Annotated in this window: 45 protein-coding genes and 1 tRNA gene (1 of these 46 running past the window's edge); 12 read left to right on the forward strand and 34 right to left on the reverse strand. The window is 36.2% G+C overall.

Annotated features, from left to right (window positions below; genetic code table 11):
- Positions 1-194 precede the first annotated feature (194 nt).
- The 3 genes from AC00Y6_RS08110 to AC00Y6_RS08120 form a co-directional block, all read right to left on the reverse strand.
- Positions 195-1,718, reverse strand: coding sequence for a helix-turn-helix domain-containing protein (locus tag AC00Y6_RS08110; RefSeq protein WP_474490120.1), 1,524 nt, complete (start codon positions 1,716-1,718; stop codon positions 195-197).
- Between the two features lie 475 nt (positions 1,719-2,193).
- Positions 2,194-2,916, reverse strand: coding sequence for a helix-turn-helix domain-containing protein (locus AC00Y6_RS08115; protein WP_474490121.1), 723 nt, complete (start codon positions 2,914-2,916; stop codon positions 2,194-2,196).
- 2 nt (positions 2,917-2,918) lie between these two features.
- Positions 2,919-3,668, reverse strand: coding sequence for a tetratricopeptide repeat protein (locus AC00Y6_RS08120; RefSeq protein WP_474490122.1), 750 nt, complete (start codon positions 3,666-3,668; stop codon positions 2,919-2,921).
- 317 nt (positions 3,669-3,985) lie between these two features.
- On the opposite strand from AC00Y6_RS08120, the gene AC00Y6_RS08125 reads away from it, so the two are divergent.
- Positions 3,986-5,197: a DUF763 domain-containing protein gene (locus tag AC00Y6_RS08125; RefSeq protein WP_474490123.1), complete on the forward strand. Its 1,212-nt coding sequence runs from the start codon at positions 3,986-3,988 to the stop codon at positions 5,195-5,197.
- A 19-nt stretch (positions 5,198-5,216) separates the two neighbouring features.
- Here the strand turns inward: AC00Y6_RS08125 and AC00Y6_RS08130 are convergent, their stop codons facing one another.
- The 5 genes from AC00Y6_RS08130 to AC00Y6_RS08150 form a co-directional block, all read right to left on the reverse strand.
- On the reverse strand, positions 5,217-5,807 hold the full coding sequence (locus AC00Y6_RS08130; RefSeq protein WP_474490124.1) for an HD domain-containing protein: 591 nt from the start codon (positions 5,805-5,807) through the stop codon (positions 5,217-5,219).
- 3 nt (positions 5,808-5,810) lie between these two features.
- Complete coding sequence (locus AC00Y6_RS08135) at positions 5,811-6,494, reverse strand: XAC2610-related protein (protein WP_474490125.1); 684 nt, start codon at positions 6,492-6,494, stop codon at positions 5,811-5,813.
- A gap of 12 nt (positions 6,495-6,506) precedes the next feature.
- Positions 6,507-7,199: a dipeptidase PepE gene (gene pepE / locus AC00Y6_RS08140; protein WP_474490126.1), complete on the reverse strand. Its 693-nt coding sequence runs from the start codon at positions 7,197-7,199 to the stop codon at positions 6,507-6,509.
- Positions 7,200-7,461: 262 nt separating this feature from the next.
- A complete protein-coding gene (locus AC00Y6_RS08145) occupies positions 7,462-8,886 on the reverse strand; it encodes a hypothetical protein (RefSeq protein WP_474490127.1) in 1,425 nt (474 codons plus the stop codon).
- A 30-nt stretch (positions 8,887-8,916) separates the two neighbouring features.
- Positions 8,917-11,703 carry a TonB-dependent receptor domain-containing protein gene (locus AC00Y6_RS08150; RefSeq protein WP_474490128.1) on the reverse strand — a complete coding sequence of 929 codons (2,787 nt, stop codon included), beginning with the start codon at positions 11,701-11,703 and terminating at the stop codon, positions 8,917-8,919.
- A 282-nt stretch (positions 11,704-11,985) separates the two neighbouring features.
- Here AC00Y6_RS08150 and AC00Y6_RS08155 point away from each other — a divergent pair, with 282 nt between their 5' ends.
- The 5 genes from AC00Y6_RS08155 (at position 11,986) to AC00Y6_RS08175 (ending at position 18,253) form a co-directional block, all read left to right on the forward strand.
- Positions 11,986-12,540 (forward strand): L-threonylcarbamoyladenylate synthase, encoded by a 555-nt coding sequence (locus AC00Y6_RS08155; protein ID WP_474490129.1) that lies wholly within the window; start codon positions 11,986-11,988, stop codon positions 12,538-12,540.
- Between the two features lie 399 nt (positions 12,541-12,939).
- On the forward strand, positions 12,940-14,364 hold the full coding sequence (locus tag AC00Y6_RS08160; protein WP_474490207.1) for a CCA tRNA nucleotidyltransferase: 1,425 nt from the start codon (positions 12,940-12,942) through the stop codon (positions 14,362-14,364).
- A 3-nt stretch (positions 14,365-14,367) separates the two neighbouring features.
- A complete protein-coding gene (locus AC00Y6_RS08165) occupies positions 14,368-14,808 on the forward strand; it encodes a hypothetical protein (RefSeq protein ID WP_474490130.1) in 441 nt (146 codons plus the stop codon).
- Between the two features lie 37 nt (positions 14,809-14,845).
- Complete coding sequence (locus AC00Y6_RS08170; protein ID WP_474490131.1) at positions 14,846-15,640, forward strand: thymidylate synthase; 795 nt, start codon at positions 14,846-14,848, stop codon at positions 15,638-15,640.
- 102 nt (positions 15,641-15,742) lie between these two features.
- Positions 15,743-18,253, forward strand: a complete 2,511-nt coding sequence (locus tag AC00Y6_RS08175) for a M1 family metallopeptidase (protein WP_474490132.1) — start codon at positions 15,743-15,745, stop codon at positions 18,251-18,253.
- A 116-nt stretch (positions 18,254-18,369) separates the two neighbouring features.
- On the opposite strand, the gene rpsO is transcribed toward AC00Y6_RS08175, so the two are convergent.
- The 5 genes from rpsO to thrA all read right to left on the reverse strand — a co-directional run bounded on the left by rpsO (position 18,370) and on the right by thrA (position 25,798).
- Positions 18,370-18,639 carry a 30S ribosomal protein S15 gene (rpsO, locus tag AC00Y6_RS08180; protein ID WP_474490133.1) on the reverse strand — a complete coding sequence of 90 codons (270 nt, stop codon included), beginning with the start codon at positions 18,637-18,639 and terminating at the stop codon, positions 18,370-18,372.
- An 82-nt stretch (positions 18,640-18,721) separates the two neighbouring features.
- Positions 18,722-20,800, reverse strand: a complete 2,079-nt coding sequence (locus AC00Y6_RS08185) for an LTA synthase family protein (RefSeq protein ID WP_474490134.1) — start codon at positions 20,798-20,800, stop codon at positions 18,722-18,724.
- A 50-nt stretch (positions 20,801-20,850) separates the two neighbouring features.
- The gene (gene thrC / locus AC00Y6_RS08190) at positions 20,851-22,179 is read right to left on the reverse strand and encodes a threonine synthase (protein ID WP_474490135.1); all 1,329 of its coding nucleotides are present in this window, start codon (positions 22,177-22,179) and stop codon (positions 20,851-20,853) included.
- A gap of 159 nt (positions 22,180-22,338) precedes the next feature.
- Positions 22,339-23,265 (reverse strand): homoserine kinase, encoded by a 927-nt coding sequence (locus tag AC00Y6_RS08195; RefSeq protein ID WP_474490136.1) that lies wholly within the window; start codon positions 23,263-23,265, stop codon positions 22,339-22,341.
- 91 nt (positions 23,266-23,356) lie between these two features.
- Positions 23,357-25,798 (reverse strand): bifunctional aspartate kinase/homoserine dehydrogenase I, encoded by a 2,442-nt coding sequence (gene thrA, locus AC00Y6_RS08200; protein ID WP_474490137.1) that lies wholly within the window; start codon positions 25,796-25,798, stop codon positions 23,357-23,359.
- A 438-nt stretch (positions 25,799-26,236) separates the two neighbouring features.
- Between thrA and AC00Y6_RS08205 the strand changes: the two genes are divergently transcribed.
- The 6 genes from AC00Y6_RS08205 (at position 26,237) to AC00Y6_RS08230 (ending at position 31,572) form a co-directional block, all read left to right on the forward strand.
- A complete protein-coding gene (locus AC00Y6_RS08205) occupies positions 26,237-26,578 on the forward strand; it encodes a PadR family transcriptional regulator (protein WP_474490138.1) in 342 nt (113 codons plus the stop codon).
- A gap of 4 nt (positions 26,579-26,582) precedes the next feature.
- On the forward strand, positions 26,583-28,310 hold the full coding sequence (locus tag AC00Y6_RS08210) for a PspC domain-containing protein (RefSeq protein WP_474490139.1): 1,728 nt from the start codon (positions 26,583-26,585) through the stop codon (positions 28,308-28,310).
- Positions 28,311-28,409: 99 nt separating this feature from the next.
- On the forward strand, positions 28,410-29,240 hold the full coding sequence (locus AC00Y6_RS08215; RefSeq protein WP_474490140.1) for a GLPGLI family protein: 831 nt from the start codon (positions 28,410-28,412) through the stop codon (positions 29,238-29,240).
- A 301-nt stretch (positions 29,241-29,541) separates the two neighbouring features.
- Positions 29,542-30,117, forward strand: coding sequence for a 1-acyl-sn-glycerol-3-phosphate acyltransferase (locus AC00Y6_RS08220; RefSeq protein ID WP_474490141.1), 576 nt, complete (start codon positions 29,542-29,544; stop codon positions 30,115-30,117).
- 31 nt (positions 30,118-30,148) lie between these two features.
- Positions 30,149-30,580, forward strand: coding sequence for a PaaI family thioesterase (locus tag AC00Y6_RS08225; protein ID WP_474490142.1), 432 nt, complete (start codon positions 30,149-30,151; stop codon positions 30,578-30,580).
- Positions 30,581-30,594: 14 nt separating this feature from the next.
- On the forward strand, positions 30,595-31,572 hold the full coding sequence (locus AC00Y6_RS08230) for a chorismate-binding protein (RefSeq protein ID WP_474490143.1): 978 nt from the start codon (positions 30,595-30,597) through the stop codon (positions 31,570-31,572).
- Positions 31,573-31,621: 49 nt separating this feature from the next.
- Here AC00Y6_RS08230 and AC00Y6_RS08235 read toward each other — a convergent pair whose 3' ends face one another.
- The 21 genes from AC00Y6_RS08235 to AC00Y6_RS08335 all read right to left on the reverse strand — a co-directional run.
- Positions 31,622-32,194: a hypothetical protein gene (locus tag AC00Y6_RS08235; RefSeq protein ID WP_474490144.1), complete on the reverse strand. Its 573-nt coding sequence runs from the start codon at positions 32,192-32,194 to the stop codon at positions 31,622-31,624.
- Between the two features lie 34 nt (positions 32,195-32,228).
- Entirely contained in the window at positions 32,229-33,563 is a 1,335-nt protein-coding gene (locus tag AC00Y6_RS08240) for an MFS transporter (protein ID WP_474490145.1), read from the reverse strand.
- A gap of 19 nt (positions 33,564-33,582) precedes the next feature.
- Positions 33,583-34,188, reverse strand: coding sequence for a bifunctional nuclease family protein (locus tag AC00Y6_RS08245; protein ID WP_474490146.1), 606 nt, complete (start codon positions 34,186-34,188; stop codon positions 33,583-33,585).
- A gap of 256 nt (positions 34,189-34,444) precedes the next feature.
- Positions 34,445-35,392: an electron transfer flavoprotein subunit alpha/FixB family protein gene (locus AC00Y6_RS08250; protein ID WP_474490147.1), complete on the reverse strand. Its 948-nt coding sequence runs from the start codon at positions 35,390-35,392 to the stop codon at positions 34,445-34,447.
- Positions 35,393-35,519: 127 nt separating this feature from the next.
- The gene (locus AC00Y6_RS08255; protein WP_474490148.1) at positions 35,520-36,266 is read right to left on the reverse strand and encodes an electron transfer flavoprotein subunit beta/FixA family protein; all 747 of its coding nucleotides are present in this window, start codon (positions 36,264-36,266) and stop codon (positions 35,520-35,522) included.
- A 295-nt stretch (positions 36,267-36,561) separates the two neighbouring features.
- A complete protein-coding gene (locus tag AC00Y6_RS08260) occupies positions 36,562-37,263 on the reverse strand; it encodes an SDR family oxidoreductase (protein WP_474490149.1) in 702 nt (233 codons plus the stop codon).
- Positions 37,264-37,596: 333 nt separating this feature from the next.
- Positions 37,597-37,669 (reverse strand) — tRNA-Phe (locus AC00Y6_RS08265).
- Between the two features lie 1,099 nt (positions 37,670-38,768).
- Positions 38,769-39,674 (reverse strand): hypothetical protein, encoded by a 906-nt coding sequence (locus AC00Y6_RS08270; RefSeq protein ID WP_474490150.1) that lies wholly within the window; start codon positions 39,672-39,674, stop codon positions 38,769-38,771.
- A gap of 86 nt (positions 39,675-39,760) precedes the next feature.
- Positions 39,761-41,503, reverse strand: a complete 1,743-nt coding sequence (locus AC00Y6_RS08275; protein ID WP_224137532.1) for a hypothetical protein — start codon at positions 41,501-41,503, stop codon at positions 39,761-39,763.
- Positions 41,504-41,572: 69 nt separating this feature from the next.
- Entirely contained in the window at positions 41,573-42,697 is a 1,125-nt protein-coding gene (locus AC00Y6_RS08280) for a response regulator (RefSeq protein WP_224137534.1), read from the reverse strand.
- The gene (locus tag AC00Y6_RS08285; RefSeq protein WP_474490151.1) at positions 42,684-45,158 is read right to left on the reverse strand and encodes an N-6 DNA methylase; all 2,475 of its coding nucleotides are present in this window, start codon (positions 45,156-45,158) and stop codon (positions 42,684-42,686) included. Before AC00Y6_RS08285 ends, AC00Y6_RS08280 begins: the two co-directional genes overlap by 14 nt.
- Positions 45,159-45,213: 55 nt before the next feature.
- Entirely contained in the window at positions 45,214-45,540 is a 327-nt protein-coding gene (locus tag AC00Y6_RS08290) for an ASCH domain-containing protein (protein WP_260129365.1), read from the reverse strand.
- A gap of 241 nt (positions 45,541-45,781) precedes the next feature.
- Positions 45,782-46,108, reverse strand: a complete 327-nt coding sequence (locus AC00Y6_RS08295) for an HIRAN domain-containing protein (protein WP_474490152.1) — start codon at positions 46,106-46,108, stop codon at positions 45,782-45,784.
- Between the two features lie 92 nt (positions 46,109-46,200).
- The gene (locus tag AC00Y6_RS08300) at positions 46,201-46,695 is read right to left on the reverse strand and encodes a DUF4411 family protein (RefSeq protein WP_474490153.1); all 495 of its coding nucleotides are present in this window, start codon (positions 46,693-46,695) and stop codon (positions 46,201-46,203) included.
- A 2-nt stretch (positions 46,696-46,697) separates the two neighbouring features.
- Positions 46,698-47,834: an ImmA/IrrE family metallo-endopeptidase gene (locus tag AC00Y6_RS08305; RefSeq protein ID WP_474490154.1), complete on the reverse strand. Its 1,137-nt coding sequence runs from the start codon at positions 47,832-47,834 to the stop codon at positions 46,698-46,700.
- A gap of 70 nt (positions 47,835-47,904) precedes the next feature.
- Complete coding sequence (locus tag AC00Y6_RS08310) at positions 47,905-49,416, reverse strand: hypothetical protein (protein WP_474490155.1); 1,512 nt, start codon at positions 49,414-49,416, stop codon at positions 47,905-47,907.
- A gap of 13 nt (positions 49,417-49,429) precedes the next feature.
- Positions 49,430-50,863: a restriction endonuclease subunit S gene (locus AC00Y6_RS08315; protein ID WP_474490156.1), complete on the reverse strand. Its 1,434-nt coding sequence runs from the start codon at positions 50,861-50,863 to the stop codon at positions 49,430-49,432.
- Positions 50,863-52,320: a class I SAM-dependent DNA methyltransferase gene (locus AC00Y6_RS08320; protein ID WP_474490157.1), complete on the reverse strand. Its 1,458-nt coding sequence runs from the start codon at positions 52,318-52,320 to the stop codon at positions 50,863-50,865. Before AC00Y6_RS08320 ends, AC00Y6_RS08315 begins: the two co-directional genes overlap by 1 nt.
- 123 nt (positions 52,321-52,443) lie before the next feature.
- Positions 52,444-55,665, reverse strand: a complete 3,222-nt coding sequence (gene hsdR / locus AC00Y6_RS08325; protein ID WP_474490158.1) for a type I restriction-modification system endonuclease — start codon at positions 55,663-55,665, stop codon at positions 52,444-52,446.
- 42 nt (positions 55,666-55,707) lie between these two features.
- Positions 55,708-56,364, reverse strand: coding sequence for a vWA domain-containing protein (locus AC00Y6_RS08330; protein ID WP_260129372.1), 657 nt, complete (start codon positions 56,362-56,364; stop codon positions 55,708-55,710).
- A gap of 41 nt (positions 56,365-56,405) precedes the next feature.
- A protein-coding gene (locus tag AC00Y6_RS08335; protein WP_260129373.1) for a DUF2130 domain-containing protein crosses the window boundary here: on the reverse strand, positions 56,406-57,671 show its 3' portion. Its footprint extends 3 nt past the window's final position; the window shows 1,266 of its 1,269 coding nt (coding positions 4-1,269); the start codon falls outside the window, past its right edge; the stop codon is at positions 56,406-56,408.

Raw genomic sequence — 57,671 nt, forward strand, 5'->3', positions numbered from 1 at the left:
TTATTAACAAAAAACTCTACTTTTGAGTGTGCCTAAGATGGGTGAGATTACAGATTTTGTATTAACGCTCACGCAAAAATAAAAAAACAGACATAAAAGACTGATTAACAATACTACTAATTTGTAAAATCTCTTTCAATAAATTTGTGATAGTATTGTAAATATAAAAGTTCTTTTATACTAAAAATTCAAAATTATTCATCAGAGGCCTTTTGCAAAAGAGAAATATATTGAGATGGTGTAATTCCGGTTCTATTTTTAAAACTAATTGTGAATTGGCTATGAGAACTATACCCTATCATACTAGAAAGAACCGCAATTTTGTATCGGCGGTATTTTGGATTGTTGCAAATTACTAAAGTAAAATAATCGATTCTCATATTATTCAGATAATTATAAAAATCTTCATCTCTATATTTTTTTAAAATATAACTAAGATTTCTTGGCGTAATTTTAAGTAAAACTGCCATTTTTGCCGCAGACATATTTTGCTCAATGTAAAATTGCTTTTGTTCCAATATTTCCAATTGTTTTACAATTTTGTCCTCATTTTCAATCTCTTTGCACTTACCCATGCTGAAAACCTTAGCATTTTGCTTTTCGTTTTTTTTCTGATCTAAATTAAGAATTATTTTTTCGTAGGCTATCTTTAGCTTCCTGTTATTATGATGGTTATATATAAAAATCAAAATTAGACCAAAAACTAAACTTGCACTTACAATAAGCCAAATTACAGCCTTGTGTTGCTCTTGCCTAATTTCTACCTTTGACTTTAAAGTCTCATATTTGGTCAACGTTTTAGTAGATTCCTTTTCAATATGACTAATTTTATCCACTTCCTTTAAAAAAGCAATTTGATTTTCGTGAGTATCTATATTTGCCTCTAAGCGCTCGGACAAAATTAATTTTTTCAATAAAAGAGATTTATGATTATTCGCGCTATTATATCCTTCGGTAAAGAGCGTTTTTGCAAGGTTAATATTTTGACTATTTACGGCAAGTAATGCTCTTGATAGAATGTATAATTCATACAATGAATAATTTTTAAGCAAGCCTTGATCTTGTACTAAATTGAAGCTTTTTTGTAAACTCTTTTCACCTTCCTCCAATTTTCCGCATTTGATTTGAACAAATGCTAATTGAGAATAAACGCCAAAGATGTAATTTGGGTTAACTTTATAAATTTCTTTTGGAACCAACCGCAAGTACTGTAATTTTGCTTCTGCTGATTTACAATAATCTTCATCAATATCATATAACTTAGATAAATTGTAATAGTACTCGGCATTTGTATATTTATCCTTAGAATATTTATTTAATTTTTTTCCAAGCTCCCAAGCTTCGTTTGATTGCTCAATCAAGCCAGCTCTCCGATATGAATACACTAAGCCATTTGTATAATATCTCTTTAAATCAATTGAATCTAAACTTTTCCCATATTTTTTTGCAGCTTCAAAATAATCCACTGACATTTTATACTTACTTTCCTTGTACATTATATCACCCATAATGTAATTGGCATAAGATTTCTCATAATCAGTTTGTGCATATTTAAATAACTGTTCTGCACACTCATAATTATTGGGTACGTTTTGTTTTAACAACTCAACATAATGTTTAAATTTTAATGATTTTTGTGAATCGAGTTCCTTTTTATTACAGGAGAGTAATAAAACAAGTAATAATAGAAATAAATGTTTTCTTTTTAAATGTTTCATATCAATTTGAAAAAATGCTTCTAATCTTTCAACAAAATAATCGGTGGTAGACTAGCAATTTTTCAAGAAAACAAATGTTCTGTGCGGCTATAAGTCCCTGTTTACCCAACACTTTTTATGTCTTCGCAACACAATATCTCAAATGAATTGAAAATAATGGGAAGAATAATCCTATCTATTAAGATATTAAAAAAAATTAGTATTAAACATCTATTTCGTAAAACTAGATGTTTAATACTATTTAAGTTTAGAAATAATCATTTGTGCTTGAAAATTATTAGTTTTTGTTATCACAAAAAAAAAGCATCAAAACTTAATTCAAAAGCAAAAGAGTTTTGTTTTATCGTTTAAACTAAAACACTAATTATCATTAACTAATTGATTATTAAGTACTCTGTTTTGTAAAATAGAGTTTTTACTTTTTGAGTATCAAGCAAATGGTTACTATGCTTTGAAACAAAAAAAAAAGTTTTTCTTATAATATTTTTTGAAAACTACTTTGCGATTCCTTTTTCAAAAAAAAGATGTACTGTGATGGCGTAATTCCAGTTTTATTTTTAAAATTAATAGTAAACTGACTGTGCGAATTATATCCAACCATTTCAGAAAGAACCGAAATTTTATAATTTCTATATTGAGAATTGTCACATAGGATTTTACAAAAATAGTTAATTCGCACATTGTTCAGATAATTGTAAAAATCCTCATCCCTGTATTTTTTTAATAAATAACTTAGATTTCGTGGTGTAACTTTAAGCATAACTGCCATTTGGGCTGCAGACATATTATTATTAGTGAAAAAATGTCTCTGCTCCAGTATTTCTAATTGCTTTAAAATTTTGCCTTCATTTTCAAGCTCTTTGTTTTCTCCTGAGCTTATAATCTTAGGATCATTACTTGGATTATTTTTCTTAGATAAACCTTCAATTATTTTTTCATATGCGATTTGAACCCTTTTATTTTTATTTCGATTAAACAAGAAGAGAATAATAATGGCTACGAAAGAAAATGTGCTAACCGTCACCCATGTTGTAGTTTTGTTCTTTTCTTTCTGGATTTGCATTTTTGTTTTTTTTGTCTCGTATTTTGTGAGTTTTTGTGTACTAAGTGTTTCTTTTTTTGTAATTCCTTCTATTTCTTTTAATAAAGACAATTGTTCTTCTGGAGAATCGATTTTTGCAGCTAAACGTTCATTCAAAATTAGTTTGCAGTTTCACCGTACTTTAATGCAAGCATAGCACTCGCCAATTCATATATTTCATACAAAGATGAGTTGCTTTTTTCTGAAACATTTTTGATAGTTACATCTGCTTTTTTTATGCTTTGGGCTGCCTCATCAGGTTTTCCACATTTCATTTGCACAAATGCATTTTGGGCATAAACAGCAAAAATATAATCCGGATCCTTCTTTTGAATGTCACGTGGTACTAAACTCAGATATTTCTTTCTTGCTTCCGAAGCTTTACAATAGTCTTCATCAATATCATATATTTTAGAAATATTGTAATAGTATTCGGCTTCTTTATACGGGTTATTAGATTTATTATTCAACATCTTATACCTTTCCCAAGTATCATTGGATTGTTCCAAAAGTCCAGCTCTTCGGTATGCCATCATCAGATTATTTGTGTAACCTAACTGAACCTCAATTGAGTTTGATTTTTTCCCATACTCTTCGGCCTTTTCAAAATAATGTACCGCTTGAAGATAAAGTCCATCTCGATATCGGGAACTTCCGACAATATAGTTGGCAAATGATTTCTCTTCATCGGTTTGTGAATTTTTTAGTAATTCTTCCGAGTTTGAGGCATAATCTTTAATAGTAGAATTTACAAGTGCTTTATAATACAGATAGTTTTTAGATTTTTTTGCATCTAAATTTTGCTGAGCGAAAAAAAATACTGAAAAAAAGATAAAAAAGAAAAACTTCAATCTGTAAAAAATCATCATAAAAATCTATATAAGTAAGAATAGGTTTATCAATATGCATCATATTAGACACCAGGTACAACCCTTTTTATTATTTCAATCCGTCTATTAAACAATCTAAAATAACAGGATCCTGCATCTCAATTTATATCACTCTCAAATATATCAAAACGGTATGTTATATATCAAACTACCGACACTAAGTGTTTTTCCTTTAATATAATGACCATGATTTATCCTAGAAATCTTACAATAAAGATAATTTTTTTTAGAAGCTAAAGCAAAATGCAATAAAGTGCATAGTTTTAACTATTTTTGAGAGCAGTAAAAAAATAAAAATGAAACGTTCCGGAACTGCCGATCTGCCTTTACATTACGGCCATGTTCCTGCATGGCTATACGAGCGCATGTCCAGACTTGGGCTTGCCATTGTAGAAGTCATCCTTGCTGATTATGGCAAAGATGAAGTGCTGAGGCGGCTAGCAGATCCTTTTTGGTTTCAGAGCTTTGGCGCCGTTATGGGTATGGACTGGCATTCTTCGGGGATTACCACCTCTGTCATGGGTGCGCTGAAACGTGCTATCAACCCCAATTATAAAACGCTGGGGATATATATTGCAGGCGGGAAAGGCAAATTTTCCCGGGAAGCACCCCAAGAATTAATAAAAATAGCAGATTCTACCGGCCTGGATGGCAATGAGCTGGTGCGCTGCAGCAAACTCTCGGCAAAGGTTGATAATACAGCAATACAAGATGGTTACCAGCTTTATTTGCATAATTTTATTCTGTCAGATCAAGGGAATTGGGCGGTCGTTCAGCAAGGGATGCACGATTTTGATGGAACAGCAAGGCGTTACCACTGGCTATCCGAAAACGTAATTTCTTTTGTGAATGAGCCACATACCGGCATCTCGGGAGTTAATCGGGGAAAAATTCTCAACCTGACTTCTGCCGATGCAGAAACCAACAGAAACGGCATTCTTGACATCACAAAAACGGATTCTGAGAAGTGGATGCAGGACTTTCAACGCTTGATTTTGCCTGCTCATCACGAGGTTTTGGCGAGCGATGTCGACATGAAGAAACTAGGCAACATGCTTTGGCTGGCAAGGGAAAACGAACCAGAAAACTTTGAAGACCTGCTGATGTTGAAAGGTGTTGGCCCCAGAACAATGCAGTCTCTGGCTCTGGTAAGTGAAGTGATTCACGGCGCACCGTCACGTTTTACAGATCCTGCAAGGTTCTCCTTTGCGCACGGTGGCAAAGACGGACATCCCTTTCCTGTGCCCACAAAAACGTATGACGAGACCATTTCTATCCTGCGAACCGGCATAGAAAAGTCGAAACTCGGAAATCAGGATAAAAGCATGGCGATCAAAAAACTACATGAAATTGCATTGAGGACTGAAGAAAACTTTACCCCAGATTTTAGCCTTGAAAAAGTCATAGAAGAAGAAAGACAGAATTCTTGGCGTTTTGGTGGCAAAACCGTTTTTGGGGATGCCAAGCCGATGAAACCCAATGATGGGATTCAGTTAAGTTTGTTTTAAATTAGAGAATAAGAAATTTTTACACTTGCAATTTTTTCTCATCAATAGATTTGGAGAGCAGATCCCGGAAACACTCTCCCATCTCGTCTGAAGCCCTGCAAATAGCATTTTCCAACATATTACGGACTTGTTTTTCTGTAACGCCGGCTTCTGTCCAGCTTTTCCCGGATGTGTAAGAATTGAGGATAAACGGCATAATCCTGTCTATGGCGCAGGCAAAAATAGCATCGGGTGTTTTTTCTTCTTCAAACTCGATCCAGAGGTTATAAAACTCATCCGCCATCTGCTGATCCAGAATCCCAAAAATCTTTTTAGCAGCCACCTTTTCCCTTTCAAATTTCCCCTTCATTGCTTCTTCGTCAAACAGGAATGTATCACCTGCGTGAATCTCAACCAGATCGTGGATGGATAACATCCTGATAACCCTCAACAAGTCGATTTCATTATTATTTTTAGCATATGGATATAGGATCTGAGCCATGATAATGATTTGCCAGCTGTGTTCTGCGGTATTTTCCCGGCGAGAATCATCGGCATTGTAATTCCTTCTTTGGACATTTTTCAGCGCATCTACAGCGAGGATAAAATCGATTTCTTTTTGGATTTTCATTCTTTAATCTTTATAATAATCTTTGATTTTATATTGTTTTGTTTTGCTGACCCATTTGTGGTTAACGAGTTGCCGAGTAATCACTTTTACGAATTCGCCGCCTTGGGCATCTTCTTCCAGCTCGTAGACTTTATGCAGGCCTTTTCTGGGAATCACCGCGTACTCGGTAGTGATATGCCAGCAGCAGCCGGATTTTGCAAATGTGATCAACCGTTTCCTCTTTTGATCTGTCTGGAACATCCCGAGATTTTCGTAGGCCAATGCAGTCAATTCTTGGCTAAGTACCAATTGTTTCTTGGTAGTATTATAAACGTAAACATCATACGAAGGGCCACCATAACTACTCTGGTTACCATTTCTTACCGCAAGATCTTCAGAACCATCGAAGTTGAAATCATCAAAGATAAGTGGACTTTGCTCATTGTACAGCTGTATGACATTGACACTTGGCTGTTGGTTTTTGTTCAGATAAAAATAAAGATCATCGGAATGCAAAGTTTGGACAAGCTGTTTTGTCTTTTTGTCTATCAAAGTGACGGTTCCTTTTCCGTTACAGGTATCGCCTTCACAATTTTCTACAGAGATTTTGGCTTCTAATCGTTTGGATCCATCGTGAATCACAAAATTATTCTGAGCCACACAAAAGGAAGAAATGCCTATTAAAAGTAAGGTCAATTTATTTTTCATAACGGTGCCATGTTATAATTCCGTTCCGGGTTCAACCTCATAAGGCTCTCTGTTTTTTTCGAAAATCCTAGTCATTTGAGACCCTTCAACCGTTGTTTTTTCATTGATTTTCCTAATCCAGTTACCTTCTCTCAGGCCAATAACTTTGGTGTCATTCTGAGTCAGGAATTCCTTGATTCTTGTTTCCCTAGTTTCTCCGTTATGTTTGATTTCGGGATTGGGATCCAGATAATGCGCGTTGATATTGAAAGGAACCAAGCCCATACAATCGAAACTTGGTGGGTAAACAATCGGCATATCATTAGTAGTTTTCATATTAACACCGGCGATATTGCTACCTGCGCTACATCCTAGATAAGGTTTTCCATCTTCCACATTATATTTCAGGATATTCATCAGACCTAATTCTTGCAAAGTTTTCACCAAAAGGAAAGTGTTGCCTCCACCTGTGAAAAATGCTTTGGCAGAGTAGATGGCTTCTGTCTGATCTTCAAAAGTATGTAGGCCTTTGACCTTGATATTAATACTTGCAAAAAACTGTTCTGCTTTTGCGGTATAATCGTCGTGGGAAATGCCACCTGGCCTTGCGAAAGGGATAAAAATGATTTCATCAATGCCATCGAATAATTGGATAAGCTCAGGTTTAAGATATTCCAGATATTGTTCGCCGTAGAGTGTAGATGTGGATGCGAGAAGAATGTTCATTTTAGTATAGATTTGGTGTTTGATATTTGCTGTTTGGCAAATTTCGTGAAATGTTTTATTATAGCAGAGAAAATGTTTTGAACTTTATTTTAAAATAGGCCGAATATGCTGCAATTGAATTTTGAATAAAATTCAGCAAGAAGAATGAGGTTTGTCAATATTGTATAAAAAACCACTGACTTAAAGTATAAAAACCAAAAATCCCCTAGAAAAAGTTCTAGGGGATTCTCTTTGAAAAATTTGATTTGATATGAATTAATGCTTAAAGATTAAAGTTAGTCCAACTTGCATACCAAAAATCGTTGGCATCTTTAACAGCACCTCTATAAGTTACAGGTGTAAAACCAGCCAATAAAGGATTAGTAAAAACGCCTCCCGTCAATAATGGAGAGCCAGACGCTGGAGCGAAATTAGGTGTTGTACCTGCGGGGTTCCAAGGTCCTACAATTTTTGCATCGGAGCCATAAGCCAAGATTGAATTTTTATTGGCATCAAAATAAGTTTGTAAAGCAGCCAAATTGAAACCAGTTGGTGTTCCAGAAGCTCCATATTTCAATGGAACAGGGCATCCCGCAATGATATTGTTCTGGAATACTAATTTTCCGTTGGTAATGTTAGCATCAGTAGCTGTTCCCTTCGTAGCATCTATAAACAAGCCTGCCAAAGGATAACCCATAATCACTGAATTAAATAATGACATTGCTGAGTTTCTCCTGATCTGTGCACCATGCTGAAACAAAGTATTAACGTTTGCTGCATTGGTAGTAGTAGCAGTAGATTGAATAGGGCCAATAATGGTCATATTGGAGAATACTGCTGATGTTTGTGGCGTAAGAGGAGAACCGTTGGCGTCGTTATCAGATTCAAATGCGTTGGATCCAGAAACGTCTGCAACCAATGGATCTCTTACAGCAATACCAAATTGTATTTTTCCGGAAAAACCGTTATCTGTATCGAAGTCATCATCCAAACCTTTGTATGCAATAAGGTGCGAACAATTAACCGTACCACCAAACCACTCGAAGCTATCATCATTAGCATAAGAAACCTGTACATAATCTACAGTTGTTCCATTTCCAACACCACCGAAAGTAAGTCCGTTGATTTCTTTATCCGGTAAGAAGGCATAACCAGCATACTCTATCCTTACATATTTTAAAACACCGCTGTTATCAGCCGCATTGGTTCCACCATACAGTCCGTCACCGGCAGCGTTGTTGATACCACCCTCAATCTCGCCAATACCTTGTTGGCCATTGTAGGAAGAATTGGTAGGTGCAGCACCCAAAAGTACAACGCCTGCCCAATCGCCACGCTTAGGAACTGGTTTTTCTGATGTGAAAATAATAGGATTATTAACCGTTCCTTCTGCCATAATTTTTGAACCTCTAGTGATGATCAATCCACCATTTTTATCTGCTTCACCTACTATTTTGGTTCCTGGTTCGATGGTTAATGTAGCACCATTGGTAACATAAACCAATCCTCTTAATTTATAAGTATTGTTGGCCTTCAAAGTAAGGTTAGAGGTTATTTTACCAGACAGAATCAAGTTTTCTGTTGTTCCATTTCCTGTACCACCCTGAGTTATCACTTCGCCGTCTTCTTCAATTTTTCTACAAGAATGAGTTGAAAAAGCTATAACGCCTACCGTTAAAAGACTGATTAGAGTTTTGTTTAGTTTCATTTTATTTAGATATTATTTAATTATTTAATTTTAAAAGCTGTAGCCTATTGTTAAGCTGATATTGGTTCCTGTAAGCCGCTCGATAGCTAAAGCATCTGTTTTGTCGTACTTTTCATTATTATTCAAATCGTGATAAAATTTGGCTCTTTGATTAAGAATATCAGATATATTTAATTTGATTTCGCCTTTATTTTTCCATATTTTTTTGGCGATTTGATAGTCTAAAAGCGGTCTTGGCGCTTCCCAAATTGGTGGTACCTGCTCGTTTCCTACATACAATATCCTACGTCCAATTACATTAAATAGCACGGTAGAAGAAAGTCCCAACTTGCTGTTATCATATTGCAAGCTTGCATTCACCGTGTAAGGAGATTGCCCTTGCATAGGACGGTTTGTATTGGTTTTGGTATCTGTTACGCGGTTATGGATGTAAGAAAAATTACCTCCTGCAGTAAAATTTTGTAAAAAACTGGCGAAATCTAATTTTCTTCTAAACTCGAATTCCGCTCCGTAAGCATTGGCTTTTTCGGCATTCAGGAAGTTAAAGGTATTACTGGTCCCTGCACCAGATTGATTAAAGTAAACTTCGATTGGATTTTTAAAATTTTTGTAAAAACCTGCCAATGAGATGATTTCTCCTGTTCTTGGATAAAATTCCCATCTCAAATCGGCATTGGTGATTTTAGTCCTTTGTAAATCCTTATTTCCTATTACCGTAGCACCGAGATCAAAATCGTAGTAAGCCAAAGGTGATAGTTCCCGGAACTCTGGTCTTACAACAGTTTGTGAACCTGCCAAACGCACATTCATCTTATCATTAAGTTTGAATGTAAGATTCAACGCAGGAAGAAAATCTGTCACTTTTGAATACACAAAACGGTCATCAGATTTTTTTGTACTGCCTATTAGCTGATCAAAATTTTCTACCCTCACGCCCCAAACCGCTCTCAACCAATCGGTAATATTATTGTCTAATTGTAAAAATCCTGCGTTAAGTATTGTATTCGCAATGTATCGGTATTGGTTTCCTGCAATCTCGTTAAAAGTAAATTGATTGCTGCCGCTGCCAAAATTGGATGGGTTAAAAATAGTTTCAAAAGGCTGAGAAAGAAGCGTCTGGTTAAACCCTTGCAACTGTACAGAGAACGGTCTTGCGTTGTAAATCCTATCTTTTACCTGAAACAAATAACCACCCTTTATCGTTTGTTTCTGTCCAAAAATTTCAAATGATTTTGATAAATCTCCACCAGCATTATAAAGATAATCGTTCAAGTTGGAGTGGAAGAAACTTCCAGATTTTTGGGACAAACCGTTAGAAATCAATGCTAGATAAGGACTTCCTTGGAGATCTGTATATTGATTATATTGCAAACGTTGCAACATAGGTACATATTGATCCAAGATTCCGAAACTTCCGTACCAGTTCAGATTGAGCCCCGCGAATTTATGATTACCGTTGATGGTAGAATTATAAAAAGTTGTCTCTTTAAAACCCAATTCCCTTGCAATAATGTTGGTACCATTGATGGGATCAAACTCAAAATCTTTACCTGTACGGAGCGAAACGTGATTAACGCCAGTATGTGTAATGATATTTTTTAAGGAAATTTTGTTATTGGAATTCAGTTTTAAGGATAGATTCAACATACCACCCAAAACAACTTCGTTGCTGTATTTATCTGTATTATAATCAAAGTTGACATCGGCATTTTGATCATTGATGGTAAAAAAGCGGTTTTTGGTCTCGGTTCTTCTCTTAAGATTACTATAATTGAGAACAGCAATCACGCCTAGTTCTTTGCCGAAAAGCTTGGTATTGAAACCACCGTCAGCCTGCAAAGATAGATTCTCTGGCCAACTCAAATTATTATAATTAAAATTCCTTACGTAGCCTTTTCCGAACTCGGTTTTTTGAGCTTCGGTAAGAACTCCGAATGCATTTTTAGTAGGAAACCCAGTTGGCAAGGCTCTTCCCTTATCATCAATTCCAAGAAAGTCATATTTACCAGATTTCTGGATGGCAAACTCTCTGTTGATGGTTATGCTGTTGGCACCAACACCCAACTGCATATTGAAGAAATTCTTGCTAGGTATATCTTTGGTATTAACCTGAATCAAACCACCAGCCCATTCTCCTGTATATTCTGGGATGAATGCTTTGTTGATGACCAAAGTTTCTATAACGTTCGCCGGGAAAAGGTCAAACGAGAATGTTTTTTTATCCGGTTCTGTACTGGAAAGCTGAATGCCATTCAGCATCGCTTGGTTATAACGGTCAGAAAGTCCTCTTACCACAATATATTTACCATCCATCAAACTCACTCCCGAGACTCTTTTAAGAACCTCACCCGTATTTCTGTCTGGGCTTTTTTTGATGGCTTCTACCCCAATAACCTGAGAAACCACTGCAGAATTTCTTTGTATTGCAATAGTTGAGGCAATGGACTCTTTTTTTGCACTTGATTTTATTACAACACCTTCTATATTGGATTCTTTAGTCTCTAATCTGTGAAGCAATATATCCAAATGCGTATTTTCATCATTTACAAAAACATCAGAAATCTCTTTGCTCTGATATTGGGCATTGCTGATTTTTAAAGTGTAACTAACTTTAGGATCAAGAGAAACAGAGAAATTACCGGAAACATCGGTTGTGACCTGTTTGTCATTAATACTAACCATAACCCCTTCTACAGGAGAATTATCTTTGTCATCTAAAACCCTACCTTCCAATACATGGGTTTGTGCAAAAATAAAAGTGCTGCATAGAAATGCTGCCGCTATGTAAACCTTGCGATAGGTCTGGTGAATTTCCATTTTTCTCTTAATTTTTATTTGGCGTAAAGAAATACTTTGGAAAGCTCTCCGCTTGTATCCTAAATTTTAAACATTTTTTAATTAAGTTTTAACAAACTTTAAGTAATATTAAATTAAGCTTAATAGATTAATATTTTTTAAACCTTTGTTCATTAATTGTTAAATTTGCAATAGGAATTTTTTAAGTCTCAAACCAGTTATTTATTGCAGATTTCTAATAATGAGCAACATACAAGTTTAACTGAATGTTAATTTTAAAATTTCCCCAAAATTTAATTACAAATGGACATTTCACAAGATATAGAAATTCTAAAGGCAGGGGGCACGCTACTCTACCCCACAGATACCATATGGGGAATTGGTTGCGATGCTACCAATATAGAAGCTGTAAAAAAAATATTCGAAATCAAAAAAAGGGAAAGAAACAAATCCCTCATTATATTGGTAGAATCCGAAAAACGACTGCAGGAACTTGTGGATGTGCCAGAGGCGGCCTGGCAAATCATTGATCTCAGCGAAAAACCGGTTACCATAGTTTACGACAACCCAAAAGGTTTACCTGCTGAACTGTTGGCAGAAGATGGAAGTATCGGCATTAGAATTGTCAAAAATCAGTACTGCCAAAAACTGATTAGCGGACTCAATAAGCCTTTGGTTTCCACATCAGCTAACCTAAGTGGGGAAAAATCACCCATCAAATTTTCAGACATCTCCAATGCAATCAAAACTGAGGTAGACTATATTTCTAAAGAACAACACGACACTGTTTCCAAATACACGGGATCATCTGTTATCAAAGTTTGGAACAATAACCAAATCAAAATCCTCCGCGAATAAAAAACCGGCGGATGCCCTTCTAAAAGACCATCCGCCGGAAAAATAAACTATGAAAAAAAACTACTTTTTGTAATCCTGTAATTCTCAAAAATAGTACCTCATCTTTTTTCATAGCAATTTGTCCGGCAGTTAACTCAAAAAACTAAATAAAAAGACAAAAAGTCTTGATTTTCAAAAATTTGGGCGTAACCCTTTGTCCTTAATGGACAAGCGGGTCGGTCTACAGGCAGTCGCTTCCCGATAAAACTTTGCAAAGTTTTATCGGGAGAGCTCCAACAATGCCTTTCGCCCTTACGCAGCTGCGCATGTAGAAACTTTTTTTAAAAGAATTATCTTTGCAACAAATGATGAGTGAGAGATAAAAAAATAATAACTCTCAACCAACAACTGACAACCACAATGTTTATCAATCTTAATCAAAATAAAAACCTCAGACTTTTCAAAACCATTTCTGAAGTTGCTGACAGAAACGGACAATCCGTGTATGCAGTTGGTGGCTTCGTAAGGGATCTATTAATGAAAAGAAAAGCACCAACCGACATTGATTTCGTCACCGAATCCAGCGGAATAGCGCTTGCCGAGAGCATCGCCAAAGAAATCGATCCCAAGACAAAAGTGGCGATTTTCAAAACCTACGGCACAGCGATGTTCCGTTACAAAGACCTAGAGCTGGAATTTGTAGGCGCCAGAAAAGAAAGCTACAGCGAGGATTCGCGGAAGCCGAGTGTTGAAATTGGAACGTTGGAAGACGACCAAAAGCGTAGAGATTTCACAATCAATGCAATGGCAATCTCTCTCAATAATGATAATTTTGGGGAACTAATTGATCCATTCGGAGGAATGGAGGATTTGGCAAACAAAATTCTTAGAACACCGCTAGAACCACATCAAACTTATTCGGATGATCCTTTGAGAATGATGCGTGCTATTCGTTTTGCTACGACTTTGGATTTCGAAATCGAAGATAACTCGCTCAAAGCAATCAAAGAAGAAGCGGAGCGGATGAAAATAGTATCTATGGAGCGCATTATGGTGGAATTTAACAAAATAATGCTATCCGAAAGACCATCAAAAGGTTTAAAATTACTAGAAGAAACCGGACTTTTGAATTACATCCTTCCCGAACTCATTGCCCTAAAAGGCATCGAGGATATTGATGGGCAAACGCATAAGGACAATTTTTATCATACGCTGGAAGTAGTTGATAACATCTCGAAAAGCACAGACAAACTCTGGCTGCGTTGGTCAGCTTTGCTTCACGATATTGGGAAAGCGCCTACCAAAAAATTTGTGGAAGGAACAGGCTGGACTTTTCACGGTCACGAATTTGTAGGGTCCAAATTAATCAAAACGATTTTTAAACGTCTGAAACTTCCGCTGGGAAACGAACAGAAGTATGTTGAGAAAATGGTAAGAATGCACGCCAGACCTATTGCTTTGATTACAGATGACGCTTCGGATTCGGCACTCAGAAGATTACTGTTTGATTCTGGGGAAGATATGGAAGACCTTTTTACGCTTTGCAAATCCGACATCACAACCAAAAATTATTCTAAGCAAGCACGTTTCAAAAAGAACTTCGAATATGTAGCACAGAAGATAAAAGAAGTTGAGGAAAAAGATCATGTGCGTAATTTCCAACCGCCTATTTCGGGAGAAGAAATTATGGAAATGTTCAACCTGAAACCTGGAAGAGAAATTGGAACCCTAAAAGAAAAAGTGAAGGAAGCAATCTTGGAAGGCGAAATAAAAAATGATAAAGACGAAGCCCGATATTTTGTGATTGCTGAAGCGGGAAAACTGGGATTGACTTTAGTAAATTAACAAATGAATAAAAAAGAATTGATCAATCTGATTAGGCAAAAGCTTTCCGAAAAAGTTCAGAATTTTGAGAAACTTATTTCAGAAACACGCGCATCCAGCAACGACACCAAAAGCTCTATGGGTGATAAGTATGAAACGGGAAGAGAAATGCTGCAGCAGGAAATCAACAACATACAGGTTCAGCTGAATGAAATACTAAAGCAGCAAAGTTTTCTGAAAACAATTCTTGGAAAATCTTCGGATAAAGTAGAAAAGGGAGCTTTAGTAAAAACACAAAGGGGCTTATTTTTCATTTCGGTTTCTTTGGGCGAAATTATTTTTGATCATCAAAAAATCATCTGCATATCTCCCGAATCACCTTTGGCAAAAGCAATGAGTGGAAAACGGAAAGAAGAATTGTTTTCTATTAATAACATCCATCAGAAAATTGAAAATATTTGGTAAAAAATACCGTATTTTGTAACTGTCAATCATCATCACCATGCAAAATTACCTAGACTTACTCCAACATATTTTAGATAACGGAACCGATAAAGAAGACCGCACCGGAACGGGAACCAGAAGTATTTTTGGTTATCAGTTACGGTATGATTTATCAAAAGGTTTTCCATTGGTAACCACCAAAAAAGTGCACCTTAAATCTATTATTTATGAACTATTGTGGTTTATCAAGGGGGATACAAATATCAAATATCTAAAAGATAACGGTGTTTCTATCTGGGATGAGTGGGCGGATGAAAACGGCGATCTTGGGCCTGTTTACGGCGCACAATGGAGAAGTTGGAGCGGTGCAGACGGCAAAGTGGTCGATCAATTTTCTGAAGTCATTGAACAAATCAAAAAAAATCCAGATTCAAGAAGATTAATCGTGTCTGCCTGGAACGCCGCCGAGATTCCAAATATGGCATTAGCCCCTTGCCACGCATTATTTCAATTTTATGTAGCGGATGGCAAATTGTCGCTTCAGTTGTATCAAAGAAGTGCGGATGTTTTTTTGGGCGTCCCGTTTAATATTGCGAGTTATGCGCTTCTATTAATGATGGTGGCGCAGGTTACAGGGCTTGAAGTAGGTGATTATGTTCATACCTTTGGCGATGTCCATATTTACAATAATCATTTTGACCAGGTTAAGAAACAACTGTCTCGGGAGACAAAGTCTTTGCCAACTATGAAACTCAATCCTGAAATAAAAGATATTTTTGATTTCGATTTTGAAGATTTTACGTTGGAAAATTACAATCCTCATCCGGGAATCAAAGCCCCTGTGGCGATATAAAACAAAATAAAGTGAAGTCTCAACCTTCGCTTTTTTTGTAACAATTATTTTAGAATGAGCACTAATAGAATATAAACTAAAAGAAAAAAGGTTCCATATAACATGAAAAAAATATTAATTGCCGCACTGTTCTTAGGTGCATTTTTTAATTCTACTTTCGTATTTGCACAAACCGAAACTTCGGGAAGAGAAGCGGTTTACCGTGCAACACATACCAAAACTACCGAACTGAAACACACCAAACTGAAAGTCAGTTTCGATTATCAGAAAGAACAGATGAGCGGAGAAGAATGGCTTACAGCAAGTCCATTTTTCTATGCGACCAACGAACTGACACTGGATGCCAAAGGCATGTTGATTCACGAAGTCGCTTTGGACAAAAATGGTTCAAAATCACCACTGAAATTTGATTATAAAAATGATGAGCTGAAAATTACACTTGATAAAACCTATCAGAAAAATCAGGATTATACGATTTATATCAAATATACAGCCCGCCCAAGCGAAGTGAAACAGGAAGGAAGTGCAGCCATCAATGATGCCAAAGGCCTTTATTTCATCAATGCGCAGGGCAAAGATCCTGATAAACCGACACAAATCTGGACTCAGGGAGAAACCGAATCTTCATCCGCATGGTTCCCTATCATCGATAAACCAAATCAGAAAACCACTCAGGAAATCTACATGACTGTTCCTGACAAATATGTAACACTGTCTAACGGATTTCTAAAAGATTCTAAAAAAGAAGGAAACAACCTGAGAACCGACCATTGGGTAATGGACAAGCGCCACTCTACCTACCTTTTTTTTATGGGAGTTGGGGATTTTGCCGTGGTTAAGGATAAATGGAGAAGCATCCCTGTGGATTACTATGTGGAAAAAGAATATGAGCCTTATGCCAAACAAATCTTTGGCAACACACCGGAAATGATTGAGTTCTATTCAAAAAAACTAGGCTACGATTATCCTTGGGCAAAATATGCGCAAATGGTAGGTCGCGATTATGTTTCCGGAGCAATGGAAAACACCACAGCAACGCTACACGGCGAGTCTGCACAGCAAAAACCGGGCGATCTTATTGATGAAAACAAATGGGAAGATGTCATTGCGCACGAGTTGTTCCATCATTGGTTTGGCGATCTGGTAACGGCAGAAAGCTGGAGCAACTTAACTGTTAATGAGTCTTTTGCCAATTACTCAGAATATCTTTGGGAAGAACATAAATACGGAAAAGATAACGCCGATTATCATTTGATGAGCGACCTTTCCGGCTACATCCATAATCCGGGATTATTTAAAAAAGATCTTGTGAGGTTCGATTACGCTTCACGCGAAGATGTTTTTGATGCCGTGACTTATAACAAAGGAGGGGGAATCCTACATATGCTGAGAAACTATTTGGGAGACGATGCTTTTTTCGCGGGAATGAATGATTATCTTAAAACCAATGAATACCAAAACGGTGAAGCCCACCAATTACGGCTTTCTTTTGAAAAAGTTTCGGGGAAAGACCTCAATTGGTTCTTTAACCAATGGTATTTTGGTAGCGGAAACCCAAAACTGAACTATACTTCTACCTACGAACCTGTTAAAAAGCAAGTTACTTTAACCATTAACCAATCTCAAGAATTGCCATTTCAGTTTCCTTTAGCTATTGATGTTTATGATAACGGGAAACCAAAACGATATAATGTTTGGGTAGATGCCAAGGGAAAAAATACCTTTACATTTGATTCTTCCAAAACGCCGGATCTTATCAACATCAATGCAGATGGCGTATTGCTATCCGACATTACAGAAACCAAAACTCCGGAGCAAAACCTGTTGCAGTTTACCAATTCAAAAGAATTTTTGAGCCGTTACAGAGCATTGTCTTCGGTAAAAGAAGCGGATGCAAAAAATCCAGCGGTGATAAAGTTATTATCCTCAGCGCTGAAAGATCCTTTTTTCCGACTCAGAGAACAAGCTTTGGAACAGATTGATCTATCCAATACAGATCAGGCGAAAGCATTGACTTCCGAAGTTGAAAAACTGGCATCCAATGATCCTAAAACATTGGTTCAGGCAGCAGCCATTTCGGCTTTGGCAAAAACTAAAAATGCTAAATATAGCCCATTATTTGAAAAAGGTTTGAGTGGTGTTTCCAATGCTGTAAAAGGTTCTTCGCTGGCCGGCATTGCAGAAATTGACCCTTCTAAAGTAGCTGCCCTATTGGATAAAATTGACTTGGACAATGCTTCAGAAGATTTGATTTCGAAACTATTGCCTATTATTGTTAAAAATAAGTCGGATAAGCAGATGCCAGCGATTGGAACAACGGTTGCCTTCTACCCTTTTATCAAATTCCAGAATCCTACACTGGGGAAATCCGCAGAGGAAGGCTACAACTGGATTATGTCATCAGACAACCTGAAAGCCACTGAAAAAGTAACCAAAGTCCTTGTTCAGGCCAAATCACAAATACCGGATAATCCGCAGGTAAAAATGATGATTGTACAAATGCTGAAAGACGGACTTGCCAAGAAAATGGAAGTTCTTAAAAACAACCCAAATAGCCCAACCGTCAACCAACAGATTGATGCGATCAACAAAGCGATTGAGGCATTTAAGTAACTGAAAAGTGATTATAGCACTAGAAAAGCAATCCAGAGATGGGTTGCTTTCTTTGTTATAAAAACAAAAAAAGCAACTCAAATTGAGTTGCTTTAATTTTTTGCGCAAGCTTGGGATTATTTTCTGATTCCCAATTCAGCGATGATTGCTCTATATCTGTTGATATCTTTTTTCTTCAAATAATCTAAAAGAGCTTTTCTTTTACCTACCAACTTTACAAGAGATCTTTCTGTGTTAAAATCTTTGTGGTTAGCTTTTAAGTGCTGAGTCAAGTGGTTAATTCTAAAAGTGAATAGAGCAACCTGTCCTTCAGCGCTTCCTGTGTCTTGTGCAGATTTACCGTGTTGTGCGAAAATTTCTGCTTTTTTTTCTGTTGTTAAATACATTCCAATATTGTTTAATGATTATTATGTAATTCGGGTGCAAAAATACAATATTTTTTCTAAAAAGCAAGCTTATTAATAACAATTATCGGTTAAGCATCTTATGACTCAGCCAGTAAGAGGTACACTCGTATGCGGCGATCGTTTTATCTGCCAAAGTCTTATCCGGATTGTTGACGAGATTTTCATCGTACATAAGATTGAACTCTGAAGACAAATCACTTTTTTGAGGTTTTAGCTGATATTGCTTTATGACCTTACCTGGTGAGATTACGGTAAGATGCTGATCCCTAATATAGCCTAAATCCTGATAAGTGGCGATAAATGCTCTCGAAACATAGTCTTTTGAAAAAACATCCTGTCCCAAAAACTTGGATTGATAAGTGAAATTAAGCATTCCAAAAACTGTTGGCATCAAATCAATCTGGGACATCAGCCCATCAAACCTGCCCGGTTTTACAAAATTCTCACCAAATACAATAGCCGGAATCCGATACTTATCCAGCGGAAGATCCGTAGAACCAGCACTGGAAGCACAATGGTCGGCTACAATAACAAAGATTGTATTTTTATACCAACTTTGTTTCTTGGCCATTTCAAAAAAGCGGCGCAAGGAATAGTCTGTATATTTTACACCACCATCACGCGATTTTGCATTTCCGGGAATGTCTATTTTTCCCTCTGGATAGGTGAAAGGTCTGTGGTTGCTCACAGTCATCCAATGGTTGAAAAATGGTTTACCAGACTTCGCTTCGTTGTTCATTACCTTGATGGCCTTCTTTGCCATATCCTCGTCACAAACACCCCAAACATTGGCAAAGCTAACTTCTTCCGGCGAAAAACTGTCCCGATCAATTACCTGATAACCGTTACCTCCAAAAAAGGATTTCATATTATCAAAATAACTGTAGCCACCGTACAAAAATGCAACGTTATATCCGTTAGCCTTAAAAACACTTCCTGTTGTAAATTTATTCCTGTTATCTTCCCGTTTTACAACACTCTCACCCGCAGTGGGCGGTATACAGAGCGTGAGAGCTTCCAATCCCCTTACAGTACGGTTGCCGGTGGCATAGAGATTGGTAAACATCATACTTTTATCGGCCAAACTATCAATAAATGGTGTTATTTTTTGTTGGTTGCCATAATGGGCAAGAAAATCGGCAGAGAGACTTTCCACAGAAATCAAGACGACATTCTTTTTTTGTATTTCACCATTTGAAATAACTTTACGAGATAAAGAAGGCGGATTAAAATCACTCAAAAATATGTTCTCCGATTGTTTAACACCTAACGTTGGATAAAATTTAAAGAAATCAAGTTCATTGTGAGAAAAGGCATAAACAAAACGCTCTAATCCGTTGCTTTGTAATTCATACGTGAAATTATTACGCGACTGTAAATTGGACAGCAGGGGTAACAAAAACACAGACATCCCACATAGTATAACAAACGATATGAGTAAGGTCAACTTCTGTCCCAGATTGGGTAAATCCAGCAATTCTGCTTTCGTTTTTCTGTAAATAATGTATGTTAACAAAAGTGTTACCAGTGCTAATGCAGAAAATAAAGGAACGATAGGATAAGATTCCATAATATTCCCAATAACTTCATTGGTGTAAATCAGGTAATCGACCGCAATAAAGTTGTACCGCACTCCAAACTCATTCCAGAAAAAATATTCACTTACAAGATCAAGAATAATTAACAGAACATATAGAAAAAGGATCACAAAATAATTGACATTGCGGATTTGCCTTCTGTATCGAGGTAAAAACAACATCAATCCAAAGCAAAGTAATTTAATTCCTATAAAAATCATGGCAATCTCTGCAACTACTCCACCATATTGCCTAAAAATATTATTGGGATAAAATGCAATGTAAAGCTCAGCTAGAACCATTAGACCAAGAATCAAATAACCCCAAGGCTTATCATATTTAATATTTGATAGGAAAAGAAAGTATAAAGCTAAAAAAGAAGAAGCCAACGCAAAAACAAGCACATCATTCAAAAGACCAAGCCCAAAAATCCTAAAAAAATCCAAAAATCCAAATGAACTTGTGGTGATGGGATGTAGTATAAGAATTACCCGCAACACGCAGGATAAGAAAACATACAATAGTCCAAGCGCTAAAAATGGCTTCAGTTTGCTAAAAATCATAGGTTTAATTTTGCGCAAATGTAATTATTTGAAGATTAATAAATGTTTTGTTAAGAAAAATTTTCGTCCAACAGCATTGCTTTCTTTACTGCATCGAAGTCCGGCGACAAAGCAAGAGCCTTTTTTTCTTTCCTTCCAAAGGCAGCCAGTTTTTCCGGGATGTCAACTTTTTCGCCCAAAACATCTTCTACCACTTCTACAAACTTGGCAGGATGCGCCGTTTCCAATAAAACCCCAACAAAATCTGATTTTACCTTGTCATCCTGAGCGGAGTCGAAGGACTGCCGAAAAGTCTCTAATCCAAGATACGCCACTGCGCCGTGCGGATCCAGAGTATAACGGAAATCATTTTCGACTTTTCGCATGGCATTTTTCGTTTCTTCATCAGAAAAAGAATAAGATTCAATCTCCTTTTTGAATTCGGAAACATCATTATTGAAGAGGTTGTTCATCCTTTCAAAATTACTCGGGTTACCCACATCCATGGCATTACTGATGGTTTGTTTGGAGGGCTTGGCTTCGTAATTTCCCGTTTTTAGGAAGTTGGGCACCACATCATTGTCGTTGGTAGAAGCTATAAAATGATGGATTGGCAATCCCATTTTCTTAGCAAATAATCCAGCGGTTAAGTTTCCAAAATTCCCACTCGGAACAGAAAACACAATTGGTTTCCCTACCTTTTGCAACTGTCCAAATGCCCAGAAATAATAAAATGATTGCGGAATCAGCCTCGCAATATTGATACTGTTGGCAGATGTTAAAGTGAATTTTTGATTCAGCTCCTTATCAGACAAAATCTGTTTTGCCAAAGCCTGACAATCGTCAAAAGTTCCTTCAATTTCCAATGCTTTGATGTTGCCGCCCCAGGTTGTCAGCTGTTTTTCCTGCAGCGGACTCACTTTCCCTTTCGGGTAAAGGATAAAAACTTCAATCCCCGGAACGCCAAAAAACCCGGATGCAACGGCACTTCCCGTGTCTCCGGATGTGGCAGCAATCACTTTCATTGGTTTACCTTCGGAAAAATAAGCCATTAGTCTTGCCATAAACCTTGCCCCAACATCTTTGAAAGCCATCGTGGGACCGTGGAATAATTCGAGGGAATAAACATCTTCCGAAATTTTAACAACAGGGATTTCGAAATTCAAAACCTCATCTATGATGTCCTTCAAGTTTTTATCGGGAATAGAATTACCCAAAAACTCTTTTGCCACCCGGAAACCAATTTCCTGCAAACTTAGGTTGGGTAATTTTTCAAAAAAATCAGAACTCAGCTGAGGAATATATTCCGGCATAAACAATCCGCCGTCATCTGCCAATCCTTTTAGAATGGCTGTTTTTATATTGGTTTCTTCCTGTTGTCTAGTTGATATGTATTTCATTTTTTTCTATTAATATTTAAATTAAATACTAAGGTCACAAAGGTTTTATTTGATATTCTTATGTTTTAAGATCACAAGGATTTGACTTCGTCAAATATTAAACAAAATATTATTGATGTTCTTTCTGAAAATCTTTGTGTCTTTTGTGGTTCAAAATATTCAAATGACTCTTGCGCCTTCGTCGTTGATTTGGGTTACAAATGCTTCGCTTTCTATATTTTTTTGATTGAGTAATTCTTTGATCCGATGAGAAATTTCATCAGCGGTTTCTTTCTTTTCACAAAGGGCAAAAACCGATGGCCCCGAACCGGAGATCCCAAAACCGATGGCACCGTTATCCAAAGCCAACTGTTTCATCTCATAAAAATACGGAATCAGCATTGCCCGAACCGGCTCTATGATAACATCCTCCATACTTCGGCTAACCAAATCCAAATTACCTGTGCAAAACCCGGCCACCAAACCAGCGACATTTCCCCATTGCTGGACAGCCGATTTGAGACTGATTCTTTCCTTGATAATTTTACGGGCTTCGCCAGTTGGAACATCCACGTGAGGATGAACAGAAACCACCGACAAACCTTTTGGATAAGGCAGTTTTAGCGCATCCAAAGGTGCATAACTCCTTACCAAAACCAAACCTCCCAAAAGTGCCGGTGCTACGTTGTCTGCGTGTGCATTGCCACAGGCCATCCGTTCCCCTTCCATCGCCAAAGGCAAAAGTTCCAATTTGGAGAAAGGCTTGCCCATCAGTTCATTAATCGCTACCAAAGCGGCAACACTGCTTGCAGCACTAGATCCCATCCCGCTGTTGAGCGGCATTTTTTTATAAAGCTCAATATCGATTCCCTGGTTGGAGTTGATTTTTTCCAGAAATAACTTAATGACGTGCGATACGACATTTTTCTCAGGATTTTTGGGCAATTTACCATTATCGCCTTCTATTTTTGTGATGGTGATTTGGTTAGAATTGTTTTTGGTTAAGATGATTTCGTCACCGGGTTCATCTATCGCAAAACCTAAAATATCGTAGCCGCAAACAACGTTGGCCACAGTTGCCGGAGCAAAAACTTTTATCTTATTCATTTTCTTATTTTAATCTTAACCCTTTCGGAGTTTGAAACTATGAAAGGGTTGTTAATTGATAAATTATCATTCATCGATTATCATTTATAATTCATTGCGCTGTAACCCTTACCAAATCTGCGAAAACACCAGCTGCTGTCACTTCTGCGCCTGCGCCAGGGCCTTTCACCACCAGCGGCGTGTTTCTGTAACGTGAAGTGGTGAAGGAAATAATATTATCACTTCCCGATAATCCATAAAAAGGATGATTGGCATCTACAATCTGAACTTCTATGTTAATTTTGCCGTCTTCGAGAACACCGATTAATCTTAATTTTCTACCGCTATTTTCCGCTTCGTTTTTGAAGGATGAAAAGTAAGGTTCGTGTTTTTCCAACTCTTCGTAGAATGCCGGAATAGATTCCGCTTTGAGGCAGGCTTCTGGAAGAAAATCCTTGATATTGACATCAGACATCTCCAAAGGAAGTCCAATTTCTCTTCCTAAAATCAGCATCTTTCTGGAGAAATCCATACCGTTCAAATCGTCTCTTGGATCAGGTTCTGTGTAACCCAATTCCTGTGCGGTTTTCACAACTTCGGCAAAAGTTTTATCGCCCACATAATTATTGAAAATATAGGAAATTGTACCCGAAAGAATGGCTTCGATTTTCAGAATTTCGTCACCGGAAATCCAAAGATCATTCAAAGTTTTGATGATGGGGAGGCCGGCGCCCACATTGGTCTCATATAAGAAATTAACAGAATTCTTTTTTGCGAGACGCTTAAACCGGCTGTATTGCTCATAAGATGAAGAATTCCCTTTTTTATTACAGGTTACGATGGAGATATGATTATCAAACAAGAGTGGGTATTTTTCCACCACATCTTCATTTGAAGTATTGTCTACAAAGACTAAGTTAGGTAAATTCTTATTGGCAATATGACTTATAAAATCCTTTAAATTGGCTTTTTCCAAACCATCTTTAAAGTTATCACCTAAATTAAAATCAGAGTTTGGCTTATCAAAAACCTTCATCTGCCGGCTGTTGGTAATGCCGACGATATTGATTTTGATCTGATGGTTGTTCTCCAGATTTTTCTGTTCCCGTTCCAGTTGATGGAAGAGTTCTTTCCCGATATTCCCCGTTCCAGCGAACATCACATTAAAGGTTTTTACCGGCGAAAGCAGCAATGAATCGTGAACCACATTCAGGGCCTTTGAGAGTTCGCTTCTTTCGATAACGGCGGAGATGTTGAGTTCTGATGAACCCTGGGCTATCGCAATAATATTAATCCCATTTTTGCCCAATGCACTGAAAAATTTACCACTGATGCCGCGCGTTTTTTTCATATTCTCGCCAACAACAGAGATAATGCTCAACTCATCGTCAAACTGCGGATTATCAATTTTGTTCGAATTAATTTCAAAATCAAACTCTTCATAGATGGCTTTTTTAGCTTTTTTCTCATCATCATAAGCCACCACAAATGAGATACTGTGCTCCGAACTTGCCTGGGTGATGAGAATAACATTGACTTCATATTTTGCCAGCACATTAAACAACCTCCCACTGAAACCCTTCATCCCAATCATCCCGTTTCCGGTGATATTAATTAGGCAGGTTTTCTCTATGGAAACTATCCCTTTGATCAAACCTTTTGAAATTTCGGATTTTTTATGGATTAAAGTTCCAAGATTTTCTGGCCGGAAAGTATTTTTGATATAGATCGGGATTTGGCTTTCAATCGCAGGAATCATTGTGGGCGGATAGATCACTTTTGCCCCAAAATAGGACATTTCCATCGCTTCTTGATAGCTGAGTTCGGGCTGGGAAAAGGCATTTTTCACCAATCTCGGGTCGGCTGTCAAAAAACCGTCAACATCTGTCCAAATCTGTATTTCGTCCGCTTTCAGCCCAGAACCGAGGATTGCAGCTGTATAATCAGATCCACCCCTTCCCAAAGTGGTTGTATCGCCATTTTGATCTTTGGCTATAAAACCAGTAACAGCATAAATTTGATTTCCGGGATTCCAAAGTTTAAGATTGTCATTTGTTTTTTTAGAATCGACATTGGCATTACCAAAGTGGGAATCTGTAGCAATCAATTCGCGGGCATCCTGATAAGCAGCTGGCAAGCCTTCTGACTCCAAAAATGCCGCAACAATTTTGGTAGACATCTGTTCTCCGTAAGACAGCAACCTATCCTTGATCCGGTCTGACAATTCGCCCAGGTTTTTGATACTGAAAAGCAGATCCTCAATCTCGTTAAAACTTACTTTTACCATCATTAACAAGGGATTCTGAGCCGTTCTTGGCAACAATTCAGATATTATGTGGTAATGTTTTTCTTCCGCAGATTTCAGGATTTCGGAAAAATCATTTTGTTTCAAAGCCTCGGTGGATGCAGACACTAAGGCATTGGTAATGCCTGACAAGGCTGAACATACAACTACTAATGCTTCGTTTTTAAATTCATTCCCGATGATTGATTTTACATTTCTTAACGCTTCTACACTCCCTACGGATGTCCCACCAAATTTCAGTATTTTCATTTGCTATTATTTTAAAATAAAAAAGCCTTCCCGAAAAATCAGAAAGGCTTTGTTTGTTATTTAATTTTTACAATTTCACACACACACCTTTCTGCAACTACGAATGGTAATTGTTGTTGAAATGCCTGTTGTAATGGTAAAAAGGTTTATCATTTTATAAATCTTTAACGAAATTATAAAAACAATTTCAATCAGCCAATATTAATTCGAATTATTTAAGATTTATTTAAAGAAACAATATATTTAGAGACTTTAACAATCTTTCTCTAAATTTTGATTAAAATTTTAATTGGTGATAATCAAGACATTAGATTAATAATTTAAAAATATTTACTACTTTGTATTGCATAATACCATTCTATTTATATATCTTTGCAATGTAATATTACCGGGAATACGTAATTCCCAGAACATAAATTTATAAAACACCACATTAATATGAATACGGAAAACACAAAAGCGCAGATGCGCAAAGGGATTCTGGAATTCTGTATTTTGAGTCTTATTCAGCAGAGAGAGATGTATGTCTCTGATCTTATAGAATCTCTCAAAAAAGGAAAACTGGATGTAGTGGAAGGAACGCTCTACCCGCTCCTTACAAGACTTAAAAACGGCGAGTTTCTCGCGTACCGATGGGAAGAATCTACCAGCGGGCCGCCCAGAAAGTATTATCAGATCACCGAAAAAGGAAGTCTCTTCCTCAAGGAGCTGCAAAACACTTGGCAGGAACTGACAGATTCCGTCAACCAAATTACACAAAACTCTCACTCTCAAAACTAATATTATGAACAAGACATTATCTATAGCACTCGCAGGGTTCTCTTTTATGATAGACGAACACGCTTATATCAAGCTAAGCGATTATCTGAATGCCTTGAGAAATTCTCTAGACGCATCAGAAGCAGATGAAGTAATGCACGATATTGAAATCCGAATGGTCGAGATTTTCAAAGAAACATTGGCTAAACGAGAAGTTATTAACGATTCTGATGTTGAAAAAGTCATTGCTCAAATCGGGACACCAGAACAAATTGATGAACAAGAGGAAGCTTACTTCTCCGAAGGGAAACAGAATAAATCAAAATCTTCCACCAATTACAGTGGTTATAGTAACAATTCGCAGAAACAGCTTTTCCGCGACCCCGAGAGACAAAAAATTGCTGGGGTTTGTGCAGGTTTAGCCGCCTATTTTGGGATGGATATTACATGGATGCGGTTGATTTGGGTAGGTGCATTTCTATTTCTTTGGGTAGCACCAGGTTCATCGTTTTTGGTAGTGATTTTATATTTCATCCTTTGGGCTGTATTGCCAAAAGCAGAATCCGCATCTGATTTTTTGAAAATGAAGGGAAAACCGCTCAACTTTGACAACCTAAAGGAAGAATCTAGCAAAATAGTGCAGTTTGCCAATGAAACCACTACAAGAGCCGGAGAAATCTATCAGGAAAACAAACCAAAAATTGGGTCTGCAGGCGATTCTTTTTTAAAAATTCTGAAATATTGCTTAGCGATTTTCCTTGCTTTAATGGCAGCTGGATGTTTTATTGGACTGTTTGCCATGATGTTTGCCTACGGATCGGATAAATTCGGGATGAATGATAATCTTGGCTTTTACCTAGAAGAAAACAATCTGGGCTACCTGTTACTAGGGATTGCAGCTCTACCTGTGGTCATCGTGGGAATTGGATCATTATTGTTATCAATCAAACTATTTTCTCCTAAAACCAAGTTCAACTATGTAGGCCCGGCATTGGGAACAATAGGCATTATCTGGATCATCCTTGTAGGTATTCTTGCCGCAAGCGCTTCTAGACTCAACTTCCGATATACGGGCAATAATGAGGATAATGAAAATGTTTCTATCACAGCTCCGAATGATACAATCTATCTTGACAGCAAGAAAATAGAAATTCCGGAAAACTTCAAGCCATATATCAATAATGTCTATTCTGATAAAAACAAAATCTTCAAAAGAGACTACCCAAGTGTGGAAATTACCAGAAAGAATGACATAAAAACACCTTATCTAATCATTAAGAAAGAAGCGGACGGCTATAACCAGCCCATGAAAATGAAAGTTCCTGTAACAATTGTTGGTAACAGAATCTTCTTACCCAACTATTATGAGATTCCTTACGAATACAGGTTCCGAGATTATAGACTGGATTATGAATTGGTTGTCCCTTCCAAAATGAAAGTCATTAATGAGAAACAGTACGAAATAAGTACAAGAGGTGATAATGACAACGATGATAATGATAGCTACGATAATGATGACGACAATAGCGGTATCACAGTAGATAATAATAAAGTCAAAATCAACGGAACGACCATCGAATATAATGATAATGAAAGCGATTCTGTAAAAATTAATGGTAAAAAATACTCCAAAGATTCTGCGGATGTTGTTTTGAAAAGAATGAAAATTGATCAGAAAGTAAAAAAAAGTCTTAAGGATATGAATATCAAAATCAAAGACGGTAAAAAGGAAATTTCTATCAAAACTGAATAAATTGAGAGTGGATCAGCTGGAAAGCGGGTCAAAAGTCTTCGGACTTCCGCTTTTCTCCTGGTTCTTCACAAATTTCAAATGACAAAATGATTGTTAATTATGAAAATCTATACTCTTGTATTTTTGATATTCTTCACCACTTTATCAAAAGCGCAAACACACCGTTTTGTTTACGAGTACCGGTACAAGCCCGATTCTACAGCTGATTATTACAAAAATGTGAACATGGCATTAGACATCAATCGGGACGAGGTGAAGTTTTACAACTACCTTAATATCAAGAATGATTCAATTAACAGGAATGGTGGAAAAAACTACACTTGGAACGGAACACCTGCTATCAAAAGGAAAACAGGATCTTATGAAAACACCAACTACGATTACCCAGGAAGCTACTTTTCTTATCAGACCAAGGATAAAATGAACTGGAAGCTGGAAAATGAAACAAAAACTTCCGGACAGTATACACTGCAAAAAGCTACAACCAATTTTGGAGGACGACACTGGACCGCTTGGTTTTGCAAAGACATCAATATTTCTGAAGGGCCATACAAATTCCGTGGTCTGCCGGGTTTGATTTTTGAGATGAACGACAGCAAGGATAACTTCAGTTTTAAACTTATTAATAGTCAGAAGCTCGATAAAACTTACGACACATCTGGCTTTTTGGAGTCGTTTTCCGGAAAAAAAGCCATCCCAGTAGAGCTTGCCACTATGCAAAAGTTGATATTGCAGTTTTACAATGATCCTATGAAAGAAGTCCGGGAAAAATTTGAAACGTCTGAGCCAGGAACCATCAGTGTTGGTGGAAAAATCATTACAAATAAAGAGCAATTTAAGGAAAGCGAAAAAGTCATCCAGAATTTTATCCGGAAAAATTATAATCCTCTGGATTTGACCACCGCTGTTACCTACCCAACGAAAATATAATTTTGTTAAAACTTTACCACTAAAAATAATAAGTTCAGCAGAATTATTAGTAAATTTGTTAAAAAATAAACTTCTACTCACAAAAACCACAAAAAAATGATACAACTTGTATTAGAAATCGCAATTAAGCTGGTTGATTTTATCAGCAATCTGTTCTGATGGTAAACAATATTCTTATTTCTGAGAAATAAACATATTTTGTAGATTTGTAAAGTATAACCTTGGCGGTTGTACTTTATTTTTTGTGTGATAGCCGCGAACTGAATGGGCACATCCATAAAAACAACATTAGAATCTACTTATGAAAAAACTTCTTGCGAAAGCAATCCTCAAAATAATCGGGTGGAAAATTGTCCTTCAGGGCGATGTCAATAATCTTAACAGATGCATCCTAGTTGTAGCGCCACACACGCACAACAGCGAATACCTCTTGGGAAACCTGGCATATTGGGCACTAGGGAAAAAACTAAAAATCATTATCAAAGATTCTCATACCAAAAACCCTTTTTACGGTTGGCTGGTGAAAGCTATTGGCGGCATTGGCATAGATCGCTCCCAAAAAAATGATCTGGTAAATTTTGTAGCCAATGAGTTTAAAAAAGATGATTTCAGCCTTGTCATTACACCGGAAGGTACCAGAAGTTGGGTCCCGAAATGGCGGAAAGGTTTCTACAATATGGCCATTGCAGCCAAAGTTCCTATTGTACTGGCCGGTGGAGATTATAAAAGGAAGACCATTAATCTGGGCTATATCATTCCGTACGAGAAACTGGAAACCCATTCTTTTGAGGAAGTAATGGAAGAAATCCAGAATTTTTATGTCAAATATGACATTAACCCAAAAATCCCGGAAAACTGGAATCCGCAGATCTATTAATCTATTTGCATCTTAATTTTAAAACAGAACAATGGACGAAGCCAAAAAAAATGACATCCTCACCCGATTGAATGCGGCGAGCAAAAATACCTTGAACGAGACGCTGGACATTGTGTACACCGATGTCTCAGATGAATTCCTAAAGGCGACAATGCCCGTTACCTCAAAAGTTCATCAGCCTTATGGCATCCTGCATGGCGGAGCAAGTTGCGTATTAGCAGAGACGCTGGGCTCTTGCTTATCGTTAATCCATGTAAATCCGGAAAAATATGTTCCTGTTGGCACCAATATCAATAGTAACCACCTACGTGCTAAGCGCGACGGCATAATTACTGGTACCGCAACATTTATTAGGAAAGGAAATACAATGCACGTGTCACAAATCGAGATTCGTGATGAAAAAGGACATCTTATCAATCACACTACTATGACCAATAATATCATCCCGGTCGGTAAAGTCTAATCTGCTATCTTACAATGCTACTATTCAGACTACCCGATTTCGAGACTTTTTATACGCTCGAATCCTCTCAAGAAGTTCCTGTTTCCTTCGTTAGTTTTGACACTAAGACTGTATTGGATTTTAAAGGAAACGTTACAGAAATATCGCGCGAAGCGATAGAAAACCAAAGTATCTCTCCCAAAAGCAAAAGCCAGCTGATTGAGATTGCCAAAGAAACAGAAGATTCTTATGCTTTGAAGATTAACCAAGCCAAAGATTTCATTGAAAAAAATGAACTTAAAAAACTGGTCCTTTCCCGAAGAAAACTTCTGATGTACCTAGATGCAGATCCTCAAAAAAAATTATCGCTTACCAAAAGCTTTTTGAAATTCAGCGACAGCTACCCTAGCGCATTTTGTTACCTGTTCGAAAAAAACGGAGAAATCTGGATGGGTGGTTTTTCTGAAGTTTTAGGAAAATTTGATAAAAGAAATAATAGTTTTGAGACCATGAGTGTTGCAGGAACGCTGCCACTGGACGAGAGCTGGACTGATAAAGAAATTGAAGAACAAAAAGCGGTAACCGATTATATACAGTCGATTCTGAGGAAATTCTCGTCTAACCTAAAGCTTTCTTCTACCAAGGATCTTATCTCGGGTAATATCAAACATCTGAAAACGGATTTCTCCGCTGAAATAAGCCCGGAAAGTCTTGATAAAATCATTTCAGAACTTCATCCAACGCCGGCAGTATGCGGATTCCCGAAAGAACTTTGTGCGCAGGGCATCAAAAGTATAGAACATTTTAACAGGGAACTCTACGCCGGGTACATCCGCATAGAAACCGAAGATTACATCTACTATTTCGTGAACCTGCGCTGCGCCAGTTTTTTTAAAAATTATGCATTTCTATTTGTTGGTGGCGGAATTACTTTAAAAAGCGATCCGAAAAAAGAATGGGAAGAGACGGAACTGAAATCACTTGCGATACAGCAGCATCTGGTTTTTGAATAATAAACGCCTTACAAACCATGCAAAGGGAATGGTTTAAAAAACTTAAAAATTATAAACCTACCAGAAGTCTAAAAGCAGTATCGATATTTACCGTCAGCTGGTCGGTCGCTAATTTTCTACCTTGTATTTCGAGAACAAAAGATTTCTGATCAGATTTCATCAAGTCCATTAGCTCTACGGTGTTGTCTGCGGTAAAGTTGAGAATATCACCACTGGTGTTATTACTGGCTGTTGCAATTAATATATCACTGTTATTGGGTGTCCTTAGATAAAGCCTAGCGTTGCTAATAACATCCAATTTTGTTCCACCAACAGAAGATTTATATTGAATTTTAAACTGCGTCATCTTTGCAGATTTCAGATTATTAGCAGACATGGCCGGAAACTGTGTTTTGATTGCTGAATTAACATCCAAAGCTAACGGTATAGCCGGATATTTGATGTAAGAAACACTATCCGCTATCGATAATGGAAGCTGAGCATCAAAATTAGCCGGTACAGAAAATGGCACAGGAACATTAATGTCATCCACGTTGTCAGAAGTATTGCTACAGCTAACAATTGTAATTATCGCAGCAGATAAAAGCGAAATGGAGCATAAAGCGGCAATTATTCTTTTCATAACCTTATAATTTTAGAATAACGAACTTTTACAATTAATGCCTGATATTTTGCGTATCTGCCGGCTTGTGCTTGTAGCGAAATATGATCGCGAACAAAATAGCAATAACCAAGGCGTAGCCCGAGAAAATATACCAGCTAATGCGCCAACCCTTTAATTGTTCCAAAATGTCGGTCTTGGCAAAAACAAAATGATTGACAATTTCTCCGGCAACCAACATTCCGAGAGTGGCCCCAAAACCGTTAGTCATCATCATAAATACACCCTGAGCACTTGATCTAATATCTGGGGAAGTTTCCTTATCTACAAAAAGAGAACCTGAAACATTGAAAAAATCGAATGCCACACCATAAACAATCATAGACAAAATAAACATCCATACTCCAGAACCGGGATCGCCTGCACCAAATAAACCAAACCTTAAAACCCAAGCAAACATAGACATTAACATCACTTTTTTAATACCAAACTTTCTTAGAAAGAATGGGATTAATAATATACAAAGCGTTTCTGAAACCTGAGACAATGAAATCAATGCATTAGCATTATTGGCTCCCCAACTATCCATATATTGGGGTGTATCTTTAAAACTGGTAATAAATGGATTAGCATAGCCATTGGTAATTTGCAGGGAAACGCCCAAAAACATTGAAAAGATGAAGAATATCGCCATTCTCTTTTCTTTGAACAATGCAAAAGCCTTTAAACCCAATGCATCCGAAAGTGATTTCTTTTCGGAATTTGTGCTTACTGGCACATTAGGCAATGTGAATGAGTAAATAAACAACATCAATCCTAAAACAGCAGATACAAAAAACTGACTGTAATTATTCTGAAAACTTGAGAATCCCTTTTCGTTCGACAGATTAAATGCAAAATGACCATCAGAAACCCCGGCAAAGTTCACAAATAACATGGCGCAGATAAATCCAACTGTTCCTAATGTTCTTATCGGAGGAAAAGCCTTAATTGTATCATATCCGTTATTAACTAATATGCCATAGGCTGTAGAGTTGGAAAGGGCAATAGTTGGCATATAAAAAGCAACACTCACCGAGTAAAGGGAAAACAATGTCGAAAACTCCACATTACTCCCCGAAACCATGCCATAATATCCTGCTGCTGCAAGAAAAATCGCCGCAATAGCGTGACAGTATCCTAATAATTTCTGCACCGGGATCCATCGGTCTGCCACAATCCCCATAATGGCAGGCATAAAAATAGAAACAATACCCTGCATGGCATAAAAAAGTCCAATTTTTGGTCCCAAACCTACAGCCCCAAGATAATTGCCCATCGATGTGAGATAAGCGCCCCATACTGCAAACTGTAGAAAGTTGAGTATAATTAAACGTAATTTTAAGTTCATAAAACGATGTCGTATTTTTTTATTCTATTTTTTTGTTTCTTCGTTTGATTTCCTCCTGTATTCTAAGTGCGGTATCAAAATCCTCTTCCCTTACAGCATCGTTCAGCATTTGGTTAAGCTCCTCTGTTGTAGAGTCAGAAAGGTCGTTATAATCAGCTACAATTTCCTGCGCTTCGGCATCAACAGCGATTTTATTGGATTCTTCCAATTCTAGAAGAATACCGGCTTCATTCAGCACTTCGGAGGTGGTGAAAATGGGCGCATCAAAACGGACGGCCATTGCAACAGCGTCTGAAGTCCGCGCATCCAGAATCAGTTCTTCGTCAGAAACAGGATTTTTAAAATTGATATTGGAGAAGAAAACGCCGTCTTTGATCTGATAAATAATCACAGACTCTAGCTTATAACCTGTATTTTTGACAAACTGAGCAAAAAGATCATGGGTTAACGGGCGCGGCGGATGGATATCTTTTTCTAATCCCAAAGAAATGGACTGTGCTTCAAAATTTCCTATAACAACGGGTAATTTTACCGATGTTTCTTCATGTTCTAATAACAGCGCATAGGCTCCTGATTGGGTTTGGCTGTATGAGATTCCTCTGATGATTAATCTTTTATAATCCATTTAGCAAATATAAAATATTTTGTCTATTCTGATTCAGCAATTATTGATTTTTAAGCCTGTTGAGATCAAAAATGAACAGAAATAAACGATACTTTACTCTTAAAAGATACAACGCTTCGCTTTTCAGCAAAAAATTTCAATTTTAGAGACTGGATATTCATATAATACAAGCATATCTTAATTTGAAAACTGACTCTAATTACAAAAAAAACCTGAGCAGAACTCAGGTTTCAATATATAAGAAGTGATTGGTTGTTTAAGCTTTCAAAGCTTTGATTTTCTCCGTCAAAGCAGGAATAATCTGGAAGGCATCGCCCACCACACCGTAATCAGCAGATTTGAAGAATGGTGCTTCGGGATCATTATTGATGACAACAATTGTTTTTGAACTGTTGACACCTGCCAAATGCTGAATAGCCCCCGAAATCCCTACTGCGATGTACAAGTTTGGAGAAATAGCCTTCCCCGTTTGCCCAACGTGCTCTGTGTGAGGCCTCCATCCAATGTCGGAAACCGGTTTTGAACAAGCCGTTGCAGCACCCAAAACATTCGCAAGATCCTCGATCATTCCCCAGTTTTCAGGCCCCTTTAGACCTCTTCCTGCAGAAACAACGATCTCGGCTTCTTTAAGATCCAGTTTGCCAGAAGATTGCTCGTGGCTGATCACTTTGGTATCTTCATTGGCAACGCTCAGTTCCTTAACCTCTTCGGAGCCTGAAGCAGGATTTTCTTTCACACCAAAAGCGTTTTGAGAAACTGTTACAATCACACCTGCTGCATCAGCTTTGGCGTGCATAAAACCTTTACCGGAAAAAGCTCTTCTTTTAACCTGAAAAGGTGATGTACTTTCTGGAACATCTATAGCGTTGGTAATTAAAGAGTAACCTTTTTGAATAGCCAACATTGGCGCTACAGAAGAGGCATCTGTGGTGTGTGGAAATACAATGATATTTCCGTCTGCCACCTGATTAACAGCCTCTGCATAAGCTTTTGCGCTAAAGTTTTTAAGACCTGCATCTTTTACATTGATGACTTTATCAGCACCATATTTGTAAAGAAGATCCGAAGAATCTGTTGGATTGATAGAAATTGCCGTAACGGAATCGCCTGTTTTTGTCGCGATGGCCTTTGCATAAGAAACTGCCTCAAAGGCTGCTTTTTTGTAAACTCCGTTTATATTTTCTGCGTATACGAATACTGCCATTTTTTTTTTTTTTTAAGATTAAAGATAATAGATGGATAGATAATAGACTTTGATAAATATAATTTGAGATTTAAGACAATGTCTTATATCTATTATCTATAAGTCTATTCTCTCCTTGTCTTTAGATTTATATCACTTTAGCTTCCTCGTGAAGTAATCTTACCAACTCGTCTAGGTTGTCTGCAGAAACCAATTTCACAGCCGCTCTTGGGGCAACACTGTCAAAAGAAACAGCCTCCACTTTAACTTCAGAATTGCTTGGTTCTACGACCTGCAAAGGTTTTGTTCTTGCAGACATAATTCCTCTCATATTAGGGATAATCAAATCTTTTTCATCTACCAAGCCTTTTTGCCCGGCAACTACAGCCGGCAGTTTAACGGAGATGGTTTCTTTTCCACCTTCAATCTCCCTAATGGCAGTTGCTTCGGAACCGTTAACATCCAGGCCAACAGCCGCATTTACAAATGGGAAATTAAGAAGCTGAGCTACCATTCCCGGTACCGCGCCACCATTATAATCAATAGATTCTTTACCGGTAAGGATCAGGTCATAACCACCTTCCTGCGCAATTTTGGCAATCTCTTTGGCGACAGAAAAACTATCTTTTGCTTCTGTATTCACGCGAATGGCATCATTTGCACCAATCGCCAAAGCTTTTCTGATAACTGCTTCGGTTGTAGCATCGCCAACATTCACCACGGTTACCGTTGCGCCTTGGGATTCTTGCAATTTGATCGCTTTAGTAAGCGCAAATTCGTCTAATGGATTGATTACCCACTGGATTCCGTTTTTGTCAAAAGCAGATTTGTCTGCCGTAAAATTGATTTTGCTTGTCGTGTCTGGCACACTGCTTATACAAACTAATATTTTCATCTGTAAAATATATTTTTTAATGGATCAGTATTAAACCGGACTTAAAATCTCATTCTATAAAAAAAATGGAAAGCCCAGTTAACAGCGATTTTTTGTGTTACTAACTTTGGCTAATTTATATAAAAAATACTATGCATGCATAATTTTTTATTATTTGCTAAATAACAATTGGAAACACTTTACTGACCGCGTATTTAGAACATTTATAAATAATTTCTAAGCCTTAGGCTTTATCAATTCAGAGAAAAAGTTCTCATTTTTTGGACTCCAAAATCTGTTATTACTCCTCCCGAAATTATTTTTTAACCTGACTGGCTCTCAGTTCAATTTTACTTGGCAACACACGCGGATTCATTTTCAGCAAATCGAGGACAAGGTTCCCGACATCCTCTGGCTGGATTTTCCATTCATCTTTTTCTGACGGTACGTTACCGTTAAAATAAGTCGCTACAGAACCCGGCATAATCGTAGAAACCTTGATGTGGTATTTTCTGAGGTCAATCATTGCAGCCTGTGTAAAACCTACCACTCCAAATTTGGATGCATTGTATCCTGCACCGTTTTCAAAAAAATTGGTGCCCGCAAGACTTGCAATGGTGATGTAATAACCTTGGGACTTCTTGAGTTCTTCAACCGAAGCTTTTAGCGTATAGAAGCAACCTGTGAGATTGGTATCCTGCATGGCGTTCCAGTCATCGATGCTCAATTCGTCTACAGGTTTGAAAATGCCTAAACCAGCATTGGCAATCACCACATCAAGACTACCAAAATTATGGACAATCTTTTGAATGGCCGATTCCTCATCCTTATAATTTCGGACATCGGAACTTACTCCGAAAACCTCATCGGACCATTTTTTCAGTTCTTGAACTGATTGATCCACATCTTCCTGTTTTCTCCCGCTGATGGCAACTTTGTAACCATTTTTCAACAGAACTTCTGCAATCCCAAAACCAATTCCTTTGGTTCCGCCTGTGATATAAACTACTTTTGACATATTTTAAAATTTTCCATTTGAATTTAAAATCATAACATGTTAAATGTAACAATATTTTAGATTGCCATTATTATATGTTCAATATTCATTAATAAACATTTAAAAAAATACAATCTCTTAGTAATAAAAATGGCGATCAATGACAGTTACAGAAACAAAATGATTTAAAAATGATTTTCAACTCTATCACGAATGAAATATAAATCAAGAATCTAACAAAATTATTGATTTTTACTGGTAAAAGTTAGTAGAAAAAGAAATTTTAAAATTTAGGCTTTAAAGAGTACTAAAATTATCTTACAAAAAAAACCGCCCTAATTAGGCGGTTTTAAGTGGTTTCTCCAGGGATCGAACCAGGGACACACGGATTTTCAGTCCGTTGCTCTACCAACTGAGCTAAGAAACCTTACTTCTCAATTTTGAGTGGGGCAAAAATAGCATCTTTCACTTAAACTTCCAAATTAAAACATGATAAATTCTAAAAAATAAAAACCGCCTTATTTAGGCGGTTTTAAGTGGTTTCTCCAGGAATATTAATGTCTTTCTAAACACCGATTGATAGGTAATTTTTTAGAAAGGGAGATTTTCAAGGTAACCGAATATTCCACCATGTGAAATACAACAATTTTTTGCTTAAATCTTAGGATGTAAAATTATGAATATATTTTGAATTAAATGCACTTAAAATTAATGTCTTTATCTCATTTTACATTCCAATTTTATGTGGTGGGTAGTTCCATTTTTTTTAACCATTTTTTTCAAAATATGTTTTTCAAAATCACCTTTCAAAAAAGAAAAACGAGTTCCGAGTTTTTTCCACTCCTTTCCGGCAGGAAGGGCAAGAATTATTTGGAAACTCAATTTGAAAAATTGTGGGCACAAAGACACATCTTGCAGCAAAATTTTGTACTAATGTCGGAATTTTTTAGAAGTCTGAAAACGCAATGTGGATGGGCGTTCTAGAGGTTTTATAGATTATTAGGACGGATTTGCATTTTAAAGAAAAAAATCAGGAAAAAATATAGGTTTAGGTTGTATCTTTTTTACCCAGCTTATAGGATTGGGTGTATCTAATTTATGCAGGTTAATGAGAAACCTGTGGTTAAATTACGCAGGTTAATTCTGAAACGATCCTTCATTTTCGCAGGTTGTAAGAATTGGAGATTTTTTCAGATTTTATTAGTTAACTTCAAGAATCTGTCAAAAATTTTTCAAAAGAAAAAGAAAAAAAAGAAAGTCGTCCACTCTCGTGGAAGGAAAATGTGATGCAATATTTTTTCAGAAAAATTTTGGGGCTAAATTTTACCGCCACAAAAGTTTTCTGAAAAACCTTTATGGCTTGATATTGCTGCATATTTTCGTGAACAGAAATTTGCTTTGTTTTTTTTATTTCTTTAAATTAAAGATACAGCTCTCAGAAGTAAAAAATAATTAAAAAAATGTCGTAATGATTCCACACATCAATTGAATTCATTTTACAATTTTAATTATAAGAATTTTCTCCCTCATTTCATTCTAATTTCACATGATGATGATGCAGGAATCCACTCCCTGTACTTATTCATGATTATTCCTAAATTCTGCGTATAATAGAAATCTGGTAAAAAAACTTTGACATGTGATTCCAGAAAGAATCCTTTTCTAAAATCACATTCCAGCCAAAATCCTTTTTGAGCTCTGACAATTTCATTATTTACTCTCTCGAGCCAATCACTAATATTTCGTTTATGTACAATTGGAAAAGAATAGAATTCATGGCAAAACTTTTTTGACAGTTCTTCAACCTCATCAGAAGTCTTGTACTTTCGAAATAAAGTAAAATAATTGATAAATTCCGCACATTCTGAATAAGAATAACCACAAGGCAAAACTTTGTCAATATAAAAATCTTCATGGGCTAAAAACCAAGACCTTATGGAACTCATCGACAATGCGCCTTCTTCCTCGATATGGTTTTGTAGTATATTAACAGCATCTTGACAAGTCGTGGTAATTTCATAAAAATCTTTGTCAGCTTTAAAGCACTTTTCCTCATCTTTATAAAAAGATATTCCAATCATTGTTTTACTAATTTCAATTTCTGAAGTTTCCAAGGATTTACACTGTCTAATGTCTGTAATTTCATCTTCATGATAGGTGAAAATCAACTTGATATAACAAATGCCATCATTGTTTACAAATGCAATACCTTCACGTCTTTCATCTTCAAGATCACAGAATGCTTTGTAGGATTTATATGTAGTGTCGAATTCCGGTATTCTTTTAATGAATCGAACAAAACGAGCATATACTGCAACAAACGTTTTCTTTGAGACATTGCTAAAAGTTTTGTCATCATCCAATAGAACATCCAGTAAATTTACATCTAGATTTTCAAAAGCCGAGATTATCAGTTGTTTCTTGTCAAGCATAAATCGAGTCATATTTCAATTTGCATTAATCATCTAAACTTCAATCTAAAAAAAAAACCGTCCATAACAAATAGACGGTCTTAGAATTAGTCTGCATTATACATGGACGTATTTACAATTTCACTTTCTCTTTCACGAAATACCTTCTCACCGGAAACAAAAACTTTAATCCCACAGAAACCCAATTTATTTCGGTCATCTTCAACTGGAAAATTTGAAATCAACAAACCATAATTATAATCATTCTTTTTGAAGAATACACTGCCGAAATCGGCACTTAAATCTGCGTTCCAGTTTTTATACACTCTATTGCTTTTCATATTATAACTTGATGCAATACGAACTGTAACATCTTTCGCATTCAATCTCGTTCCTTTTGTAGAACCATTGTAGGCATTTGGATCAAAAAGCCCATCTAGTCTATCAAAGACTTCATCTGAAAGAAATGATAACTTATTTCTTCCTTCTTCTGTCGATAGCTCTTCTACGGAAACTGTAAAAATATCGTCTATAGAAGTAAAGATTCCTTCAACTTGAGTGATCGCAAATTTGGTTTGTGTTGTCAGTCCTCGAATTGAATTGTCAATCAATTCTTCTTTCCATTCCGGATCGCTGAAAATCTCCCAATCTTGCTCAAATTTTGCATAATTACTAAGCAAAGGAATACTTGCCATTATTCTAAATGTTCGGTTATTATGGTAACCGCAACATCTTCCTGCAATTCCTTGAGCACCATTTGCAAGTTGTTTGTCTCTCGGCTCAATTCCAAACCTTATTTTTTCCTTTAATTTGCCTAAATCCTTTCCGGCGGTTAAAGCTTGAACAATTATTAGAATCACCCTTCTTCCCATCCTCATAATTAAATTTGCTACTTCAGAAAGACCTTCATTTATTGAAAAATCACACGCAGAATCAGATCCAATAACTAAAACATCAACATTGTGTTTCAGTTTTGTTCGCAACAAGTTTCTTAATTCCAATGCTCGCAACGTAGTTGATTCTCTGATAATTCCCAATCCATCATCAAAACTCAATAAATGCTGAACATATTCAATAACATTTGGATGAACAACATATTCTCCATTGTTATCTTGCAGTGGTGAGAAATCTAATGGCAAATCATCAATCATATTTTCCCTCAACATCTCTGTAATTCCGAAATAGGAAGGTGGTCTTACTCCTTCTACAACATCAATGTCTGCACTTTTGGTAAAATGAGCATCTAAAATATCATAAGGTGTTGCACTTACAGCAACCAAACCAATTTCCGGCAGCTTGCTCCTTAAATTATCGAAAAATGCAAATTGGAAAGAAGATTCTTCGCCACATCCGTACTGATCCTCATCTCTAACTATAAGTTGAACTTTAAGATCGCGTACAGCTTTGAACGGATTCGGATAATTAAAGAACTCATTCATCTTAATCACCTTAATTCGCGAATATTTCATTTGTCCTTCGGAAGCGTCATAAAAATCTGCTTCCAAATTTCGGTTGTTCTGATTATACAAATCAGTATCTCGCATGCTTGTTACAAACAGTACATTTTCATGACCGCTCAACAAACCGATTGCAGGTAATACATAATTGCATAGAAAATAAATGGTCTTTGATTTACCACTTTGCATTGATGCAACAAATGCTATATTTTGATTTCCTTCCTTTATGGAAAGTCCCAATCTTAAAGCATTTATAATCTGATTCTCAAAAATACCTGTTCTTTGAGAATTTGCAAGCGTATCCACAATATTAGTGTGGAGTGATGCAGGAGCATCCAACTCATCAAGTAAATTTCTAATTTCCTGATTCCAATAGTTCTGATAATCTGTCATAATGCACCGTTTTTAAATTAACAGTACAAAGATGAGCACGACATGTGCAATAGATTTGCACAGATGGATTTAATCTACAAAAATGTACTTAATATGAAGCGGATTATCTTCTTTAGGTTCAATTTTTAATTTTTGACCTACATAAAGAGAAAATTGCTCACCAAGTTTTGGAGGAACAGAAAACCGAAGATTATTGTCAGAAATAAAAGTAGCATAACCATTCGCGGAAACTTCTGTAATCTCTCCCGAAAGAATATTTTTCTTTAGCCACGCTATTTCCTTATTTTCAGTAGTTTTTTTCCAATCATTCAAATACAGATTAAAATAATTGAGAATTTCTAGTAAGGAATGCACGGTGGAAGCATAAAGATGTTTTGCTTGATTTTTTGAGCAATATTCTTGAACCCGAAAATTAAGTTTTTCACCGCTATGAGATCCGTCTTGAGTTAAATTTAGGGTGCGGTAAATTAATTCTCCAATGACAGGATGTATGATTTCTTTTGAAAATTCAAATTCATTATGTCTGCAATTCAAGAATAAACTGCAACCGTTCAACGATTTAATGTCTGGAGAAATTATTCTTAAAAGCTTTAATTCATCAAACAATTTCTCGAAAATCATTCGTATTGAATTGTAATCGTCGAACTGAATGGTACTTTCAGAAAAAAGCTTTTTTAGAATCTGCAATAAATCATATTTGGTTTCAGACTCTAAATGCGATTCAAAAATTTTGAAAGAATCTTGATATTGATGAATGAGTTGGGTTTCGTATTGTTGATCGGCTTCGCTTTTCAATCTTGCGTAAAGGTTCCGAATTTGATTATTGTCTAATTTATCGTAAACACAATCTTCTTTTCCTTCAGATTGTATGAAGTCGTTATCATTTTTTATTTTTTCTTTACCGGTTAGAATGAACCATGGAATATATTTTTTAGGACGAATTTCTTTCAAAGAATTTACCACATTCATCAATGCTGTTTGTCTTGTTGCAACTCCTTCCTCTTCGGATGTATTATAAAATAATCCATCGAGAATTGCTCCATCATACCAAAGAAAATTTTCCTTCAAATCGGCAATTGCAGTTTCTGCATTATCAAAAGGAATCAGTTCAATTCCAGCATCAATTGCCATTTGTCGGATACTGAAAAGCGACTGATATTCATCATCTACCCAAAATACTTTATATTTCTTCATTGTCAATTTGTAAATCGTCTAAATTTACAAATTCTTGCTGATAAGGAAGTGATACTTCAAAAGTTGTCGCAAGATCAGTTTCGCCTATACCTTCTGGACCAGTTTCGTCAACAATATACCAATCACCACCAAAATATTTAATAATTTGATCAACGATGTAACCTCCCATTCCACTTCCTCCATTTTTTCCCTTTTTAATTCCCTTGGATCTAAAATCATCAAATGTGAAATTTTCCGGCATTGGATTTCCTGTATTTGAAATAAAGATTGTAAAGGTTTCAAATTCCTCAAGGATTGAAGTCGAGATTTCAATTCTTCTTACCTCCTCCTTGTTCCAATTAAACCCGTGCTTTTTAATGTTCGAGATTAGATTATCAAGTAGAAAACATAATAGATCTTCATTCGCAAAGGTGAAGATTTTGAAGTCATCACTCTTAATATCATTCAAATTGATATCAAATAAAATATTGGGGTTCTTCTCACTTACATTCTTAAAATAGTTTTCCAGAAATGGCACAATTTCAATTGGTGAAACAGGATATTCACTTGGAATAAAGTCTTCTGTTTGGCTTCTGACTTCTTCAGTAATCCTTTTAGAATCCTTAATTAAGTTATCAATCAATTCTCCTAGATTTAACAATTGATTATCATTCAACTTTAAAGAAAATAATTGTGGAAATTTCGGCAACACTTTTCTTTCAAGAATATTTTTGATATTGGACGCAAAAAATTCCAAATTAGAAACTGAACCTGCAATTTTATGTCTTAGTATTGCGTTTTTTTCAGCTTCCATGCTTTGAAAGTCCTTATCAACTTTTTGAATCTCTTCTTGAAGTTCTTTAATTGTAGAACTTAATTGTTCTTCAATTTCCTCCTTTTGTAAATCTGATGAAACCAAATTGATTTTTACATTCATCAAATCATTAACTCGTATATCTCTTACAGTTGAACCATAAACCTGAGCTTCTATCTGTTTTTGAACATAATCTTTGTTCAACTCATTTATTAAATACTTGTAAGAAATAGCATCTTCATCAATAATTTTTAATAATGCAATTCGTTGATGGCATAGTACAGCTTGTTTACCCGAAAAGTAGGTTGCGTTCAAATTTCCACCGATTAATGAAACCAAAACACCTTCTTCATCCAGAACTGTGTAATACATTAAATTTTCTAGTGTGGAGATGGGTTCTAGCAAATCATAATTAATAGAGGGCAATATATTTGGATCATGTCCCAGATCTCGAACGTTTAAAATCTTAGAAATATCAGTAAAATTCTCTGGTTTCTGTCGCTTAGCAACTTCTACTAATTCGTAGAGAGGAGTTCCTTCCAACTCTTCCAAAAAATACACTTTGCCTTGAAGATTATAATCTCTATTTCTTATCTCTTCCGCATCAACGAGAACCGATTCCCAAGGTTGAAAAAGAAAGTTGTTCGTTTCAAAGTTGTCCCAATCTATATATGATTTCCTAGTTTTAGACTTTGATAGATAATCATCAAAGTCAATAAATTCTATTTTAGTACTTGGTTTCTCCGTATTTAGCACCAAAACATTTATTGCAATATTGGTATGACGGAATACGCCTGTCGGAAAAATAAGTACTTTTTCAACAAGATTTTCATCTACCAATTTTTTGAAAAGTTCTTTTTCTGTTTTTCGTCCCGAGGAAAGGAAAGCCGGTCGAACGAAAAGAATAATCTTTCCGCCAATTTTAATAGATGACAGCGATTCTTCTATAACGAAATGTTCTAAATCGACTTTATCACCAAAACTATTTTTAACATCAATTCTGTTAAGAATAGGTAATCTAGAAAAAATAAGATCAAATTTTTCCTCTGAAGGCCAGTTTTCAATACTACTTTCTAAAACATAATTGAAATTTAATTTTTGGTGTGCCCAAAGTCGCAACTTTCCAACACGCCAAATTTCCGGATTGTATTCTTGTCCAAAATATTCAGTTTCTCCTGATAATTCGGAAACAATTTCTACATTAGATGCAAAAGGATTGTAAACATGTCTTGCATTTTCAACATGCGCAACATCCAAAACCAATTTCATCAATTTAGGATGAACGATAAATGCACCGTTCTTGAAAGACAATGATTCCGTAATTACCTTAAAAACAAAATCAAACAAAGCCGGAAATTGATTTTCAAAATATGATTTTTCAAGCAAAGAAAAATAAGAAAATATTTGAGCGAGATCAGCAGCTGAGAAAAAACTTAAGACACGAAAGTGCGGTAATAATCTGAACAATTCTGAAGGATTATTGTATTCTGCCTCTTGCTTCAATTGGTAAACAAGTTCTGAAATACTCCTATTCTTATCAACCACTTCATCTTTATAAATACAAAGTAAAAAAAGTGTAAGTGTATAATCATTTGGTGTAATAAATCCTTTTCGACTATAAAATGAAGTAATGATCGTGTTAACTTCTATGATTTTTTTCTTATCCATATTTTATTTTAGTAAGCCTTACTTAATGATTTTATAAAATTAGCAAATAAATCCCTCAACAATTCTTTCTCTCCAAGATTTTTCCCAGCACAATTACAAAGAAAAAATTCTCCGGCTTCAAATCTTTTTCTTCAACGCCATCGTCTTGGGCGATGTAGATTTTTTTGCATTCCACAATCATTTGAGGGGCGTCTTTGTTGTAACCCATTTGAAATTTCACGGTTTCATAATCTTTGAAACCTATAATTTCTTCTTTTTCGTCTAAAATGCAAAGACGGTTGATAAAATGATCGGTGAAATTTCTGTATTCCTCGGTTTTTGTTCCGGCGAGAATTTCGTTGAACCATTGTTTTTGCAGAACAAGATAGAGTTGCTTTTTCATGATTTAGTTTTTTTTAATGATTTGTGAAATCTTCGTTTTCATTTGGTCTAAAGAAAAGCCAAACAAAAAATAAAGCGAAAATCATCGTGATGAAACCTCCGAAACTAGGAAATGTTTCTATCAACAAGCCAAAAACCAATATGAAACACCATAAAACAATTCCGATAATTGCCGCCGTAAAAAGAAATTTTAAGAATTGCATTTTATTTGAAATTTTCTGTTGATCAACCTTGTCAAGGTTTTAGTATACCACTTCCTCTTTGGAAACCAAATGCACCACAATTTCCACCTGTCTTTCAGTGTGTTCCTGCGGATCGATTTTTTGGATTCTGGCTTCGAATTGGGTGATTCCTACTTTTAGGAGTTTGTAGAAAATCCGGTTTTCGGTTCTTGGGATGAAGCCGATTTTTGAGTCCTTGAAATAAATGGCAACGGCTCTCGGATCCCATTTGTTGTCTTCCTCGAGTTTGAATTTTAATTTTTTGCCGACTTTCAGTTTGTTGAAAACATCAACGCCATCGTAAAAAGTGAAACCTGCAACGTGGAAATGTGATAAATGCTCTTTCATGATATTTAATGTTTAAATTAATACCACAAAGGAACAAGAGATGTGCGCAATAGAAATGCACAGTAAAATTATTTGTAAAAATCTATTATTAGCTAGAAAGTTTCATTCAATTCCCTAAACATATCTATAGGTCGAATAAATTTAACGCCGAAATGAATACAAGGTTCGGGAATTTTTATTTTCTTTTTACTGTTTGGATTACTGGTTTCATGAGTTACAATCACACAGCCATTTTTTTTTGCAAATGCAATTAGCCATGGATCTGCTAAATCAGTTTGCAAAAATTCATCTTTAGCAGATTGTAAGTACTGGTCGCTATCATTTGTCCAAACAGCAATCTCCGCATAAGTATCAACGCAAGGAGAAGAATCCACAAAAAAATCCGCTCCAATTTTTGTTTCTAACCAAATAGAAAGTTGATCTGGTGTGCTTGAACCACAAATTTCTTTTTTTACTTTATCAATACTTCTGATTTTTCCCTTATTAGAAAGCTCAATTAGTTTGTTCCAGAAAGAGGGAACAACATCAAACGGATAACTTGTTTGGTGTGCCTGAATAAAAACATTACTGTCTAATAAGTAAACCACAATCAATATAAAAATTCAGTTACAAATTTATTGTAGGTATCACCTTTCATGTTGGTTAGTCTGTATGCATCCCTATAAAGTAATTGATTGTCTTTCACTGCATTATTTACAAATGCCGCAAACCTTAAACTAACTCTTTTTTTTGCAGTAGCATAGAAATCACCTCCGGAACCCAGTCTATCTTTTTTGGCCTTATATTCTTCAATATAATTATTGTAAAAACTAAAGAATTGACTGCGTGTAATTAAATTTAGATCAAGGGCACGTCTTGCTGTTACGATTGGACTTACCTTAAAAATTTTACTTAGATATTTGAAATCCTGTGTGGTTTCCCATTTTTTTAAGAAATAAACTTCAGGAACCAATAATTCGGCTGCAACTTTATCGCACAAGACTTCTACAGGATCATCTGCTGGCAACATTTTATCCATATCAAAACCGGCACTTTTGCCTAGCCAAACGTGAGCAAGTTCATGAATTAACGTGAACATTTGCGCTGCTTTAGCATCTGCAGAATTTATGAATAGAAAAGGTGCGCGCTCATCTACCAATACAAAACCTCTACATTCCTTCACATCTATCACTCTGTGCGTATTGCTGCCTACAACTCCATTATAGGTAACGATAATTCCAGCATCCTCTATTTGATTGGTAATGAAGTCTAATGCCTGTTCCCAATTGTTGTATCGGCTTGCCCAATCATTTTCTATATTCAGAACCTTTCGGATATCATTAACAATTACTTTATAATTGTCGTTCACAGAAAATTTACCAACGAATTCCAACTTCGGAAAATCAAGTTCTTCCAAGTATTCAGTGAGCCAGTTCTGACGGTCTTTTATGATTTGAATAGTTTGAAAAACATTTAGACTAACCTTATTGGTAGGAAATTTATTTGCACTTCTAAAAAAAGGAAGGGGAATTTCTTCTTGTGGTGGTTTAGGTAGAAACATATAACCGAAAGGTACATGAACTTTGTGCGTGAAACTTTCCAGCTGTTTTACTGTGGGAAATTTTTCACCTTTCGTCCAACTTTCTATAGTTGGATTTTGAACATAAAATTCCTGCAGGTCATTACCATTCCTGATAATAGCCCACTCAATTAATTCTTTGTTGATATTTTCAACTCGTGTACTCACGAAGCAAATTTAGAAATATAAATTAAGTGCAACAAAATTAAACCAAGTTGTCAATCCTCAAAATAAGTTCTTAACCATTCAATCTTCTCATATAAACCAACTCTTGCTCTCCCGTGTTATCTATGATAATTTCATAATCATCATAAAATTCATTAGCAAAATTATTGAGATGTTTTGAGTCTGATTCTAATTCTAACAAATTTTTCAAAATCGATAATTCCTTTTCAAATTTTTGAAGCATTATTCCAATTTCTGATTGGTTACGCTCAAATGCCGACTTTCTTTTCTGAGCAACGAAACTTCCAAAACCAATTTCAAATTTTTTATAGAATTCGCCAATCAGTTTACTTGATTTTTCTTTAATATTATGTTGCTCAACATTTCTTCGCAATTCATCAATTTTTCCAATGCGATCGCGATCTAGCTCCTTCACTTTTAAATTGGCTGCCAATTCTGCTAAAAGCAAATTTTCATATAATTTTTCCGCCGTTATTGAAACCTCCGCATAGAAGAAAATTTGTGAATCTTGAAAGCCTTGAATTGTCTTCTCAATCTGGGATTTTGACTTTTCCACAAAATTACCAAGGTTTTGGTTGAGATTATTTCCTTTTTCTTCAAGTTTCTTCCAAATTGATTTTTTATCTTTTGCAACAACTGCAAGTTCATAACTTGAATCAATGTTTATTCCCAACGCTTGAAATTTATCCACTAAAGTGTTTACAAAGAACTGCGCGCCTTCTTCTTGCATCACAAGAAGATCATACTTAAACTGATCCATCATCACAAAATCTTCGGTTGTGAAATAGTCTCTACTAAAATACTCATTGATTTTTTGATTGATGTATTTTAGTTTAGCGGTTCTTTCATTCTTATGAAAATCAAATAGGTAACCGACTTTTTCGTTTATTTTTGATAGTTTCCTATTTATATGCTGCATGTGTATTTGTGATGTAACCATCGATGCTGCCTGAAAAGCAAGTAATGGCGCCATTGACATAAAACCAGCTTGTGTAAAACCAACATGTTTTCCAAATTTTGCTCCGTTAGAAGTTATTGAAGAAAAAGTTCCGTTTGCGTATTGAATTAATTGTTCCGGTTTTGCAGTAGTGGTGTATAGACCTTTGGTAATATATTTTGCAATTCCAGCAGAAGCTGAACCTGCCAAAAGATTTGAAACCAAACCTTCAGCAGCATCATTTTTTGAAATAAGTGTAGCTCCCTCAATTTTTCTATTGAGTTGCGAGGTATCAACCAAATTCAGTTTTTGATCTGCAATGAATTCGATCTCTTTCAGAACTTCTAAATTTTCTACATCAAGTTTTTGGGGAAGAAGCTGAGACAGCTTTTCATCAATTACTGAAAGTTCCATTTTCTGGGTTTCTTGAATAGTTGAAAACCATTTTTGAAATTCCGACTGTTCTTGTAAAAGTTTTGTAGCATAAGCTTTTGTTGAATTTTCTTCTGCTAATTTCGAAGTAAGTTTTTCAACTTGACTTCTATAATCTTCAGTAAGTTTCTGAAGTTCATCATTGGATTTCTTCAGGTCGGAAATTCCGAATAAATTTTGCAAATATTCTTTCATCTTATTTATTTTTTTACTTTTTCTTCCCCTCCTTCTTCAACGCCAAAATCTCCTTCAGCAAATCTTTGGCATCGCCGTCTGTTGGGAGTTGTGGCACGAGTTCGCCTTTGAAAGCTTTGTGCAAAATGGTTTGCGGAAGCTGGTCGAGTTTTTCTTTGAGTTTTTGGTAGCGCAGTTCTATGACGTCGATTTTGGAAAAAAGAGATTCTACGCGGGAAACGATTTGGGTTTGTTCTTCAAGTGAAGGCAATGGAAATTCTAACAATCTCAAATCTCGAATATTGATATGTTGAGAAGCAACTCCTTTAATTAATGGACGATATTGTATCTTAAACTCCTCAGAATTCATGAAATATTCGCAGAATTTGTCATTTAGTAAATTACTAAAACGAAACAACATTGTTCTTTGACCTATACAATACAAATTATTTTCAGGTATCATCGCAGCATTTCCAATATTTGCTTCTCTTGTAAATGCTATATCTCCTTTTCTAGGTTTTAATCTAGAAATCCATTTTATATAAAAATCATTATCAACATACCTCATCTTATTAAAATTCAATTTAAAAGGCTCAATATTATTTGTATCAATAATGTTAAATCCTTCCTCAGAGAAAATTGCCGTTTCATGCAAACAGTCAACTATTGCAACACATAATGATTCCACTGTATAAAATGACCAATCATTATCTATATTTTTTCTAATGAAAGAAATAGAATTTTGCTTAAAAATCGACCTTTTATTTTCAGAATTCTCTTTATTTAAATCAAGAAGTTCTAATGCAATTTCGGAAGCAATCTTTTCTTTGGTTGGAAAACTCAAATCCTTTCCTTCCCTCCATTCCTCCGTCAATTTCCCCGTCACTGCCTGTGTCAAAATCTGCTGCCGGAAATCCTTCAAAATCTGCGGGATTTTCTCCAAAGCAATTTTCATTTTTTCGTGCTGTGCAAAAAGCAAATCAAGTTTGGCGACAATGCGTTCTTGTTCTGGAAGTGGCGGAAGCGGAAATGCAATAGATTGAAGTTTTGGAGCGTTAATATTCTTAACCGCAATTCCCACAGCATTATCCGAAATAGACTTCCAATATTGATTCGAGAACAGAAAATAGGAAATTAATTTTGCATTCACTAAAGGTTTAAATCGAATTAAATATGAAGCATATAAACAATTCTCTTCAACTTCTTCAACCAAATAACTTAAACCAATCGAGCCTGCCCGAGAAATCAAAATATCGTTTTTCTGCAAAAGATAATTTTCAATTTTGTCAGGTAATTCAATACAATAAGGAACTTTTACCCAATTAATTTTGCCTTTTCCAATATCTGTGGTTCTCAAATATTTGTATGAGCCAAAATCTTGAGATTTTGTAGTCCATCCATATTGAGGTTTTGTTGTAATTTCCCCAAGTGTAGTTTCCACCCAATTCTTCGGCAACTTGTTCTCCATTAACTCAATTCTTTTATCAGTTCGTTCAGTTCCAGTTCTATCGCTTTCAGTTCCTGCAATGCATCTTTTGCCAAATCCAAAGGCTCGCCCAAATCTTCGGCGTTGGTTAAACTGCTGTCTGCAATCAATCCCAAATCCAGGGATTCGTTTTTCGCTTTAATGGTTTCTCTGGAGATTTTTTGCCATCTTTCGTCGGTTATTGTGGCGCGTTTTTCTTCGTCAATCGTTCCGTCGTAATCCATTAAATCTTTTGCAGCAATTCCTCCGGTGTATGCCAAAACAAAATCTTCAAAGGCTTTTTCGGTAAAAGGCGTTCGTTTTCCGTAACTCGGCGTGTTGGTGCGCATATCGTAGAACCAGACATTTTTCGTGTTGGCTTCTTCTTTTTTTCCTCGCGTAAAAAACAGCACGTTGGTTTTTACTCCTGCTGCGTAGAAAATTCCGGTCGGCAAACGCAAAATCGTGTGTAAATTGCATTTCTCCATCAGGTCTTTTCTAATTTTTTGTCCGTCGCCGTCTTCAAATAAAACATTGTCGGGCAAAACTACGGCGGCTCTTCCGGTTCCGTCCTGCTTCAAACTTCTGTAAATATGCTGCAGAAAGTTCAGCTGTTTGTTGCTGCTGAGATAAGTAAGATCGTCTCTGCTTGGTTTTTCGCCTCCTTTCTTGGTTCCAAAGGGAGGATTTGCCAAAACTCCGTCGTAATTTTTCAGGGATTTACCAAGGTCTGTTAAAGTATCGCCAAGATAAATTCGGCTTTCCATGCCGTGAAGTCGTGCATTCATCAACGCCAATCGGTGCGCATCTCCCACCAATTCTACGCCCGTAAAAGCTTCCCGTTCCTGAAAATCCCGTTCTTTGGAATCCAGATCAAAATAATTATCCGTCTTTTCCTTCAGATAATGATCGGCAGAAATCATAAACCCAAAAGTTCCGCATGCGGGATCGTTCCATCGTTCACCCACTTTTGGCACCATTAGTTTTACCATTACATTAATAAGAGGTCTTGGTGTAAAATATTGTCCGGCTCCAGATTTCTTCTCGTTGGCGTTTTTCTCTAGAAGACTTTCATAAATATCGCCCATCACATCGCGATCACTTTCTTCATACCAATCCAGTTTATCGATGTTTTGAACAAGTGTATTGAAGTTGACCGGCTTTGTTAAAGTAGTAGATGCGTTGGTGTAAATTTCTTTCACGGCATCACTAGTCGTTTTGGAACTTACCGTTGCCAAAAACTCTCGGTATAGATTAAAAGCGGCTACGTTGTCTTTTTCATCCACAAATTTTTTCCAGCGGTATTCTTCCGGAAACTGGTCTGCAAAATTTTTCACTTCCGAAAGTTTCAGAAAGAGAATGTAGGTAAGTTCGTTAAGGTATTGGTGATAAGTAACGCCATCATCACGAAGAACGTTACAAAGATTCCAGAGTTTATTTGCTATTTCCTGAGCACCCATAGTTTAATTTGAGATTTGAGATTTACTCACGATTTTAAATAATATTTAATGGAGTTCGTGATTACTCCGTTATTGAGATTTGAAATGAACCTTGTCAAGGTTTCAAACCTTGACAAGGTTGGCTTATGCGGAGTACAGTTCATGATTCATTTCTGCAATCAAAGACTCCAACTCGTGATTAAAAATTTTATCAAGCCTTTTGAAACCGCCCTCATCAATGAATGGTTTTAGGTCGAAATCTTTAGTTGTAAGCACGGTTTCTGCCAACAATTGTTTTTCAAAACGGTCTATCCATTTTTGCTGAATTTTGTTCCAGTTATTTTTAGCACGAAGTTTCATCATTGCTTTTTTTACTCTTTCGTTGGGTGTTGTGAGTTCAGCATCCAAAGCTAAAGTTCGGATGTAAGCAATAATATCTGCGGCAATATCTACATTTTTTGTTGCTTTCCAAGCGGTGTTTAAACTGAGTTCGTTATACCCTTTTTCGTCAAGAAGTAATTTGAGTTCTTTCAAAGATTTTCGATCCAGTTCTTCTGGTTTGCTGCAGATAATGCTAATCGCAGCGATTTCATTTCTGTTTTCGGAAATGAATTTCTTAAATCCTTCAATATAATCTTCCGGTTTTTCGGCTTTACCGTAACCTCTTGAAACCTCTTGAACCATATCAACATGATTAGAAATGTATTGGGTTTGTGGTTGATATACTTTCACATCCAGATATTCCCAAAGGTTAGGTTTCTCATTAATTAGATTTCTCAAGTCGTCGCCACTAGATTTTTTCAGATGTTCCAAAAATTCAGAAACGCTTTTATCGCCTGATAAGAAAACAAATTGCTCTTGCTGATCTTTTGTCAACTTTCTGATTTTCCTATTGAGTTTGGCAATAATTTGATCCCTCTGCTTTTCTAATCTTTCAGGGTTGTCAATATATTCCATTTCCGCAACCAATTGTTGAAAAGTGGTGGAAGGATTTGCCACTGCCTTCATCTGTGTATAAGGTTCCAGTGCTTCGTAAATTCGGACCGCATCAAAAATTTTGAAACTTTCTTTTCCTATTTCCGGACAAAGTCTGGTTGCTCGTCCAATCATCTGTTCAAACAAAATCCTTGATTTTACCCTTCTCATAAAAACCAAATTGCAGATTGGAGTTACATCAATTCCGGTAGTTAATAAATCGACTGTAACCGCAATGTTTGGATATCTTTCATTTTTATATTCCTGAACAAGTTGCTCCACATTGTAAACACTTCCTGTGATTTTTTCAATGGCTTTATGATGAACATCCACGCCAATTTCTTCAAATTCTTCCTTCAGCATTTGAACTATGGTATCCGCATGACTATCTCGGGCAGCGAAAATGAGCGTTTTTTCATTTCCGTCGGGATCGAGATGTTGCACCAGTTCTTGGATCACTGCACGGTTGAAATTATCATTCAGCACTTTTTTATTAAACTGCTCCACTTCGAAATTCAACTCATCTTCCAGTTCTGCTAGATCAATGATTTCCCCAGTTTCTGGATCATACAATTGCGGCTTTTCGCCTTTTTCCCATCTTATACCTTCGGTATTCAGAATGGTCTTAATGATATGTGGCGGCTCATGATCTACCAGATAACCATCAATCACGGCTTGTCTGTACGAATAATCATACACAGATTCACCAAAAATTTGGGTGGTATGCAAAGCTGGAGTTGCCGTCATACCAATTCTAAACGCATCAAAATAATCAATCACTTTTCTGTATTGCGCCACATAATCTTCTTCATCCTTGAATGAAATATCTTCTTCGTCGAGCTCTTTGTCCAGTTGATAACCTCGGTGCGCTTCATCAATAATGATACAGTCGTAAGTATCAACAGTTAAAGGTGGTTCATCTGAATAAAACAACCTCTTCACCATACTTTGAACGGTGGCAAAATGCAACCTCGTTTCACTATCGGGAATTTTGGTCTTCAAATATTCGAACTTGTAAATTCCACCAAAAGATTGTTGCACTTCAATTTTATTTTCATTGATGCTGTCTTTGGCTTGTTTTGCAAGAAGAGTTCGGTCAGTTAAAAAAAGAATTCTTTTAAAACGGTCGGCTTTAATCAAACGGTAAATCAGTCCATTAATCGTTCTGGTTTTTCCGGTTCCAGTAGCCATGACAATTAGAGCACTTTTTTCTCCTGGATGGGAGATTATCTTGTCTTCAACCGCCTTTATCGCCTCAATTTGAAAATGTCGAAGGTTCAAACCGGTAGCGGAAGTTAAATAATCCGTTGAACTTTCTTCGAGTTTTTTGTTGGCTTTGTCTATGTCTTTTTCATAAAGTTCTTTCAAACTTTCAGGTGAATACCAACCTTTCAAAACCGTAGCTCTATTGTTTGGTTTCCGAATGTCCAAAAACCAAATTCCACTTTTAGTCTTCAGTTGTTCTAAATATTTACGACCATTGGTTGAGAAAAGAAACGGAACTTTGTAATGATCCCATTCTCCCATTAAAGTAACATCCTCAACTTCCTTAATATTTTCTGCGTATTTTTTAGATTGATGTAGATTCGTGGAAATATCCGTTGCAAATTTCTTGGCTTCAACCACGCCGTAAAGTTCAGTTCCTACAAACAAAGCATAATCAGCGTACAAATTACCACATTGCCATTCTGCAATAGCGAGATTTCTTCCTTTTTCAGGAAAAGTTTTTTTGGTTTTCCAATTAAGATTTTCTGTATCGCACTCCCAACCTGCGTCACGAAGTTGAGCGTCAATCAATTGGACACGGGTTTCCCTTTCGCTCCAAGAAATTTTTTCTGCTCGTTGTTCGGCCAGTTTTCTACGGCTTGAAACTTTATCTTCATTACTATTGAAATCTTTAATTTTCGCTTCGTATTTCTGCAGTTGTAAAGTTAATCCATCGATGGTTCTATTGAGTTCTACGACTTCTGCATTGGTTTCTTCGGGTTTTGTTGGGAAATAAGATTTATCTTCGATGTAATCATTTTCATAAGTTTCGTAAAACCAGACCAAAAGTTTATGGGCGCTTTCCAAAATTTTCAAAGCTTCCTCTTTTGTGCTGTAACCGTGATGAGAAGCCACATTTCCAGAAGTTCTCACCATATGGAATAACGAACCAACAGTATCCGGCAAAATATTTAGTTTGCTTAAATGATTAATTTTTTCAAACTGCACCATTCCTTCCAGTGAAATCTCTTCAAACGCGCCAATTAATGCAATTAATTTTTCACAAACCAAACGTGTTTTAGAAATCGAGGAACTAGCATCCACGAAATAGAGCTTTTCAGCTACTGTTGCAAACTGAAAAAGCTCATCATATTCTGGTTGTAAAAAACTAAACTTTGAAGCCATATCATTGGATTAAAACAGGCACTAATATAGCGAAAATTGATTTTATCGATTTAACTTTCCATCGTCATTATCGACCTCATCAAAATAATTAGATTTCGTGTCTTTATTTGAGGAAACTTTCTTGTAATAATTATTTCTCGCATTTCGCTCTTTTACAAACATTTCAGAAATACCTTCACTGTTTTTTTCAAAACTTAAAGTATTGGTGATCGATAGATTAATGGCAATTTTTTTCACATCATGGTCAGTTCCAATATAGGTGAAGGTCCAGTTTTCATTTTTGAGTTTCTCAATCATCGTTTTCACCTGATTTCCTGTATATTCTCTGGACGCATTCTCTTCACCATCTGTGAAAATCGTTACCAAAACATTAGAATCTTTTTGGTGTTTTAATACTTTTTTCATTTTGTTGATGGCAAATCCAATTGCGTCGAACAGAGGCGTCATTGCATCAGGATTATATAAATGGTCATTCAGTTGCTGTAGGTTTTTCACTTCATCATTATAATGCAATAGCTTATTTCCTAAACCATTAAAACTTACTACGGTTATAATTTGTTCTTGCTCCGGAAACAGTTTTTGAGAACCCTTAATGGTTTGAACGGTTTCATTAAAACCAGAAATAACTTGAGACTTGATGGATTCCATTGAACCACTTTCATCTAGGATGATAAGATTGTGAATTTGACGCTTTTTCATAATTCGTGAATTTTGAGATTAATATTTAATAAAAATGAGTGCTATTCTTGGATATCTTTAATCACGTCGTATCCAATTTCCAATGCTTCGATGTTTTGTATTGATTTCCCGGCAATTCCTTTGATAGAGCCAAACATTTCTGAAGTATTGATTAAAACTTTGTCAATTTGCTTTTCCCTTTCTTTCCAGATTCGGTGCATTGCATTTTTTTCAGAAGTAATTCCGTTTTTCATTTTATTGAAACCATCGATAATGGCTTCAATCTGCAAGCGGAATTCATTGGAAGAAAGATATTGATAAAGCAATTCCATTTTTTCGCCTTTGCTTTCTTGTGAAGCGGTGGCAAAGTTTAGATGAATCAACTGTTGACGAAGAATTGCCGCCAAACCTTTGAATTCGTCGTACGTACAAACATATACGCCTTGGTAAAGTCCCATTCTGTCCATTCCATTTGGTAATGCGTCTGTAACTAAAACACCTAAATCTGCACCTTTTATCTTGATGTCATTTTTGAATTTTTCAATCCATCCGGCACTAAAATTCTTGGTCCTCTTACTTTCGTAATAAATAGTTCCACAGTTTTGGTGTTCGTAAGTATTGATGGTTTGCAAGCAATCCGCACCCGAAGCACCTTTTTTAATTTCAGAAATAGAATCTGTAGGAAAGGATGAAATTAAAAATTCCTCAATTGCCAATTCCATCACTTCACCTTGTAGTTGCATGGAACCTTGTTCTTGTTTTCTTTGCATTTCGGCGGTTAGAGCAATTTGAGTTTTCAATTTTTCTTCCAACTCTTTAATTTTGAATTCACTGCTACTTTCTACATTCTTCTTAATTTTCTTCCTTTCTTCTTCGAGTATTTCATTGATTTTGATTTCATTTTCGGCATCCAATTCCTCTTTCATTTGAGCTTTTTCTCTTTCAACTCTGGCTAAATCGCCTTTCATTTTGTTGAACTCCTGAAGTTTTTTCCTATTCTCTTCAAGTTCGGCATCTTTTCCCTCCAAAAGAAGTTTATTTTCATCTTCAATTTTCTGACGCAATTTTTGCTCTATACCGATTTCCAATTTTCTTTTTTCTTCTGCAATTTTTTCAGCTATGAGTTCATCATTTTTTTGCTTTTCATTTTCGAAAGCTTCGATCTGTTTTTGTAAAGCATCATTCTTAAGGGCAAAATCTTTTTTAACTTGGTTTTCCTTTTGAATAAAATCCTGACGAATTGTTTCCTCAATTTGATGTGTTAAAACTGAATTCACATCGATTTCTTCACCACAATGTGGACACGCAATTGTTTGGTTTTCTGTTTT

The sequence above is a fragment of the Epilithonimonas sp. genome (assembly GCF_056329745.1).

Coding starts and splice junctions, on each gene's coding strand:
- AC00Y6_RS08110 (WP_474490120.1), bottom strand. CDS start 1,718: ATGAAACATTTAAAAAGAAAACATTTATTTCTATTATTACTTGTTTTA.
- AC00Y6_RS08120 (WP_474490122.1), bottom strand. CDS start 3,668: ATGATGATTTTTTACAGATTGAAGTTTTTCTTTTTTATCTTTTTTTCA.
- AC00Y6_RS08125 (WP_474490123.1), top strand. CDS start 3,986: ATGAAACGTTCCGGAACTGCCGATCTGCCTTTACATTACGGCCATGTT.
- AC00Y6_RS08130 (WP_474490124.1), bottom strand. CDS start 5,807: ATGAAAATCCAAAAAGAAATCGATTTTATCCTCGCTGTAGATGCGCTG.
- AC00Y6_RS08135 (WP_474490125.1), bottom strand. CDS start 6,494: ATGAAAAATAAATTGACCTTACTTTTAATAGGCATTTCTTCCTTTTGT.
- pepE (WP_474490126.1), bottom strand. CDS start 7,199: ATGAACATTCTTCTCGCATCCACATCTACACTCTACGGCGAACAATAT.
- AC00Y6_RS08145 (WP_474490127.1), bottom strand. CDS start 8,886: ATGAAACTAAACAAAACTCTAATCAGTCTTTTAACGGTAGGCGTTATA.
- AC00Y6_RS08150 (WP_474490128.1), bottom strand. CDS start 11,703: ATGGAAATTCACCAGACCTATCGCAAGGTTTACATAGCGGCAGCATTT.
- AC00Y6_RS08155 (WP_474490129.1), top strand. CDS start 11,986: ATGGACATTTCACAAGATATAGAAATTCTAAAGGCAGGGGGCACGCTA.
- AC00Y6_RS08160 (WP_474490207.1), top strand. CDS start 12,940: ATGTTTATCAATCTTAATCAAAATAAAAACCTCAGACTTTTCAAAACC.
- AC00Y6_RS08165 (WP_474490130.1), top strand. CDS start 14,368: ATGAATAAAAAAGAATTGATCAATCTGATTAGGCAAAAGCTTTCCGAA.
- AC00Y6_RS08170 (WP_474490131.1), top strand. CDS start 14,846: ATGCAAAATTACCTAGACTTACTCCAACATATTTTAGATAACGGAACC.
- AC00Y6_RS08175 (WP_474490132.1), top strand. CDS start 15,743: ATGAAAAAAATATTAATTGCCGCACTGTTCTTAGGTGCATTTTTTAAT.
- rpsO (WP_474490133.1), bottom strand. CDS start 18,639: ATGTATTTAACAACAGAAAAAAAAGCAGAAATTTTCGCACAACACGGT.
- AC00Y6_RS08185 (WP_474490134.1), bottom strand. CDS start 20,800: ATGATTTTTAGCAAACTGAAGCCATTTTTAGCGCTTGGACTATTGTAT.
- thrC (WP_474490135.1), bottom strand. CDS start 22,179: ATGAAATACATATCAACTAGACAACAGGAAGAAACCAATATAAAAACA.
- AC00Y6_RS08195 (WP_474490136.1), bottom strand. CDS start 23,265: ATGAATAAGATAAAAGTTTTTGCTCCGGCAACTGTGGCCAACGTTGTT.
- thrA (WP_474490137.1), bottom strand. CDS start 25,798: ATGAAAATACTGAAATTTGGTGGGACATCCGTAGGGAGTGTAGAAGCG.
- AC00Y6_RS08205 (WP_474490138.1), top strand. CDS start 26,237: ATGAATACGGAAAACACAAAAGCGCAGATGCGCAAAGGGATTCTGGAA.
- AC00Y6_RS08210 (WP_474490139.1), top strand. CDS start 26,583: ATGAACAAGACATTATCTATAGCACTCGCAGGGTTCTCTTTTATGATA.
- AC00Y6_RS08215 (WP_474490140.1), top strand. CDS start 28,410: ATGAAAATCTATACTCTTGTATTTTTGATATTCTTCACCACTTTATCA.
- AC00Y6_RS08220 (WP_474490141.1), top strand. CDS start 29,542: ATGAAAAAACTTCTTGCGAAAGCAATCCTCAAAATAATCGGGTGGAAA.
- AC00Y6_RS08225 (WP_474490142.1), top strand. CDS start 30,149: ATGGACGAAGCCAAAAAAAATGACATCCTCACCCGATTGAATGCGGCG.
- AC00Y6_RS08230 (WP_474490143.1), top strand. CDS start 30,595: ATGCTACTATTCAGACTACCCGATTTCGAGACTTTTTATACGCTCGAA.
- AC00Y6_RS08235 (WP_474490144.1), bottom strand. CDS start 32,194: ATGAAAAGAATAATTGCCGCTTTATGCTCCATTTCGCTTTTATCTGCT.
- AC00Y6_RS08240 (WP_474490145.1), bottom strand. CDS start 33,563: ATGAACTTAAAATTACGTTTAATTATACTCAACTTTCTACAGTTTGCA.
- AC00Y6_RS08245 (WP_474490146.1), bottom strand. CDS start 34,188: ATGGATTATAAAAGATTAATCATCAGAGGAATCTCATACAGCCAAACC.
- AC00Y6_RS08250 (WP_474490147.1), bottom strand. CDS start 35,392: ATGGCAGTATTCGTATACGCAGAAAATATAAACGGAGTTTACAAAAAA.
- AC00Y6_RS08255 (WP_474490148.1), bottom strand. CDS start 36,266: ATGAAAATATTAGTTTGTATAAGCAGTGTGCCAGACACGACAAGCAAA.
- AC00Y6_RS08260 (WP_474490149.1), bottom strand. CDS start 37,263: ATGTCAAAAGTAGTTTATATCACAGGCGGAACCAAAGGAATTGGTTTT.
- AC00Y6_RS08270 (WP_474490150.1), bottom strand. CDS start 39,674: ATGCTTGACAAGAAACAACTGATAATCTCGGCTTTTGAAAATCTAGAT.
- AC00Y6_RS08275 (WP_224137532.1), bottom strand. CDS start 41,503: ATGACAGATTATCAGAACTATTGGAATCAGGAAATTAGAAATTTACTT.
- AC00Y6_RS08280 (WP_224137534.1), bottom strand. CDS start 42,697: ATGAAGAAATATAAAGTATTTTGGGTAGATGATGAATATCAGTCGCTT.
- AC00Y6_RS08285 (WP_474490151.1), bottom strand. CDS start 45,158: ATGGATAAGAAAAAAATCATAGAAGTTAACACGATCATTACTTCATTT.
- AC00Y6_RS08290 (WP_260129365.1), bottom strand. CDS start 45,540: ATGAAAAAGCAACTCTATCTTGTTCTGCAAAAACAATGGTTCAACGAA.
- AC00Y6_RS08295 (WP_474490152.1), bottom strand. CDS start 46,108: ATGAAAGAGCATTTATCACATTTCCACGTTGCAGGTTTCACTTTTTAC.
- AC00Y6_RS08310 (WP_474490155.1), bottom strand. CDS start 49,416: ATGAAAGAATATTTGCAAAATTTATTCGGAATTTCCGACCTGAAGAAA.
- AC00Y6_RS08315 (WP_474490156.1), bottom strand. CDS start 50,863: ATGGAGAACAAGTTGCCGAAGAATTGGGTGGAAACTACACTTGGGGAA.
- AC00Y6_RS08320 (WP_474490157.1), bottom strand. CDS start 52,320: ATGGGTGCTCAGGAAATAGCAAATAAACTCTGGAATCTTTGTAACGTT.
- hsdR (WP_474490158.1), bottom strand. CDS start 55,665: ATGGCTTCAAAGTTTAGTTTTTTACAACCAGAATATGATGAGCTTTTT.
- AC00Y6_RS08330 (WP_260129372.1), bottom strand. CDS start 56,364: ATGAAAAAGCGTCAAATTCACAATCTTATCATCCTAGATGAAAGTGGT.